The sequence below is a fragment of the Advenella alkanexedens genome (genome assembly GCF_019132845.1).
GTDB lineage: Bacteria > Pseudomonadota > Gammaproteobacteria > Burkholderiales > Burkholderiaceae_B > Advenella > Advenella alkanexedens.
The window spans coordinates 115,344-173,014 of sequence record NZ_JAHSPR010000002.1; the positions used below are offsets into that span (position 1 = coordinate 115,344).

The window sequence follows — 57,671 nt, forward strand, 5'->3', positions numbered from 1 at the left end:
GGTGGCCATTGCCAGTACCCGGGACGGTGAAGAAGAGGGTTTTCTCAAGGTCATCAAGGCATTGGTTAAAAATCAAGAGCAACAGTCCCGGCAGGAAGCAGCGTCATCCTTGCCCCTGTTCATGATTATTCCCCGTCATCCACAACGGTTCCGGGAAGTGGAAACACTGATTCAGCAAAGTGGCCTTACGTACCGTTGCCGCTCGCAAAACCCCATCAATGATGATCTGAAAACCATCGATATTCTCTTGTGTGACAGTGTTGGGGACATGTTCTTTTATTACGCCATGTCCGATCTGGCGATTGTGGCAGGCAGTTTTGGCGAGTATGGTGGTCAGAACCATATTGAGCCCTGTGCCGTGGGAGTACCGGTCATTGTTGGCCCGCATACGGAAAATTTCCAGCAATCGGTGGAAGACGCCTTGTCGGAAGGGGCTGCCCGGCGTACCCAGAACGAAGAAGGGGCCATTAAACTGGCTCTTAAAATCCTGGGTAATGAAGAACAGCGGCTTGGCATGAGCAAAGCGGCCAAGCAGTGGTTATCATTGCATGAGGGGGCCACCGATCGTATCATGAGTGCCCTGAAACCTTATCTTCGTTAGTGTATTACCAGAGTTATCCATAATGACCCTATTGCCCAGTGCAGGCATGCTGCAGAAAACCCTGTTTTCCGCCTTGCCTGACTTTTCTTCTATTGCCTGGGTTGAACAAATTGATTCAACCAACACTTTTCTGATGCAGGAAGCGCGCAACCTGCAGAGCCAGTGGGGGCGCCCGGCCCTGATTGGAGCCCATCACCAGCAAAAAGGTAAGGGACGTAGCGGGCGCAAATGGGTGGATAATGCGGGCGCCACCCTGATGTTTTCCTGTGCGTATGATGTTTTCCTGCCGCCGGCGCAACTGCCCATGCTGGCACCGGTAGCCGGTATTGTGGCCTGTGAACAGTTGCGCAAGATGGTGGGCTCTGCCGCACAGGACCGTTTAAGCATGAAGTGGCCCAACGATATCCAGTTTGATGAGGGCAAACTCTCGGGTCTGCTGGTTGAATCGGTCAAGCCGGGAAATGGCCGGGTGAATGACCGTCATCATGTGGTGGTGGTGGGTATGGGAATGAACCTTTCCCAGGCTGAAGCGCTTAGCCAGGACCTGGGTCGCAAAGTGGCCGACTGGACTTCGGTTTTGATGAGCCTGAACCGGCAGGATGAACAGGCTGAGCACATTGCCCTGCTGGTTGCCCGTATTGCCCGTGCCTGGTCCGAGGCTTTTTCCCTTTACGAACAGGAAGGTTTCGCGCCGTTCCGGCAACGCCATGAAAGCCTGGATGCCCTTAAAACATGTGAGGTTAATGTGCTGTCTGGTGATAAAATTGTACTCACAGGCACTGCCAGGGGTTTAAATGACCAGGCATGCCTGGTGGTTGAAAACGGGCAGGGCCTGCATCTTGTCACCAACGGTGATATCAGCATTCGTGCCCGTACCCATACCTAGGAGCGCGCCATGCTCATGCTACTGATCGACTCGGGCAATACCCGGGTAAAAGTCACTTACCTTATCAACCAATTCCGGCAAACCGAAGACCTTCTGGTGCTGGAGCACGACCATATAGACAAACTGCACGACTGGTGCAATACCTTGCCCGAAGTTCCTGTAAGGGCCATTGGCGTTAACGTGGCCGGTGAAGTCATTGCACACAAAATCCAGCAGGCCCTGCCTGCTTCCTGTCCGCTTCAATGGCTGGCCGCGCAGGCGCAAACCCTGCACCTGAAAAACAGTTACCAACATCCCGAACAGCTGGGCGCCGACCGCTGGATGGGGCTCTTGGGGCTTTCCGAACATCGGCAACATCCCGAATTGCCTGCCATGCTGGTGAGCTTTGGTACGGCCACCACCGTTGACAGCATTGATGCCGACAACCTCTTCATGGGGGGGCTGATCTTTCCTGGTGTTATGCTCATGCGTGCCAGTTTGCATAAAGGGACCGCCAATCTGCCTGCCATCGACCTGCGTAAAAGTGAGGTACCCCCGGCTTTTCCGCATAATACCGAACAGGCGATCTTAAGTGGCATTATTGCCGCCCAGGCTGGAGCCATTGTGCGGCAATGGAAAGCCGTACTGGATAAAACCGCTCAGCCTCCCACCATTTTCGTGACCGGTGGTGCCCGGCATGGGGTATTGCCAGAGCTGCACCGTTTGCTTAACGACATCGCGCAGGTAAAGGGATTTGATACAATCACTTTGCAGGAAATTGAATCTCCCGTGCTGGATGGCTTGCGTATCTATGCACGGGCCGAATGGAATCATTAATTATGCGAACCTTGTTTTTTGTTATTTGGCTGGCCAATGGCCTGGTGTATGCACACGGGCAGGGCTGGGTGGGTAAACCGCCCAGTGAAATAAATCCGGGCGGGGCCGTCAAGCCACCCGTGGAATTCAAGTCGCATGCACTTAAAACAGGGCCTTTGGGCCAGTAATAGCAATGGCAATCAAAACAGAAAAAATCATCTTGAACGGGATGGCCGGCAATATGGATTGCGCCATCGACTGGCCCGATACCCCCATCAGGGGCTGGGCCCTGGTGTTGCATCCGCATCCGCTGCATGAAGGTACGCGGGATAATAAAATTGTCACGACGGTGGCCCGGACATGTGCCCAGAACGGTCTGGTTGCCGTGCGTCCCAACTTCAGGGGCGTGGGTCTGTCTGAAGGTGAGTTCGATAAGGCTCATGGTGAAACCCGTGACATGCAAATGCTCATTGAACAAATTGAACGGCTTTATCCCGAAGTGGGCCATAAAAAATGGGTGCTGGCCGGTTTTTCATTTGGTACGGCGGTGGCAGCCCAGCTGTATGCCGAACAAAAAGAGGCTCAGCATCAATTGCCCGATGCCATGATGCTGCTGGGGCCAGCCGTATGGCGGTTTCAATATCGTGATATTGAACTACCTGCCGATTTGCTGGTCGTACATGGTGAAAAAGATGAGGTTGTGCCTTTGCAGGAAGTTTTCGACTGGATCAGGCCTTATCAGATCCCGGTAACGGTGATTCCCGAGGCGACCCATTTTTTTCATGGGTTCCTGATTCAATTGAAAAGATTGATACAAATTAAGCTGGACCAAATCCTGAAATAAGCCAGTGCTGGCGTGGGTTTACCGGCAACAGGGCTTATAATAAACCGCAATGGCATGGTTTTTCATGCCATTGCCTTATCTTACAACTCTAACCGGATACTGTTTTTTTTATGTCTTCCCGTCGTTTATTACTTGGTCTGATCGTTGTGGCACTCGCTGGAGGTGCCTATTATTTTTATGATAAAAATAAAACACCTGCCCAGGCAGAAACCACGGTAAACGGTTCAGTTGTTACCTCGGTACTTAATAATCCCGCACCTGCTGCTACCCAGGCCCCTGAAGCCCGCTCAAGCATTACTGTTACCAACGCCCAAACGCCGGTTGTCAGTGACTTTGCCAGTGTTGCTCCACCTAACCCGCCTATTAAGGCCTGGATGGTTTTTGATGTAAACAGCAACCAGATTATTGGTAATGTCGAACCCGACCTGCGAATTGCACCGGCCTCACTGACCAAACTCATGACGGCCAGCCTGGTGTTTTCCGCCTTGGACGACAAACGCATCAGCCTTGACCAAATGGTGACCGTTTCTGAAAAGGCCTGGAAAACCGGTGGTTCGCGCATGTTTATTGAGGTGAATAAACAGGTATCGGTGGGTGATTTGCTGCAAGGCATGATTGTGCAGTCTGGCAATGATGCCACCATTCAGCTGGCCGAAGTGGTGGCTGGCAGCGAAAGTGTTTTTGTGGGGCAAATGAACCAGGAAGCCAAAGCCTTTGGCATGAACAACACCAGTTTTGGTGATCCTACCGGCCTGCCTTCGCCAGACACCTACACCACCGTGCGTGATCTGTCGGTGCTGGCTCAACATATTATTAAAGATCACCCCAGCTATTATCATTATTTCAGTCAACCTGAATTTACCTTCAATAAAATCAGGCAACCTAACCGTAATGGTTTGCTGTATCGCAATATCGGGGTGGATGGTCTGAAAACCGGTCACACCGATGACGCGGGTTACTGCCTGATTTCCACGGCTCTGCGCGATGGTCGCCGTATTATCACGATTGTAGTGGGGGCTGATTCGGTGCGTGCCCGCGAACAGATCAGTCAAACCCTGCTTGACTGGGGGTTCCAGAACTTCAGCGACAAAACCGTTGCCGAAGCCGGCAAACCTCTGGTGCAGCCACGGGTCTGGGAAGGTGAAACCAAGCAGGTTAACCTGGGTTCGCTGAATCCGGTTATCGTTACGGTACCCCGTGGCCAGGAAAATGCCGTCCAGGTCGTTACCCAATACAACGGCAAACTGGTGGCTCCGCTGGCCAAAGGTCAAACCGTGGGTACGGTACAGTTTGTGCTCGATGGCAAAATCCTTAAACAGGAACCCCTGGTGGTTACCGAAGCGGTTGCCCAAGCCGGTTTCGTGGGTCGCATGTGGGACAAGCTGCTGGGCATGTTCTAGGATTGCTGGTATGCATTCCCACGCAGGAGCGTGGGAACCAGTGCGATGCGGGGGACGGGTCTGCATTCCCACGCAGGAGCGTGGGAACGAGACGGATAATTCCCCGCCTGCGGAGGGGTGGCGCATAGCGCCGGGGTGGTTCTGTCCGGTTCCCAAGCTCCCGCGTTGGAACGGGCACGATACTTTTGGTTCCCATGCTCCTGCGTGGGAACGAGAGTTTTCAACACAATTTTTATTTTCAGGCCGCCTTGAAAAACTTCAGTCCGGCCTTATTTACTCGGCATAGAGGTTTACGGTGATACAAGGCATTAGCAGTGACAGCCTGGTTTATCTGAATGGCGAATACCTGCCACTCAGCCAGGCAAAAATTTCGGTTCTGGACAGGGGTTTTATTTTTGGTGATGGCATTTATGAAGTGGTACCGGCCTACAACCGCAAACCATTCCGCCTGAACGAACACGTGGCCCGTCTGGAGCGCAGTCTTAAGGCCATCAAGCTGGAAACCGGCAAAACCACCCAAGACTGGATTCAGCTCATGACCGACATGGTTAACAAAGCCGAAACTGATAATACCTTTGTGTACCTGCAAGTCACCCGTGGCGTGGCCAAGCGCGATCATGCTTACCCAAACCCGCCGGTAGCACCCACCATTTTCTTGATGAGTTCTCCGTTTGTGCGGCCTTCCGAAGAGTTGCGCACCAAGGGTTTCAGGGTGGTAAGCATGCCCGACGAACGCTGGTATCACTGCGACATTAAAAGTGTTTCCCTGCTGGGCAACATTCTGGCCAAAGAATATGCCCATGCCAAAGGCGTAGACGACGTCATCCAGTTTCGTGACGGCTTCATGACCGAGGCCTCTTCGGCCAACATCTGGGTGGTTAAAGACGGTACGCTGCTGGCGCCGCTTAAGAACAACCTGATTCTGGAAGGCATTCGCTACGGCCTAATGGAAAAACTGGCGGCCCAATGTGGCATCCCGTTTGTGGCACAAAACATTAGCGAAGAACAGGTCGCCCAGGCCGACGAATTGCTGTTTACCTCGGCCACCAAAGAAGTGCTGCCGATTCTTGAATACAATGGCCAGCCGGTGGGCCAGGGTGTTGCCGGCCCCATCTACCAAAAACTGCGTGCCGCTTACGATTTGGAAATTGAACAATTATGATGAAAGAAATTCCCCCCGAAGAATCCTTAATTGAATACCCCTGTGATTTTCCGATTAAGGTTATGGGCGTTAACCACCCCGAGCTGGCCCAAATGCTGGTTGAACTGGTATTGCAGCACGACCCCGGCTTTGATGCCGCTACCGTGGAAATGCGTGCCAGCAAAGGCGGCAACTACATAGGCTTAACCTTTACCGTGCGTGCCATTTCCCGCGAACAGCTGGACAACATCTATCGTTCCCTGCATGGTCACGAGCTGGTGAAGGTTGTGCTGTAAGCTTATGGCGCAGCTGAAACGGCTTGAAGGCCTGGCCGACTACGAAAGTACCTGGCAGGCCATGAAAACCTTCACGGAAAACCGCCAGCCAGACACGGAAAACCAGATCTGGCAGGTGGAGCACCCGCCAGTGTACACCCTTGGGCAGGCCGGCAAACCGGAACACGTCCTTAACCCGGGCAAGATACCGGTTGTGCGATGCAACCGGGGCGGCCAGGTGACCTACCATGGCCCCGGGCAGGTGGTGATTTACCCCTTAATCAACCTGCATCGCGCCAACATGTTCGTTAAAGAATACGTTACCGCGCTGGAAGACGCCATTATTCATACCCTGAATGACTATGGCATTACCCAGGCCTGCCGCAAAGACGGTGCACCCGGGGTGTATGTACCCATGGAAAACGGTGAATTGGCCAAAATTGCCGCCCTGGGTGTGAAAGTCAGCCGTGGCTGCACCTACCATGGCCTGGCCATTAATGTTGACATGGATTTAAGCCCGTTTGACGGCATCAACCCTTGCGGTTACGCCGAATTAAAAACCATTGATATGAAAACCGTTGGCGCGAAAGCCAGCTGGCAGGAAGTGGCAGACAAGGTAAGCGGGTATCTGATGGAAGTGTTTGCGTAAGTAAGTTTAGCGATGCATTCCCACGCGGAGCATGGGAACGAGGATGGTGTGTTTCTGGTTCCCATGCTCCTGCGTGGGATCCGATACGATGCGTGGGGCTGGTTTGCATGCCCACGCAGAGCGTGGAAATGAGAGCTGATCGAGTATCGTGAACGTCTACATAATCAAATTTGAGCAAAAATCCTGTTTTGTAATTGATTTTATGTATGTATAATTGAAAAAATGCATTTTCAAAACAATATAATCGGTTTTGTGCATGCCCGCATTCCCACGCAGGAGCGTGGGAACGAGCAGTCGGTTACCCGCATTCCCCACGGGAGCATGGGAACGAGCAGTCGGTTACCCGCATTCCCTACGGGAGCATGGGAACGAGCAACGAGCGATAGGAAACCTGGTTCCCATGCTCCTGCGTGGGAACCGCTACGATGCGTGGGGATGCATATTCTTTGTGCGCACAACCGCTGAACCCAACAGGAGTTATTAATGAATACGCTTCCCGCTGACCCCATTGGCGCGGCATGGTTGGCCAAAACGTATCAAATCACTCCGGTAGGGAGTTTGCCAGTACAAAGCCAGATCGGTGGCCGACGGGTTACGCAAATTATAGATGGTGACCGGCTGGAAACCTATCCGGAAACCATGCGGCCTACTTCAGAGCCTGCAGCCCATTTGCAATTTCATTTGCGTCACGAAATTCCTCATCTGGAATTTTTATCCCGTTTGTTTGCCAAAACTGGGGGTGATTTTATCCAGACCTGGGTTAATGCCGAACCCACAGGACAATATGCGCGCCGGGCGGCTTTTTTATATGAATGGATCAGCAATGCTACGTTACAGCTACCAGAACGCTTGGGTGGCAACTATGTTGATGCCATCGACAGCAGTAAACTGGTGGCCTCTTCAAAAGACCAAGTCATAAAATCATCGCGTTGGCGTGTTAATGATAACTTGCCGGGAACGCGCTACTTCTGTCCGATGATTGTCAAAACCGATGCTGTCATGCTGGCCATGAAGCTGGATGTGCCGCATTTATTCCAGAACCTGGCTGCTGAATTTGGTGAAGACCTGTTAAGACGTGCCGCCATCTGGATGACATTGCGGGAAAGCAAAGCCAGTTTTGCCATAGAAAGGGAGGCGGACCGCACCAATCGCATTGAACGGTTTGCCGATGTCATGGCGCGCTGGACCGGGCAGGGTGATTTACCTTTAAGCAACGAGGCACTTGCACAATTACAGGGTGAAATCCTGGGCGATCGCACCACGGTTACGCATTTTGGTGTGCGTCAGTCTCCGGTATTTGTGGGGGAAACTTTCCAGTACCAGGATGTGGTTCACTATGTGGCACCACCAGCGGCAGAGGTGCCGCCCATGCTGGAAGGCCTGCACGTTTTTCTGGAGCGTACCCAAGGGCAGTCACCGGTCATGCGTTGTGCGGTAACGGCTTTTGGCTTTGTGTATATCCACCCATTGGCGGATGGCAATGGCCGCATACACCGCTTTCTGGTTAATGACCTGCTGCGTCGTGACGGGGCTGTGCCAGACCCTGTTATTTTGCCTGTGTCAGCGGTTATTACAGACGATGCCGCAGAACGTCGGGCTTATGACATGATACTGGATGAGGTTTCCAAACCCTTGATGCGAACGCTAAGTGATGATGTTTCGTTTAGCGTTACCGATATCACTTACCCGGATGGCGTAACATCCAATTTTGAATTCAGCGGTGTCGAAAAAGCCCGTCATGTATGGCGTTACCTTGACCTTGGGCCGCATGTGATGTATTTGTCCAATATTATCAGGCGGACGTTAACTGAACAGATGCGTGAGCAATCCCGTTATTTACGCAATCATGCACGGGCACGCCAGGCACTTAAAGAAATAATTGAAATGCCCGACCAGCAGGCCGACCGCGTGCTGCGTTCCATTGAGCAAAACCAGGGTGCATTAAGCAACGTATTGGCCAAACAGATGCCAATATTGCAGGCACCGGGTATATGGGACGAGATTGTTGAAGCGGTAGCACGAGCTTTTCAAGAGGATTTGCTGGTTGACCAGCACGTCGTTAATAGGTATCACCCATCGCGGCCGGCTGGTGGAGAGTAAACTTTTCCTGGACCTTCAGCGTTAATAGGCATTGGTTCCCACGCAGGAGCATGGGAACCAGGAAACGTAATTAGCGGTGCGTTCCCACGCGGGAGCATGGGAACCAGGAAGGTCATTCCTCGTTCCTCGTTCCCATGCTCCCGCGTGGGAATGCATACATTCTACAAAAACATACTACAATTGCATACAAATTTAATTGCAATCCCAAACAGGACCCACCTCACCCCATGAAGACAAAATATCAAACCCATTTAGACAGTACGGTTGTACTGACAAGCGCATTGATGTTTTTGTTTGTGGTCAGTCACCAGGGCTTGCCCAGTGGGGTGTTTTATCTGCTGTGCATGTTATCTTTGGTGGTATGGGGTGCCAACCGTAAAAACAGTCAAAACGATTCCACGGTTTATTCAAACCAATACAAAATCCTGTTTATCCTGTGTTCGGTCAATCTGCTGGCTGTGCTGGTATCCAAAATAGCACATCATCATCTTTCCGGTTCTGAAATAGAAAAAGCCGCGCGGTTTTCTGTAGGGCTGCCCTTGTTGATGCTGGGCATGAAATACATTCCGGTAGAAAAATTGAAGCATTGCCTGTGGGGTGTTTATGCTGCGGTACTGTATGCGTTTGCTTATGTTGTTTATCTGGCTTGGCCAGATTTTGTCAGGCCAGATACGTCTGATGTTTATAATGCAGTGGGCTATGGTGTAATTACCCTGTTGTTAAGCAGTATTACCTTATACTCTATTGGGGTGCCATTAACCAGTAAACCCCGTTTGGAAAAAAACGCCAAAATCCTCATAGGCCTGCTTGGCATGGCTGGCTTCATGGTAACGCAAACCCGAACCGGCTTGCTGGTTTTGCCAGTGTATTTGTTGTTGGGCATTTTGTTAGCCTGGAAAGATAAATCCCGGGTGAAAATCGTGATTGGCTATCTGGTTAGTATTACCATTATCTTTGCCTTATTGTTTACCATTCCAATGGTACAAAATCGGGTGGAAGAAGCTAAAAATGAATTTTTGCAATGTATTCATGTTAATCCTATTGCCGACGAGTCTATCTGTATTCGTTTGCAATTGTGGAACACAGCCATTGATATATGGCAGCGCAACCCCTTAATCGGAACGGGTAGCAATGCGCAATTCAGTAAAGAATTGCAAAACCATAGTGTTCCAAAAGGCATGGCTTCGCAAACCACTGCCAATGATTTTGGAGAGCCGCATAATGATTATTTGCAGGCCTTAAGCAGTTTTGGCCCATTGGGCGTATTAGGTCTGTTGTTTTTATATTTTGCCCCTGCATGGATATTTGTAAGGCGCCTGCTTCAATCCAATCAAGTGCTTATTCGCAGCTTTGCCGCCATGGGGGCCGCCGTTTGCCTGGGCTTTGCGATGTACAGCATGACCGAGCTCATGTTCCGCGGTATGCGCACGCTTTCTTTCTATACCTTCATGGTGGCGGTATTCTTGCTGCTTTCTGCCGCCCGGAAAGACAGTCAAGTGTCCGGCAAACAGGCTTAAAGCTGACAAGTTAAACGCGTAAGGACTCAAGGGTTTTCAAGTATTGCGGATTGAATAACGTTAAAATGAACAATTCTGCCCGGTAAAACCGGGCATGCGCCAGATAAACTGCAAGGTAAGACATATCATGAGTACCGATTCAGCCGTAACACCCGCTTCAAAAAACGCCAATTACGACGCCACCAAAAAACAAAAATCATTTGAAAAAACGTCGCGTATTCCTATCAAGATCATTCCTGCCGAGCGTTTGAAAAAACCCGACTGGATTCGTGTAAAGGCCGCCGCACCCAACTCGCAATTTAACGACATCAAGCGTATTCTGCGCGAAAACGATATGTTTACCGTGTGTGAAGAAGCTTCCTGCCCGAACATAGGTGAATGCTTTGGCAAGGGCACGGCCACCTTCATGATTATGGGTGATAAATGTACCCGCCGCTGCCCCTTTTGTGATGTGGGTCATGGCCGCCCAGATCCGCTGGATGTTAACGAACCGGCCAACCTGGCCAAATCCATTGCGCAAATGCGCCTGAAATACGTGGTGATTACATCGGTCGACCGTGATGACCTGCTGGACGGTGGCGCTGGCCATTTTGTTGAATGCATTAACGAAGTGCGCGAACGTTCGCCCCTAACCACCATTGAAGTCCTGGTACCCGATTTTCGTGGTCGGCTGGAAAAAGCTTTGGACATTTTTGCCCAAGGCGTACCTGATGTCATGAACCACAACCTGGAAACCGTACCCCGTTTATACAAGCAGTCTCGCCCGGGGGCCGATTACATGCATTCGTTAAAACTGCTGAAAGACTTCAAGGCCCGCCACCCGGATGTACCCACCAAATCAGGCTTAATGGTTGGCCTGGGTGAAACCGATGAGGAAATTCTACAGGTTATGCGTGACATGCGTGAGCATGATATTGAAATGCTGACTATTGGCCAGTACTTGCAGCCTTCCGAGCATCACTTGCCTGTGACGCGTTATGTGCACCCCGACACCTTTAAAATGTTTGAGGAAGAGGCGTATAAAATGGGCTTTACCCATGCTGCAGTGGGCGCGATGGTAAGGTCTTCTTACCATGCGGATCAGCAGGCGCATGCGGCTGGGGTGTAAACAGTTTTGGTGATTTAAAAATATAAAATGCTCTGCTAAAAAGCAGGGCATTTTTGTTAAAACACGTTTTCCAATTAATAGGTCTGTTTGAAAAGGATCAGTATTAGTGTAAAGTCAGTTATATATATTTACGCTAATTGACATTATTGAAAGTCAATCTGATTTATTGTTATCAATTTAGTATATATTTGCGCATTTATTAAATACGGTTTGAATGTATGGGAAATATGTTGGGAATATATAAAAACTAGGTAATTGGAATGAGTCGGTTACATTATGGTAAAGTTTGATGTTTCGGTCTCTTGAAAATATGGAAATAGTGTAATGAGCTCTAAATTAATACCGACAGTCTTATGTGGTGGTGCTGGTTCACGACTTTGGCCTGTTTCCCGAGAAGGGCATCCCAAGCCCTTTATTCGTTTGGCCGATAATCAAAGTTTGCTGCAAAAATCTTTTCTTCGAGGATTTTCAATAAACGGTGTCAACGATATTCTTACCGTAACCAATCGGGAACTGTTTTTTCAGACCGAAGATGAATTGGCAGAGTTGAAGCTCAAGAATATTCGCAGTAACTATATCCTTGAGCCATTTGGTCGTAATACTGCCGCAGCCATTGTAAGTGCTGCCATGTACGTGAAACAGGAATTTGGGGATGAGGCTATTTTGCTGGTTTTGGCTGCCGATCATCTTATTTCAGATCAAGATGCGTTTCGGGCTGCCGTAGACAAAGCGGTCAAACTGGCCGAAAGTGGTCGTTTGGTGACTTTTGGAATTAAGCCAACTCATCCTGAAACCGGGTACGGTTATATAGAGGCGAACGGCTCTGATGTTGTCCGATTCGTTGAGAAGCCAGAGGCGCAAGTGGCTCAGGAATACATGGACTCCGGCCGTTTTTATTGGAATTCCGGTATGTTCTGTTTCCGTGTGGATGCCATTTTGCGAGAACTTGAAACTCATTGTCCGGATGTTGTGTCGTCAGTCCAGGTTTGTTTGGGGGCTTCCAAGGAGCTTTCAGGAGAAAAGCAAAAACAGCTTAGCCTTGATGCGGATACATTCCGTCTTGTACCGGATATTTCCATTGACTATGCAGTGATGGAAAAATCAAATGTAGTATCTGTAGTGCCTTGTGATATTGGCTGGAGCGATATTGGTTCCTGGGCGGCCTTAAGTGCGGTGGGTGAGTCCGATGAAAATGGTAATCGGGTTGAAGCTGAAGCTTTGCTGGAAAATGTAAAAAACTGCTATATCAAAAGTGAAGAACGTTTTGTGGGTGCCATTGGACTGGAAAACCTGGTTATTGTGGATACACCTGATGCGCTGCTGGTCGCCAATAAGCAGTACAGCCAGGATGTGAAGAAAATATATACGACATTAAAAAAGAATGATAATGAGCTTTATAAATGGCATCGTACCGTTTACCGTCCATGGGGCAGCTATACTGTTCTGGAAAACAGTGACCGTTTCAAAATCAAGCGTCTGGAAGTTAAACCGGGTGGCCGCCTGAGTTTGCAAATGCACCATCATCGTAGTGAACACTGGATTGTGGTGAGCGGAATGGCAAAGGTCGTCAATGGTGAGCAAGAGCTGCTGGTGAATACCAATGAATCTACGTACATTCCTGCCGGGCACAGGCATCGTCTGGAAAACCCTGGTGTGATAAACCTGGTTTTAATTGAAGTTCAAAGCGGAGAATATCTCGGAGAAGATGACATTGTTCGCTTTCAGGATGTATATGGTCGTGTTGAACAATGATATTTTTACAATCACCTGTTAGTTGTAAAATCAAATTTATAAGGGATATTTAATAAAATGAAAAAGGCTATTATTACGGGTGTTACAGGTCAGGATGGCGCTTATTTGAGTCAAATTCTGCTTGAAAAAGGTTATACCGTATATGGTACTTATCGTCGAACCAGTTCTGTTAATTTCTGGCGTATAGAAGAGCTGGGTATCCAGAATCATCCAAATTTTCATTTGGTGGAATACGACCTGACAGATTTGGGTGCCAGTATTTCTCTGGTTCAGAAATATCAGCCAGACGAAATCTATAATCTTGCCGCACAAAGCTTTGTAGGTGTCAGTTTTGATCAACCCACAACGACAGCTCAAATCTCAGGATTGGGGGCCTTGAATCTTCTTGAGGCCATTCGTCTGATCAATACTAAAATCCGCTATTACCAGGCAAGTACGTCTGAGATGTTTGGTAAAGTACAGACCATTCCCCAGAATGAAAATACCCCGTTCTATCCGCGCAGTCCTTATGGCGTCTCCAAGCTGTTTGCGCATTGGATGACAGTTAACTATCGTGAAAGTTACGATATTTTTGGCAGTAGCGGCATTCTTTTCAATCATGAAAGTCCCTTGCGTGGGCGTGAATTCGTGACCCGGAAAATTACCGACAGCGTTGCTAAAATCAAGCTGGGCAAGCTGGATATCCTGGAATTGGGTAATCTGGATGCCAAGCGTGACTGGGGGTATGCCAAGGAATATGTTGAGGGCATGTGGCGTATTTTGCAGGCCGATCAACCAGATACATTTGTGTTGGCGACTAACCGAACCGAAACCGTTCGTGACTTTGTTCGTCTGGCGTTTAAGGCCGTTGATATCGACCTGGAGTTTTCAGGAAAAGATGAAAACGAAACTGCCGTTAATGTTGCTGATGGCAAAGTAGTGATGAAAGTAAATCCGCGATTCTATCGTCCGGCAGAGGTGGATCTGTTAATTGGTGATCCTTCCAAAGCCAAGGCTATATTGGGTTGGGAGCCAAAAACTTCACTTGAATCATTGTGTGAAATGATGGTCAAAGAGGATCTGCGCCGTAACCAGCAGGGTTTTTCATTCTGATCATGCCATGAAATCATATCAGCCGACTAAGGTTTTAGTAACAGGTGCTTCAGGGTTTACCGGGCAATATGTGGTTCGTGAGCTGAAATCCGCGGGATATCAGGTCATCGAGTTGGGCTCTAAAACCGTTTCCCGAGAGAATTATTATCAGGTTGATTTGCTTGATTATGAACAGTTAAGCAAAATAATTACAGATATTAAACCCGATTACGTCATACACCTGGCTGCTATTGCCTTTGTTGGGCATGGTGATGTCAGGGCTTTTTATGATGTCAATTTGGTAGGCACCCGGTATTTGCTTCAGGCACTTAGTGCTCCAGGGCAAAACGTAAAGTCCGTGTTACTGGCCAGTAGCGCCAATGTTTATGGTAATTCGTCCGCAGGTAGTTTGTCTGAACAGGCCCCTCCTGACCCGGTTAATGATTATGCAGTGAGCAAGCTGGCCATGGAGTTCATGGCCAGAACTTACCGCAAAAAGTTGCCAATTATCATCACTCGCCCATTTAACTATACGGGAATAGGGCAGGAGCCATACTTTGTCATTCCCAAAATTGTTTCGCATTTTCGTGAACGCAAAGCTGAACTTGAGTTGGGCAATACAGAGGTCTGGCGTGATTTTGGCGATGTGCGGGCGGTGGCAAAGGCGTACAGGCAATTGCTTGAAGTACCGGCCGCTATTGGTAAAACAATAAACGTCAGTACAGGGAAAGCCACTTCGCTGGGCGATATCATCCGTATTTGTGAGGCTATTACAGGTCACACTTTGACAGTCAAAGTTAACCCTGCTTTTATACGGGAAAATGAAGTTAAAACATTAACTGGAAACGCCCAGTTGTTGCACTCTTTGATTCCAGATTGGCAACCCACAGACATCAAGCACACCCTGGCCTGGATGCTGGCGGGTGATGCGGCATCATCACAAGAATAGTGAGCCTGTATTGAAAGTTCTTCATGTTTTTAAAACATACTATCCTGATACATATGGTGGCATTGAGGAAGTGATTTACCAACTGGCTACACATAGTGCACAGTATGGTATACAGGCCGAAGTATTTACGGTAAGTAAAAATGTATCGGTACCGGCTGATGATATGTATGACGGTCATCGCGTGCATCGGGTCAAGCAGGATTTTGAGTTTGCATCAACCACATTCTCTCTGTCCGCCTTTAGGCAATTCCGTAAAGTCGCCAGGGATTTTGACGTTATTCATTACCATTTCCCCTGGCCTGTCATGGACTTACTGCATTTTTCCGGGGGGCATGGAAAACCGTCTGTTGTGACCTATCATTCCGACATTATTAAACAGAAATTTCTGTTGCAACTTTATAAACCCGTTCAGCAGCGGTTTTTGAAAAGTGTGCAGGCCATTGTCGCGACCTCTCCCAATTATGCGAAAAGCAGTGCAGTGTTAAGGGAGTTTCCCAATAAGTTATCCACTATCCCTATAGGTATTGCACCTGTAGCACTTACTGATGAAATTTGGGAAAGAATAAGGCACTGGGAAAAAGTGCTTGCGGGACCATTTTTTCTGTTTATCGGTGCCTTGCGTTATTACAAGGGGCTGGATACCTTGGTAGAAGCGGCTGCCAAAGTTTCTTACCCAATAGTTATCGCTGGAGCCGGTTCAGAAGAGGTTCGCTTGAAAGAGGCTGTACAAAAGAAAGGGCTGTCAAATGTAATGTTTGTTGGACCGGTTTCTGAAAATGACAAATATGCCTTGTTATACTTGAGTTACTGTTTTGTTTTCCCATCTTTTACCCGTACCGAAGCCTACGGTATTGTATTGGTTGAGGCCTCTATGTATGGCAAGCCCATGATTACCTGTGAAATTGGTACGGGTACTACATATATCAATCAGGATAAAGAAACTGGCATAGTTGTACCGCCACAAGACCCTGATGCATTTGCAAGTGCCATGGAACAGTTGTGGAATGCACCAGAGTTGGCAAGGCAATATGGGCATCATGCGCAACAGCGTTATGAGCGCTATTATACGGCAGAGCGCATGATGCAACGTTATGCTGAACTATATAAAAATGTCTTGATGCAGGGTTTGCCGCGTTCTGAGATTCAAAATAGAGAATAACCTAAGGAATTAATTGTGGTCTTTACACAAATGATACACGCCGTATGGAACTACAGGGGTTTCATCAAGGGGAGCGTGAAACGGGAATTCCAGTCCAAATACAGGAATTCACTTTTAGGTGCGGCATGGATGGTATTGAATCCGCTGGCAATGATTATTGTCTATACCGTCATCTTTTCCCAGATTATGCGTGCCCGCTTGCCCGGCGTGGATTTTCCTTATGCATACAGTATTTATTTATGTGCAGGTGTCCTAACCTGGGGACTATTTTCTGAAATAGTCAGCCGTTCACAAAATGTATTTTTGGATAATGCGGGTTTATTGAAAAAGTTGAGTTTTCCGAGGTTATGCCTGCCGGTTATTGTGATTGTGAACGCTGTGCTTAACTTCACTATCGTGTTCACCCTTTTTACGGCTTTTCTTCTGATTACAGGACAATTTCCGGGAATTTATTTTTTGGGTGTATTTCCTGTTTTGATGCTGCTGGTGCTATTTGCCATTGGCTTGGGTATGACGGTTGGTGTCTTGAATGTTTTCTTTCGTGATGTGGGTCAGTTCTTTGGAATTGTTTTGCAGTTCTGGTTTTGGCTTACACCTATTGTGTATGTCGCCAATATCTTGCCACAGTGGGCGCAGAATTATTTGCAACTCAACCCGATGACGCCAATTGTGCAAGCTTTTCAAACAATCCTGGTTCATGCTCAATGGCCTGACTGGGGTTCGTTGTGGTTAGTGGGAGTTGAGGCGTTGATTTTGTGTTTTATGGGATTGAACTTATTCCGTAAACACGCCGGTGACATGGTGGACGAACTGTAATGGGAACAATCACAGTAAATAATCTTGGCAAGGCTTATAAACAATATAAAACGCGCTGGTCCAGATTGGCAGAATGGGTGCTGCCGGGAAAACGTAAATATCATGACCTGAAATGGGTGCTGCGAGACATTAGTTTTAATGTTGGGGCGGGTGAAGCGGTTGGGATAATCGGTATTAACGGTGCAGGTAAAAGTACATTGCTAAAGATGATTACCGGCACCACTCAACCTACTACGGGCAGTATTAATATTGCCGGGCGTGTGGCAGCTTTGCTGGAACTTGGCATTGGGTTTCATCCAGATTTTACCGGACGGCAAAATGTATATATGGCCGGGCAATTAATCGGGTATTCCGTAGAGGAAATTTCCAGTTTGATGCCGGCCATAGAGGCTTTTGCCGAGATTGGTGATTATATTGACATGCCGGTTCGGGTTTACAGCAGTGGCATGCAAATGCGTCTGGCATTCAGTGTTGCTACCGCGAAGCGACCTGATATCTTGATTATTGATGAGGCCTTGTCGGTGGGGGATGCCTACTTTCAGCACAAGAGTTTTGATCGGATTCGTGAATTTAATGGGCAGGGCACAACCTTGCTGATTGTCAGTCATGATAAAGCGGCCATTCAGAGTATTTGTGATAAAGCGATACTCTTAAACGCGGGACGAATGGCAATGGAAGGGAAGCCAGAGGCAGTGATGGATTATTACAATGCATTGCTTGCCGATAAAGAAGGTACTAAAGTTGAGCAAAAAATCCAGAAAAATGGAAAAATTCAGACCGTCTCAGGTACCGGGGAGGTTACCGTTACGGAAGTTCTGTTGCTAAACGAGGCGGGACAGGCTGTTGAAGCGATTGAAGTAGGCCAGAATGTTGTTTTGCAAGTGACGACGACCGTTCATAAGCCGGTTTCCAGGTTGGTGTTGGGTTATGGTATTAAAGATCGGCTGGGCCAGGTAATGTATGGAACAAACACGCATCATACCCAACAAATTCTGGAAAATCTTGAAGCGGATAAACAGTGTGTTTTTAATATCAAATTCCCGGCGAATCTGGGACCAGGTACTTATTCTGTTCAGATTGCCTTGACAGGTGGGGTGACTCATCTTGAGCTGAACTATGAGTGGCGTGATTTGGCACTGATATTTGATGTGGTAAATACGTCCCGAATACTTTTTGCAGGTTCTTCATGGATAGAGCCTAAAATTGAGGTGGTGATGTAATGGGAATCTTGTCTTACGCACAGAATTTTGAAGATGTCATGCTTTGGCGGGCATTGCGTCATATTGAAAACGGGTTTTACATTGATATTGGCGCCAATGACCCTGTTGTTGATTCTGTCAGTCTTGCTTTTTATGAGCATGGCTGGAGAGGGGTTCATGTTGAACCAACGCCGCAATATGCCGATAAATTACGCTCTTCAAGGCCTGATGAGCATGTAGAACAAGTTGCTATCGGCATGCAGTCCGAATCGATCATATTTTATGAAATTGAAGGTACGGGTTTATCAACGGTAAAACGTGAGGTTGCCGAGCAACATAGAAAAGATGGCTTTTCTGTTACAGAGACGAGGGTAGAAGTCATACCTTTAAGTGCGCTTCTTGAGCAGTATGATGAGCATGAAATTCATTGGCTTAAGATTGATGTCGAAGGACTGGAAAAGGAAGTCCTTGAAAGCTGGGCAGATGCACCGGCACGTCCATGGATTTTAGTCATTGAAAGTACAAGACCTTCTTCAGCAGAGGTTAATTTCCAGGACTGGGAGGACATAGTACTGAAGAAAGGCTATATATTTGCGTATTTTGATGGACTGAATCGTTTTTATGTGCATGAGAAGCATAAGGACTTGTTTGCGTATTTTGAAACACCTCCTAATGTCTTTGACCAAGCTATTTTGAGTGGGACAGCTTCCAATTTTTTATGTGAAAATGTGTTGGGAATGCGCAAGCAGATTGAATCGAGGGCCATTAAGGCAGAAGCAGCGGTCATTAAGGCAGAAGCAAGGGCCATTAAGGCAGAAGCAGCTGTCATTAAGGCAGAGGCAACGATCAAAGAATTGGAAAACAGGATGGTGGAGAAAGAGGCTTATACCCAGACTTTACTTGGGAGCACTTCCTGGAAAATAACAGCACCATTACGTTATACGGGTGAGCAGATAAAACGCTTTAAATCAAAAAGTATCCGGAACAGGATCAAGATTTTTGTGGGCAAAACGGCGCATTATATTCTCAGGCGACCCCGGCTCAAACGAATGGCACTTTACATCCTGAATCGTTTTCCGGGACTCAAGGCTCGAATATCCCGTTTAACGGCAGGCACCACCGGTATGATGCTTGTTCCGGCTCAATATGTACCCACAAAATTAATACAACTTACACCACGGGCACGTCATATTTATCGTGACCTTAAAATTGCCATGGAACAGAATAATAAGGGGAACGATTAATGCGCATTGTGATAGATATGCAAGGTGCTCAATCCACGGGATCGCGTCATCGTGGAATCGGGCGTTACACAATGGCATTGGTGCAAGAGATTGTACGTAATCGGGGGGATCACGAAGTTATTCTTGCCGTAAATGGCTATTTCTCTGATTCCATAGAGCCAATACGCACTGCTTTTGATAAGCTGTTGCCACTGGAAAATATTCAGGTCTGGAATACCGTCACGCCTACAGCCAAGGCTGAAACGGATAATGACTGGCGCCGACACGCCGGTGAACTTCTTCGGGAAGCTTTCCTGGCTGGTTTGAAGCCTGATGTGGTGCTGGTGTCCAGCCTGTTTGAAGGGCTGACGGATAATGCTGTAACCAGCATCGCTCAATTCACACGTGATTTTCCGACGGCTGTGATTTTGTATGACCTGATTCCGCTCATCCATCATGAAATCTATCTTGAGAATCCTGTCGTAAAAGCCTATTATTCTGAAAAAATTGAATTTTTGCGTCAGGCTGACCTCTGGTTGGCCATTTCAGAATCCTCACGGCAAGAGGGTATTTCCCATTTGGGCTTGTCACGGGATTGGTCTGTCAATATTTCAACAGATGCTGATGGACATTTCCGTAAAGTGCCTGTTTCTGCCGAAGCGGAAAGTGAATTGCGGAAAAAATATGGCTTGTATCATCCTTTTGTGATGTACACCGGGGGTATTGATCATCGCAAGAATATTGAAGGTTTAATTCGTTCTTATGCCAAACTACCCAAAAAATTGCGCTCATCGCAACAATTGGCCATTGTCTGCAGCATTCAGGCTGAAAACAGACGCAATCTTGAAGCCTTGGCCCGAAAATGCGGTCTTGAAGAAGATGAGCTGATTCTTACCGGGTTTGTCACCGAAGAAGACCTCGTCAGGCTTTATAACCTTTGTCATCTTTTTGTCTTTCCTTCATGGCATGAGGGATTCGGCTTGCCGGCTTTGGAAGCCATGCGTTGTGGTGCACCGGTTATTGGGGCCAATACGTCCAGCTTGCCAGAGGTCATTGGCTTGCCAGAAGCTTTATTTGATCCCCATTCAGATGATGATTTTGCCCGATTGATGGAGCGGGCCCTGAATGATGAGGATTTTCGCGCCCGACTTGTGAAGCATGGCAAGCATCAGGCAATGAAATTTTCATGGGCAGAGAGTGCTCGCCGTGCAATTGAGCAGATGGAGCGTCTTGTTGCCCATCAGAAAAGCCAGTCAACGAATAGCGTTCCAGACCGCCGCCTTAAACTGGCTTACATTTCACCTTTGCCCCCCGAGCGATCAGGTATTGCCGATTACAGTGCTGAACTGTTGCCAGAATTGGCCAGGCACTATGATATTGAGGTTGTGGTTGTGCAGGATAATGTTACGGATGAATGGATCAATGCCAATTGTCCAATACGTACGGTTCAATACTTTACAGACAACGCCAGCAGTTATGATCGGGTGTTGTATCAGTTTGGCAATTCGGCTTTTCATCAGCATATGTTTGAATTGCTCGGTACTCACCCGGGGGTTGTCGTTCTTCATGATTTTTATTTGTCGGGCATATCCCATTACATGGAAGCGCATGCCATTGAACCCGCTTTCTGGACAAAAGAGTTATACCATGCGCATGGTTATGCCGCATTTCATGACAGATATCATAGCAAGGATGAAGTGGATGTTATCTGGAAGTATCCGTGCAGCCTGAGTGTGGTGCAGAACAGTTTGGGTGTGATTGCCCATTCCCAGAACTCGTTGCGTTTGGCCAAGCGGTGGTATGGTGATAACGGTGATAACTGGGCAGTGATTCCTCATATGCGTGATCCTCATGTCAATAAAGACAGGGCATTGGCTCGTCAGGCATTGGGTTTGGGAGTGGATGACTTCGTTGTGTGTTCATTTGGTATGCTTGGCCCCACAAAATTAAATCACCGCCTGTTGGAAGCATGGCTGAATTCACGGTTGGGTGCAGACAAAAATTGTCATCTTGTCTTTGTCGGTGAGAATCATCCTGGCACTTATGGGGTAGAGTTGCTTGAGACCATTCGGAACCATCGTGCTGAAAAAAACATTCGTATCACGGGATGGGCAGATCTGGATCTTTTCCGAAATTATCTTGCTGCCGCTGATATGGGTGTTCAATTACGCACTTTGTCACGAGGGGAAACCTCAGGGACGGTTCTTGACTGTATGTGCCACAGTCTGGCAACGATCGTCAATGCCAATGGCAGTATGGCGGATTTGAACGAGCAGGCTGTCTGGATGTTGTCAGACGAATTTTCCGATGAACAGCTTATCACCGCATTGGAAACACTTTGGCAAGATGGCGATAAGCGGCAGTCCCTGGGGAAACGGGCAAGGGAAGTCATCCTTGAGGATCATGACCCCCGATATTGCGCGGGACAATACCAGGATGCCATTGAAAACTTTTATAAGTCGGCACAAAATGGCTTGCCAGGTCTCTTGCCTGCTATTGCAAAAAAATCAGCAACCGCTCAACCAGATACGGAATTAATCGCTCTTTCAAGCCATCTTGCGGATTGTTTTCCTTTACGGCCCCAAAAAAAGCAATTGTTGCTTGATGTGAGTGGACTGATTGGGAATCGTAAAAACACAGCGATACGAAATACGCTCAGGGAGTGGCTGATAAATCCTCCTGGTAACTACCGTATCGAGCCCGTTTATGCCTCAGGTGAAAATGAGTATCGGTATGCACGACATTTTTCGGCGGGCCTGATGGGTTGTCCCGAGCATTGTTTGCAGGACGAACCTATTGAGTTTGCCGTGGGTGATATATTTTTTGTTTTGGACGTACCACAATCTGTACAGACAATGCACAGTGACTTCTATCAGACACTGCGTGTGCGGGGAGTGATGATTCAATGTCTGGTTGATGATGCCAGTGGTATTCAACGGCTTCAGAATTTGGGGGGGGATGCCACTTTGTTCCTTGAAGAAATTCTTGGTGGTCGCGTTTTCTGACGGTTAAGCATGAAAGTTATACTTAATGTCGAGCCTATACGTTTTCCATTAACCGGGATTGGTCGTTACACTTATGAGCTGGCTAAAGCGTTGCGCACATCCTCCTGTATTGATGAGCTGAAATTGTTTTCAGCAACTCGTTTTTTGCAGGAACTGCCGCAATCTGATTTGAAAGATAATCCTGTGCATGGACTTAAACGGGTGGTTCAAAAGAGCTATCTGGCCATGGAGGCGTATCGTTTATTGATGCCGTGGCTTCGTTCCAAAGCCTTGCGTAAGCATGGCGATTATATTTATCACAGCCCCAATTTCTTTCTGCCTGTGTTTCCCGGCAGGAAAGTGGCCACTTTTCATGACCTTTCACCGTTTACCTGGTCTGAGTGTCACGATCCGGTAAAAGTGCGTTACTTGCAGAAAGAACTTCGTACAACACTTCACAGAGCTGATCGCTTAATCACTGATTCAGAGTTTACGCGCTGTGAGTTGGCGGAGTTTTCAGGTCTGGCAATGGATAAGATACATGCGGTTCCATTGGCCAGTGCACCCGAGTTTCAGCCTTATCCTGAGGTTGATCTGCAACCTTTGTTAAAGCGCTATCAGCTTGAGTACCAGGGATATAGTCTTTTTGTAGGAACGATAGAACCACGTAAAAATATCGTGACATTATTGGATGCCTATGCGCGTTTGCCTGTCAGCGTTAGGCGCCAATGGCCTTTGATTCTCACAGGCTATAAAGGATGGCAAAGTGAGGCCATTCATGCACGGATTAAAGACGCTGAAAGACAAGGGTGGGCCCGATATTTGGGCTTTTTGCCAGCAGAAGATTTACCGGGTTTATATGCGGGGGCAAGGTTATTTGCTTTTCCTTCCCTATATGAAGGGTTTGGATTGCCTGTGCTGGAAGCAATGAGTTCAGGTGTGCCTGTTGTCTGTTCTGACAGTTCCTCTTTGCCAGAGGTGGTGGGTTCTGCCGCGTTAATGTGTGCACCCATGGATGTTGAAACGTTAGCCATGAATCTTCTCAAGGGATTGGAAGATAATATTTGGAGAACGCAGGCTGTGACACAAGGATTACAGCGATCAGCCGGCTTTTCATGGGAGCGGTGTGCGCAGGAAACCATTGCGGTTTATCAGAAGTTATAAATACTTGATAAACTTTCGTTTTTTGTAACCGTCTGGTTGATGCGCTTATTTTGAGGAAGGGTTGTGATTAAGAATAAGAAAATATTGAATCATTTGGCACTTGGCGTGGCAGCAGCATTTCTTGCGATCAATATCGGTTTGCTTGTCTGGTATCTGTTTATTGAATATCAACCTGAGTTTCACTCTGATAGTGCGGTTAAGGTTTTACTTGCCAGAGAGATTTTTGATACCAAAGATTATTTTCCAAATGATTGGAATTATATAAATAATGATCTTTTTGTTTTTTTTGGACATACATTCATTATTCCGCTGCTCGGGTTCATGCCGGCCGGTTTTACCGTCCATGCTATTTCCGGTTTGATTTTTTCCGTACTGCTATTAAGTGCTATCTGGTTTATTTCAGGTATAACAAATTTAAGTCTTGCACGCCGTATTTTTATTGTGGCGGTTGCTGCAGCGGGTGTCTCCAGTTTTATGGCAGAAAATCTATATGGGCAGGTCAGTTATGGCTTTGATGTGACGGTTTGTTGCTATCTGATTGTGTTTGCATGGAAATTTTTTAAATCCAATGGAAAATTTGCGGTTGTATGGGGAGCGGTTTTCTTTCTTCTTGTGACGCTGGTGTATTGGGAAAATCCACAGAGAGCCACAATAAGTTACGGACTTCCTTTTTTAGCGGCAGTCTGTTGGTTGCTTTGGATGGGGAATGCTGTTGGTCGCCATAAGCTTTGGCAGGCGCTTGCCATATTCTTTATGGGTATTGGCATTGGTGCTTCGTTGCATTTCTATACTTTATCAGGCGTCATAAACATACTGACAGTGGGAAATGCGCTTTGGCTTCCCTATAAGCTGATGCTGAAAAATCTCAGCCTGGTGCCTCTGGGTGTTTTATCTATTTTTGGTGGTTTTCCAACGCCAGGCAAACCTATGGTTAGTTCCACAGGCGTTTATGAAGCCTTACGGTTAGCGGTTGCCGTTATTACCACTTTATTGGTTCCATGGGCAGTTTATAAGGCTTTTCGTTATGCTGACGACGGCATGAAATTCTTTGGCGGTTTTGCTGTCATGGCGTTTGCCGGGGTTTTCTTTATATATATTACGACGACCCTTGCAGATATGAGTGACCCGGTTCAGAGTGCAAGGTATCTGGTGCCCTCCCTGTTTTTGGGCTTTATAACGTTATTAATGAGTCCTATAGACCGGGTCAGATCTCCACTTCCGGCAATCGGCATGACCTTTATGATTGTTTTCTATCTTGTGAATGGTTATTTGGTTTATCACTCGTCGCCGAAGGAGCGGGCAGAGATGGCATGGGGGCAGCCAGGCCAATACCATATGCAGCTACAAGACCTTGTGGATTTTCTTGTTGCCAATAAGCTTGAGTATGGTTATGCCACATACTGGAATGCAGGTGTTGTGAGCGTTTTGAGTGATGAGAAATCATTGGTACGCCAGATATCCATAAAAAACGGGATTCCTGTTCCCGTGCGGCATTTGTCTTCTAACCGGTGGTACCGGCCCTCAGCGTGGCACGGAGAAACTTTCTTATTGCTGACCAATGAAGAGGCGAAGCATATTAAATGGGATGCCCTTGAGGCATATAATGTGGAACCCATCCGACATTATGCAATCAAGGATTTCGAAATTTATGTTTTCAAGGATAATCTGGCCAATCATTTGCCAGGTTGGGATACTCGTTTTGAGACACCCTTTAAATTCGTGATGAACGAGCATGCTTCAAAACAGATCGGGCATTTTGACAAGGAGGAACGTGTTCTCGTTGCCGAGCAGGGAGAGTCAGGTGCTTTGCATTATGGACCTTATATTAAGGTTGATCCAGGGCATTACAAGGTGAGTTTTGATATTTTGGCTGCCCATAATCCGGCCGGGGCTGTCAGGCTTGATGTGGTTGGCAACGAAGGTAAGATGTATGCCGAGACAATGCTGACAGCGAGTGAGCATCCTCAGCCCCTTTATTTCACACTTGATAAGGCACAGATAATGGAGTTCCGGGTATGGGCATCAGGTAATGAGCGTCTTGTGTTAAAAGGAATAACCATAGAACGCCTGCCATCGGCCAATGCCCAATAAAAACTTGCCGGCTTAACGTGTTTCCACCGCGTTATGTTCGGCTTGCTATGACAGTTCCCACAACAATTAGCACCATTCCTATGGTTTTGTTCATGGTTATCGGTTCATGTAGTAACCATGCACTGAGCAGTAAAACGATGACGAAATTCAGGCTCATGAAGGGATAGGCATAACTGAGTTCAAATTTCGTCATTGCCGCCATCCATGCCAGAGAAGCCAGGAACGCGGCAAAAAAGCCGGAAAAGATAGCCGGGTCAAATACGGCCATGATGAGAAACTTGAGTTTCGCAGCAGATGCGACAGGCATCTCACCCAGTTGTACCATTCGCCATTTAAGGATTAGCTGCCCATAGACGGTGAAGGCGATGGTCGCAAAAATGTAGAGGTGGTCAGTGAAACGAAATGGCATATGGTTGATCCTTTGGATTTTGTTAAGCTTGTGGGGGAGGAAGTTCAATAAATGGTGAATTGGTTTGCCGGGTTAAAATGGCCGATGGTTTGAAAAGAGATTTTTCGCCCCAGGAGGGACGCTCTATCAATCATGTTAAGGATATTGTTGATGAGGGTTTCTTGTGAGTACGATACAAGTGGATGGCCCGGAGTGTTGCGTGATACCAGTTCATCAGGATGCAAAATAAGCACCATATAAGGTGCTGTTGCAATGAGTTCATTGAATCCCTGAGACCAGATATCAGTACCATAACAGGGGTTCAGGTAACGCAATAAGGCTACTGAATCGTAAGGAGCCAAAATGGGGGCGACTGACAGTGGCACTTCCAGTATGTCCATTGCGGGGTGCCCGGCAAGACGGTAGTCATCATGACAAGGATGGTAGGCAAATTGTGGCGTTTTTTGCCAATCCATGCACCAGCCAGCATCATGTTTCACCCGGCCAGGCAGGGCAGAGCTATCAAAGCGAATGCCCAGCTGATTGAGCACTTGCATGCTGGTATTATCATGGTAGCAATCCCCCATGCGGACACTGTTCAGAGTTGGCACAATGCTTCTAACAGCCTGGCAAGTGTTGAGCAGGTCTTCATACATGATCCCATTGGCCTGACCGGAAGGTAATTGTGGCATCCAGCCCAATTCATGCCCATCATCATGGATCAGTTTGCCCATGTTATCCAGGAAACGATTGATAATAGCGAGGCGATCACCGAACTGATGATGAATAAATCGATCAGCCCTGACAAACCAGGTGACTGGCAAAGCACGTTGTATCTGTTGTTCAAGGAAGGGAATGGTTTTGAACAGGGATTCAAGACCCTGGAAGGTGACTTCCCATGAAGGGGCTGCAGCATGACCATGACCCATTACCGCATCAGTGGGACCAACATCAATAGTTAAGTAAACAGGCAGATCTTCAGGGGAAGAGTTGAGCCGGGTGGATATGCTCACGTTTTTCTTACCAAAATGGTGAAATCATAAAGTCCATAATCATGCAGTAATGCAACATTTCTGGCGTATTTGCGCTTGCAGATATCGAAGTAGAGGCAGGGATCCGCATAGTATAAATCATTCTTCAGTTTGTCTGGATCCGAGTAGGAAGTTAGCATATTGAATGCGAATCCATGACGACTGTATTGATCCAGGACATCAAGTGTATCAAGGATATATGCATGCCACTCGGTTGGTTCGAAGTCAAACCGCATGCCGAAAATTCCGCTGGCGACCGAGTAATCGGCAATTTCAATATCCGATAAATGGTGGAATTCAACCCGGTCATCGGCTGCGCTCATTTGTGCTCGGGCAGATGTGACCAACGCATTGTCTGAAATATCATAGCCACGATATTTAACAATATTGTTGTTGTCGGATAACATGTGCCACAGGAAGCCATAACCACAGCCTACATCGTTGATCGTAATGCCTGTATCGGGCGCAGACGGTAAAATACGAAGCAGTTGTTCATAGCGGATAGATTGTGATTCTTCACCGTTCCAGCCAACACCCTGCGGGGAGATGGCGTGACGTTCAAGCTGGTCATTATTGAAGGTTTGGGCACGTTGAATAACAGACCGGTTCTGTTTCAGGTACTCGTTAATCATAGTTCTTCCCTTGGTTGCTCAAGTGCTTACCTGGATATATTTCTTTGACGATCATGAGTGGGCGTTGTTTGGTTTCCGAGAAAACCTTGGCCAGGTAGATTCCGATTATTCCTATGAAAGAAATAATCAAGCCGCCAATCAGCCAGATAGACACCATGACCGAAGTCCAGCCTTCAAGTGATGAATTAAAGAAAATACGGTTAAGGATAAGGTAAAACGCGAAGGCACTGGAAACCATGGCCATGATGGCGCCAAAATAAAAAATGCCAAGCAATGGGCGATTGCTATAGGAAGTAATGGAGTCTATTAGCAGGGCGATTTTTTTACTTAGCGTGTATGTGGTCGGACTGTTGTCGTGCTTGGTGACGGGAAAGGCTTGCTGCTTGAAGCCCGTCAATACCCAAAGCGCAGCAATGTCTATTTCACGCTCCTTAAATTGAAGCAGTGCATCGACATATTTACGTGTCATCAGACGTGCGGTAACCAGGTCAAAAGGCATTGGCAGACCCGTGAGAAGTCGGGTGGCTTGGTAATAAAGTCGCCCGCTTATTTTGGACATTAGATTGCCTCGACGTGAGGCTTGTACACCGTAAATGACATCACAGTTATCTTCGAACAGTTTTGGCCAGAACTGTAGGATCCATTCCGGTTCTTCTTCGAGATCGGAGTCGATCAGGAAAATGTAATTGCCTGTTGCGTGACGTAATCCCGCCATCATTGCCTGGTGATGGCCGAAGTTTCTCGACAAGTCGACGAGAATAACATTTCCGAATCTGTCACAGCATTCCCTGGCGATTTCTGCAGAACGGTCCGGGGAACCATCATTGACCAGAATGATTTCAAAGGATTTGCCCAAGAGGCTCATGGCTGCATTCACACGCTCACAAAATTCAACTACGTAGTCCTGTGATTTATACATGGTTGCAACAATGGATATTTCAGGTACTGTCATATCAGTGGATATCCTCATCATTAACCAAGACCTGGATAAGCTGATCCATGTCTTGCATCATTGAGATCATTTGATCCTGGCTGTCGAATGTCAGAATCAGACAGCCGAGCATGTCACTGCCCTGTGAAAACCTTTGTACCTTTTCACCGGGTTTGACAAACATTTGTTCATTGACGATATGTGGCTGGATTTTTGGATCGTATTCAACACGTTCAAATATGCCTGGTTTTTTACTATGGACAGAATAGGTTGCGCTATAACGAAGCCATTGCCTTTCAAGTTGTACATCGTTACCCAGAGCAGACTCGACGGTTGCTGCGATCATATCGACCCCGTAAGCATTGGCAATGGCTTCCGGCATCCGGTTGCCACCGTTACGGGGACCGATTTCAATAACAAATACTTCACCATTGGGCAGGTAAAACAAATCGAAATTAAATGGCCCCTGGCGCATGCCTAATGTACTGAAAATGTCCTGGAGGACGCCAACCGCTTTTTGCTCCTGTGCTTCACTTGCTGAACTGGGGAAGGTTTCACCAACGGGGGGTGATATACCAGGTGTAAAGTGTTCATCGGCAAATGCATGAAAGATAATTTTTCCATTATGCAAAAAACCTTCACCACAGATTTGATAGCCTATATAGGGAATCATCTCTTCAATAATGATGTCGCCACTTCTTGAGTTTTCAGCGGCAAGTGCCAGGGCATTTTGCAATTGTTCCTTTTCATGGACACGGTTAATACCCCTGCTACCACTGGCATCAACCGGCTTGATAATAAGGGGAAGATCCAGTTCTTCAAGAATCTTTGCAGGTAAGTCGGCTTCATTTTTCAAGCGCTCCTGATTTAAAATCAAGAACTTGGGAGTGAAGTGCTTTTTCTCTTTCTGAAATTGGCGGAATTTGCCTTTATCGGTCAAGGTGATGACGGCATTGTATGGGTTGCCATTCAGGCCCAGACGTTCGCTGACCCAGGCCGCGGTGGGAGCACCTACATCGGTACCATAGGCAATAACGGCATCAACTTCCTGCTCTTCGGCCTTATCGCAAATGTCTTGCAAAGCAGTTGTACTTATATCGTAAGAACAATCTGCCAGTTTGTGGCCTGGATTGTGAGGTCGATTATCACATGTAATGATTTTAAACCCGGCTTGTCGTGCGTATTTGATCGGTGCCAGTTGTTGGGAGCTGGCACCAAGAAATAATATGGTTTTCGGTGATGAGTCGGATTTGTGTGTCTCGCTTGATACAGATACCACTGGGTCAGCCGTGCTTTTTGACCTGTGCCTCTCCATGAAATGCTCCCCTCTAAAGTTGCATGGGTATTTGATATTGAATTATGTTGTTTTTTTCTAGTAACTTTTTTTACTTATTGTAGCGTATTTTGGCGTGTGTCTTTGCGTTAGGCTTCTCTGGGCAATACCGAGCTTGGGGGATCCGGGCATTTTGAGGTTCATGACGATAATATCAACTTACTGCATCACATAAAACTTCAACAATCTTGTCTTGCTGCATGGTAGAAAGACCTACCCAAAGCGGTAATCGAATCAATTGTTCGGATTGACGAACAGTTACCTCGAGATCGCCATGTGTCTTACAGTACTTTAGGCCAGCGGGTGATGAGTGCAAGGGGATGTAGTGGAATACAGACAAAATTCCCTGTTGCTTTAATTTGGCTAAAACTTTCTGCCTGTCAATATCCGGTGCGATGAGCACGTAGTACATATGTGCGTTGTGCTGACAGGACTCAGGCACGACTGGACGACGTAGCACCCCTTTGGCCTCAAGCGTTTCAAGTTGACCGTGATAATGCTGCCAGCTTGCCAGCCGTTGGGTTGTGATACGTTCGGCTTCTTCAAACTGGGCCCATAGGAAAGCGGCGATCAACTCTCCTGGTAAAAATGAAGAACCTATATCTTGCCAGGTATATTTATCGATTTCTCCACGAAAGAAACGGCTGCGGTCCGTCCCTTTCTCACGGATGATTTCTGCACGCAGCTTCAAGTCAGGATCATTGACCAATAATGCACCGCCCTCTCCGGAAATGACATTTTTTGTCTCATGAAAGCTGTATGTCCCCAGATCACCAATACTGCCTAGCGCCCGTCCTTTGTAGTACGACATTAAGCCTTGGGCAGCATCTTCAACTACCCGAAGGTGGTGGCGTTTGGCAACTTCCATAATGGTGTCCATTTCGCAGGAAACACCGGCATAATGTACTGCGACGATGGCTCGTGTACGCGGGGTGATCGCTGCCTCAATGAGGGTTTCATCAATGTTCAAGGTGTCGTTTCGAATATCAACGAAGACAGGAACACCACCGCGAAGCACGAAAGCATTGGCTGTTGACACAAAAGTATATGAAGGCATGATGATTTCATCACCAGGTTTAATATCCAGCAATAGCGCGGACATTTCTAAAGCAGCGGTGCAGGAGTGTGTGAGCAATGCCTTGGCTGTGCCGCTTTTTTGCTCTAACCAGGCGTGACAACGTTTTGTGAAGGGGCCATCACCGGCAAGGCTGCCATTAAGGTGTGCCTCTGCGATGTAATGAAGTTCTTTACCCGTCATATGGGGCCAATTGAACGGAACTTTCTGATTCATCATTCTTCCTTTTGTGATCTGCGTTAATTATTGCTCATGACATTGCACTGAGCCGGCTTTACCCTTATTGAGACTTTTGGGTATTACAACGGCGCCAACTAAGATGAATGTGGCCATATTGCTGGCTGACAAGCTCTTCCAAATCCCCATCAAAATGTTCTTTGCAGTAAATGGCGAGCAGATCAAACAGGGGTTTGTCAGCAATAATAGGAACACCCTCTTTGGAAATCAGTCGCGCAATCATGCCTGTACCGTTTTTTTCTTCAAGAAATGCCCGTGAAAATGGCGCAAGAGTATCTGTTCCCAGACTGTAATGCTGGTATTTCATGGCAGACTCTGATTGTTTTAGAACCGGATAAACATTTTCATAAGGAAATGCTAGCCCCCATGTTATAACGGTATGATCCGGGAAACCAGATAGATTCTCGCGGATTGATTCTGAGTACAGTTGTGCAGCCTTGGAATCAGAGAAAACTTGTATGGTGTTGAAGATTGCTGCTACTACGATCACTACTTGTGCAAAGTACCAAGATAATCGCTTGTTTATGTGGTTGGTATTGTGCTCAAGGAAGGGGGCAATTAACATTAAAGCCAACACAGGAATATAAACTCGCAGAATACCGGGTCGACCAAGCATGCCTAATGCAAATAGGGCCATAAGACAAAGTACCCAAGTTATGAATAGCTTTCGACTTGGTAATATGAAAAACAATAATATGGCTGTCAAAACGCCAGGTAGCAAAACAGGGTGCGCAAGCGCCTGAATACCTTCCCAACCATTGTTGAGTGAGTTGGGTTGGGCTGCGAGAGGACCCAGTTCGGCTAGCATTGCATTTAATGCGGTCGGATTTGCAATAGTCGGATCAGCAAAGAACCATGCTTGAATTAAAGAAATATCGTTCGTACTGTAACTATGTCGTGACAGAATTTCCGGATGCTGATTGAGTTGAACGGCCGCGCCAAAATCCGTAAACGGTACACGGGCAGGGTCTAATGCGTTGAATGCCTGCCATTCACTGCCTTGGTATGCTTGATAGTCTATAAAGGTGGCAATGCTGATGGCCAGTAAAAGACCGATTGCAGCAGCTTGTGCTGTCCTGTCTTTAAGTAATTTTGACCAGGGCAGGAATGGTAATGCAATGAGTATGATCAGTAAGAACTCATGATTACGCACAAGGTAACTGCAGAATGCAAGAACACAGCCCGCTGACAAGGCATATTTGTTTTCCTGTTGTTCATAAAGAGACCAACATGCAATTGCTGCTACAGCAAGCAGGCCGGCATTAATGGTAAATTGAGGGAAAAGGACAGGGCGTACAAGTAAAAATAATATTACGAATAGAGATACCAGCCAGCCAATTCCAAATTGGCGTAATACGAATAATATGGCCGTTCCTATTCCGACCAGCGTACCGAGGGTGATGATGGAATACCCTAATATCCCATTTATTTGAGGGATGGCACGAACAAGATAGCCCCAGACAACATTGGAAAAAACCAAAGTTGGTGAACTTACTGCGGCAAACCCATAGCCGTGAGCCACCATTGACATGCCGATATCATCGTTTGTATTCCAATATGGCTCAAAGAAAAAACAAAGAATAGATACAAATATTAAGGAAATTAAAAAAGCCCATAAAATCCGCGAGCTTTTTTGAGACAGGGAAAATCTACTTGCATTGACCACGAGAAGACGACCATTCCTTTTAAAAAATTAGTGAAATAAAAGATTTCTTTGTCAGGTTGAGCATAGCAATTACATGAAACAGTATGGCGGTCATCAGTTTGCAACTGAAGAGACCAAAACGTTTTTTGGGTTTGTGTTTTTTTATTCAGAATAATTCAACACCCATCTTACTTGCATTTGGTATAAGATACAAGAAGACACATGTTGAAATTTTTTTTAAATGATTATCATTAAAACTGATTTGAATTTTATAAAAAAGCAAAGTTGCTGATTCAGGGATAGCATCGCATCTTGATCCAAATCACTGTTCTGTAAGTTATGAGTATTATGATAAATCGAAAAATCTTAGTTACTGGTGGTGCCGGATTCATTGGGTCGGCGGTTGTACGGCATATTATCAATAACACAAACGACACCGTCATTAATATTGATAAACTGACTTATGCTGGTAATTTGGATTCGGTTGCTGCGGTACAAAACAATCCGCGCTACCATTTTGAGCAGGTTGATATTTGTGATGCCGAAAAGATTAATGCCATTTTTAAACAATATCAGCCAACGCATATTATGCATTTGGCCGCTGAAAGTCATGTTGACCGTTCAATTGACGGACCGGGTGTTTTCATCCAGACTAATATAGTGGGCACTTATACATTACTTGAGGCAACACGCTCATACCTGTCCAGTGTGACGGATGAAGTCAAGAGTAACTTCCGCTTTCATCATATTTCTACCGATGAGGTGTATGGCGACTTGCATGGTACGACAGACCTTTTTGTCGAAGATACACCCTATTCACCCAGTAGCCCTTATTCCGCCTCCAAGGCATCCAGTGATCATCTGGTAAGGGCGTGGGGGCGGACTTTTGGTTTACCTGTTTTAATTACCAATTGCTCAAATAATTATGGTCCCTATCATTTTCCTGAAAAACTGATTCCCCTGATTATTCTAAATGCCCTGAGTGGCAAGTCATTGCCCGTTTACGGAAAAGGTGAGCAAATACGGGATTGGTTATATGTTGAGGATCATGCAGAGGCGCTTTATTCCGTCATGACCCAGGCGCAGACTGGTAAAACTTACAATATTGGCGGTCATAACGAAAGAAAAAACATTGAGGTCGTGAAAGCGGTTTGTTCCTTACTGGAACAGTTGAGGCCAGTAGTCAATAATCCGCATACGCAACATATCGCTGCCTACACGGATTTAATTACTTATGTGCAGGACCGCCCCGGTCACGATGCACGTTATGCCATCGACGCAAGTAAAATTCAACGGGAATTGGGTTGGCAACCCAAAGAGACGTTTGAAACCGGTTTACGGAAAACGGTTCAATGGTATCTGGATAATGAGGACTGGTGGCAACGCGTCAAAGCGGGAACCTATCAGCAACAACGTTTAGGCTTGGGAAAATAATATGACAAAAGGAATTGTTTTAGCGGGTGGTTCAGGAACAAGGCTATATCCTATAACGAAAGGTGTATCAAAGCAGTTGTTACCTGTTTATGATAAGCCTATGGTGTATTACCCTTTGTCAGTGCTCATGCTGGCTGGTATCAGAGACATTTTAATTATAAGTACGCCCGAGGATATGCATGGGTATAAGCGTTTGTTGGGTGACGGATCCGATTATGGGATTAATCTCAGTTATGCCATTCAACCCAGTCCCGATGGTTTGGCGCAGGCATTTATTATTGGTGAAGAATTTATCGGGAACGAGAGTGTCTGTCTGGTACTGGGGGACAATATTTTCTTTGGTGAGGGTTTTGGTAATAAGCTGGAGCAAGCCGTAGGGCGTAAAGAAGGTGCTACGGTATTTGGCTATCATGTTCAGGATCCGGAACGCTTTGGAGTGGTTGAATTTGATGAGAACTTTAAAGCCATCTCTATCGAAGAAAAACCGCTTCAACCCAAATCGAATTGGGCAGTGACGGGTTTGTACTTTTATGATAATCAGGTTGTTGACATCGCAAAAAATGTAAAGCCTTCTGCTCGTGGTGAGTTGGAAATTACTACCATTAATCAAATGTATCTGGAGCAGGGCACGTTAAACGTTGAATTGCTGGGGCGCGGTTTTGCATGGCTTGATACAGGAACGCATGGCAGTCTGATGGAGGCAGGACATTTTGTACAAACCATCGAGAACCGACAGGGTTTAAAAATAGCCTGTCTGGAAGAAATCGGTTACCGGAATGGATGGCTGTCCAGGGAAGAGTTAATGGAGAAAATCAAACCGTTGGCAAAAACAGGTTATGGGCAATATTTATTGAGTTTGCTGAATCAAGCTTAGTTATCTGGCACCAAACCCAGTCAGCATAGTCTTTATAGTTAATAACGTAATGTAAAAATCCAGTGAGATTGAACAATGTTTAATATAAAAGAAATCATGTTCAATCTTGATCTGGGCCTCTTCAGTATCTGAGGTATATCCATATCGTACCTGTGCCCAGCCAGTAATGCCGGGTTTTACAACATGACGGTAACTGTAAAAGGGTATTTTTTTGTCATATTCTTCTACAAAACTGGGTTGTTCAGGTCGGGGGCCAATCAGACTCATCTCGCCTTTCAGAATATTCAAAAACTGTGGCAGTTCATCGATGCGCAATTTTCTTATGATTTTGCCAACTCTGGTCGTTCTGGGATCATCCTCCTCGGCAAACACTTCGGTGGATTCTGTCTGAGTATCATGGCGCATGCTTCTGATTTTATACATCCGGAATGGCTTGTTGCCTCTACCAACCCGGTTTTGACAGAAAATGGCAGGTCCGGGAGACTCCAGTTTTACCAGCAAGGCAGTAATCAGGACCAGTGGCAGGGTGAGGGGAAGTGTCAGGAGTACGACAACCCAGTCAAAACTAGTCTTAATAAACTCAAAAAAAGGGGAAGGCAGCAATGAGCCAATGTTGTTTTCAGTCATATGCCTGATTCTGACTCGTCCTGTCAGGGACTCAAAAACCTGCTCTGAGTTAAGGACTGGAATACGGTTAAGGGCGCATTTTGTCAGAAAACGTTCCCATTCTGGTGTAATACTTTTAAAATCCGCAACCACGGCATCATAGCGGACATTATTCAGGTTGGGTGTTTCCAGTACTCGAATGTCATGACCTTTTTTACTTAATGAGATCAATTCCTGCGTTTTGGCCTGATTGGCGACAGCCAATTTGGGCTTACGCATTCTAAAGGTCAGTATGTATTCAATGTGCAACCAGAATAGGGTGGCTAAACCACTGGTTACCAAAATGAGTCGTGAAATGGGAAACTGAAACAGGAAAGTTGTTAGAATGCAAAATCCGTAAACAGTAATGATTTGTGGAGCCAGCAGGACTGCCGATCTTCCGCCCGGATAAGAGTTGGTCAGGTAGTTGCACCAGATGTGTGTGAGTATGAAGGCAATTGAACTAATGATTAAGGCATTGAACTGACCTTGATCAATATGGTAGTAAGTCTTGAAACCGTAATGAATATAAAAGGGTAATACTACGCACAATATAAAACCCAGCAGCATTGAGACAAAGCGGGAAAGCAGAATTTTTTCATACAGCTTATGAAAACGTGACTGGGATGTTAAGCGCATATTGTTAAGAGTTTACCGAAATTTTTGATTTTTAGTGCACTGTAGAAGATTACAATGGCAGGCATATAAACTTTCAATTATTGAAATAATATGATTTATGCTAATTATAAAAACACTAGTAATATACCCGTAAATAACACTTGAAGAGATGATAATCTTGAACAAGCATAATAATTGGTAATTGTTTTGTGTGATTCTGGGCAAATTTAAAGTTTACTATGACAATTTTCGTAACCGAGGCTACCGGGTTTATTGGCAATAACTTAATCCAGGATGGGTTTGGTCAATCAGGCGAGTCTGTCGTGAATATAGATCAGCTCATTTGTGTCTGCATCAGCCAAGAGCGGTCATTAATTGCATCTGCTTAAAAATAATTGAACCATGAAAATTACTAAAACCCGCCTTCCCGATGTCTTGCTTGTTGAACCCGATGTCTTTGCCGATGAGCGCGGGTTTTTTATGGAAAGCTTTAATGCCGGGAAGTTTGAACAGGTTGTGGGACGGCGGGTAAATTTTGTACAGGACAACCATTCCCGTTCCCAGGCCAATGTGTTGCGGGGGTTGCATTACCAAATTCAACAGCCGCAGGCCAAGCTGGTAAGAGTTGTTGTAGGCAGGATTTTCGATGTGGTGGTGGACCTGCGTCGCTCATCGCCCACGTTTGGGCAGTGGGTGGCTGAAGAGTTAAGCGCTGACAATAAACGTCAGGTTTGGATACCTGAAGGCTTCGCACATGGGTTTCTGGTGCAGTCCGAGGTGGCCGAGGTGGAGTATAAAACCAGTGATTACTATGCGCCTGAACATGAGCGTTGCATAGCCTGGGATGATCCGGAGATTGATATACGCTGGCCATTGACAGCGGCTCCTGTTTTATCTGCCAAAGACCGGTCAGGAAGTAGCTTGCGTAATAGTGAGTTGTTTGATTAACCGGCGCTTGATTGATCTTTGGTTTTCCTTAGCCGGACTCAGGGTTGTTTTTCTTTCTTCACCCGTCGCTTATGCTCTTTTTGCGTCAGGCATTTCATTAAAAACGCGACCAGGCCAATATTGCCTGAAACCGTAACACGTGGCAGGCCAAACAAATCATCCTCTTTCAGTGCCAGTCCTTTTACCGTTAAAGTGGCATTGGTGTAGCCCGCCTGGCGGGTCATTTCCCTTATCGCCGCAGACTCATCTCCATACGGGTAGCAAAAGGCGGTAACCGGTACGCCAAATACGGCCTCCAGGCCGTGTTTGGAAGCTTCAATTTGCTGTCGAGCCTCATCTTCCGGCAGCTGGGTTAAATGAACATGATCTATGGTATGCGAGCCAATTTCCTGGCCGGCATTGGCCCAGTTCTGGATTTGCTGTTCGTTCATTAGTTCAGACCGGGGAATGCCTTTTTCAATATCCCAGTGGTTGTGCCCGCCCGGGTGTCCAGCCACAAAGTAGGTAGTGGCGGTAAAGCCCAGTGCCTGCAAAACGGGCAGGGCGTTGTCGTGCACGTTGGTGTAGCCGTCATCAAAGGTAATGCCAAACACTTTGCCGCTTTTTTTGCCTTCCAGGTAGGGCAGCAGGTCTTGCATGCTTAGGCCACGGTAACCCAGCCGTTTAAGCCATTGCATTTGTTGCGCAAATTTTTTGGCTGGCACGCACAGGCCACGGTAAGGCGTGCCCTTGGGGGGCATGTCGGTAATTTGGTGGTACATCAGAATAGGTATCATGGCGCTAAGGTCAGGCCCAAAGCCTGCCGGTAAGTGTTCAGGGTTTTGTGGGCAAAGGTGTCCAGGTTAAAGTGCTGTTCGGCCGTTTGGCGGCTGGCCATCGAAACTTCATGAAGCAGCGCTGGGTTATCCAGAATTTCCTGTAGCAGTGTTTGCAAGGCCTGCGGGTCTTTGGTCGGTACAATCCAGCCGTCTTTGCCATGCTGTATGTTTTCGGGCAGGCCACCGGCGTTGCTGGCAATGGTGGGCAGGCCCAGGGCCATGCTTTCACGGCAGGCAAAAGACAGCGCTTCTTTGTGTGACAGTACAAAGCCCAGGTCACAGGCCGCCAGAATATCCCGCACATCGTCAACCAGGCCCGGGAAAACCAGTTGCTGTTCCATACCCAGGGCTTTGACCCGGTTCATTTTTTCTTCGTTGGGCGGGTCACCGGCCATGATAATGCGGCAGCGGTTTTTAAGGTGTTCGGGCAGTTGCGATACGGCCTGCACCATTTCCAGCCAGCCTTTTTCATAATCGGTGCCACCGGTGCTGCCCAGTAATATTAGCCCGGTATTTGCGGCTTCGTTACCCAGCAAGGCCTGGCGGCATTGTTGTTTATGCCGGGCACTGGCGGGTGCAAAATACCAGGTGTCTATGCCATGGTGAATCATGTCCAGCGGGATGGCCGCATAGGGCGAGTTTTTGAACATGTCCGCCACAAAGCGGCTCACTGCAATGATGCGGTCGGTAGCCAGTTTGGCCCTTAGTGTGTGCCCAAAACTGCCCACGGGGTGGTCATTGTGTTTGGTAAAGATGATTTTAGGGCGGTGCCGCAGCCCCAGGCAGGCCAGCATGACATGGCGGTGGTCGGCCGAGGCATTCACATGAATAATGTCAAAGTGTTCCTGTTGGATCAGCTTTCTGAGTTGCTTTATTTCGGGCAGGAGCTTGCCAATGCGAGAGTTGAAGCTCTGGTCGATGACCCGTACATTGGGAACTGCCTGGGCAAAGCGGTACAGGCGGCTGGTGCCGGGGGTGGCCACGAAGCATTCATGTTCAGGCGCCAGCTGGCCCAGTAGGTTGAGAATATACGTGGCATGCCCGCCGCCATTGCGTTTGTGGAAATTGGTAAACAGGATTTTCATTGTTTTAACTTTTGATCACGATTTGTTCCCACGCGCCGCGTGGGAACGCGTATGCATACGCAGGCGTTTCCACAAAGAAGGAAAATTCCCCTCTGCGCAGGGGGGGGCGCATAGCACCGGGGTGGTTACTCACCATCAAACGTACTGTCATCGCTGTCAACAACGATTTCAGACACCAGCACCCGGTCAATACGGTGCTTGTCCATGTCCACGACTTCAAATTTGTAGTTTTCCCATTCCACGCTTTCGGTTTCAGTGGGAATGTGCCCCAATTGGTGCATGATGAAGCCGGCGATGGTGTGGTAGTCCTCGTCTTCCTCTTCGGGAAATCTGACTGAGGAAGAAAAAATTTCACGGAAGCGGTCCAGTGAAACACCGCCATCCAACAGCCATGAGCCATCCTTGCGTTGAACGGCATCGGAAACATGATTTTCATTGATAGGAATCGCGTGGCCAACCAGTACTTTCAGGATGTCGCGCAGGGTCACCACGCCTTCGACCTCGCCATATTCATTAATCACCACGGCAATTTCAGAGCGGTTTTTTTGCAGGGCCTCCAGCAAGTCCATGGCGCTAATGGTTTCGGGTACATACAGGGCCGTTTTGGTAATGGCCTGGATGTTGATTTGTTGCTGCTTGATTTGTTGTTCGAACAGACTGCCGGCATCTACAATGCCAATAATATTGTCCAGCCCACCCTGACAGACGGGAAAGCGGGAGTAGGGACTGTTGGCAATGCGTAGCAGGGTTTCTTCCAGCGGCGCATTCAGGTCTATGTAGTGAATGTCCGAGCGTGGTGTCATGATGGTGTTAATGTGTTTGTCGTCCAGTTGCAGGGCGCGTGCCACAATGTCGTGTTCGGTTTTTTCAAACAGGCCGGCGGTGGCGCCTTCCTTTAACATGCCGCTAATGTCTTCTTCGGTTAATGAGCTGTTTTTGCTTTGGTCCAGCCGCAAAATTTTCATGAGAAAATCGGTGGAAAACGACAAAACGGCAACAAAGGGTGACACGATACGTGACAGCCAGGTCATGGGCACCGAGATAAACATGGCCACCGCTTCAGGGTATTGCATGGCAATACGCTTGGGCACCAGTTCGCCCAGAATCAAGGAGGCATAGGTAATGCCAATCACCACAGTTGCCAGTGAGAGCTCATAGGCATAGCTGCTAATGGGTTGAATATTCAGGAAAAAAGGAGTAAGTCTGGATACGATTGAGGCCTCACCGAAGGCACCGTTAAAAATCCCGATAAGGGTGATACCAATTTGCACGGTAGAAAGAAAACGGCTTGGGCTGTCTGACAGCTTCAGGGCGGCCGCGGCGCTTTTGCTGCCGTTATCGGCTTTGTTTTGCAGGCGAATGCGTTTGGATGAAACAATGGCGATTTCCGACATTGCGAAAAGACCATTGACTAGAATGAGTCCTAAAATGATAAGGATATCCATGACTTGTGGGCGGCGTGCCGCTTTAAACTCCTGTAATTTAAAAAATTATTTTACAGGTTTCGGGTAAATTTCGGGGGCTGAAGAAGTTTTCTGATATTTAATTGTCTTTGTTTGAGGCAGGATAAATTGTTCTAACCAAATTTTGCCCTTTGTAATATGGGTTAAGATATCTTTCTTTACTGTTGCTGTTTTTTGGGTGTTGGGCACTATGTCTTTGCTTGTTCCGGTTCATGAGGCTCCCCGTGCCGGCTACCAGCCCGAGGTGGACGGGTTGCGCGCTGTTGCCGTGATGGCGGTTTTGTTTTTCCATGCCGGGTTTACTGTCTTTGGAGGCGGTTTTACAGGCGTTGATGTTTTTTTTGTGATTTCAGGGTATTTAATTACCCGCATCCTCATCGATAATTGCCAGGCTGGTTCCTTCAGCTTTGCCCGGTTTATGGCACGGCGAATTGCGCGTTTGTATCCGGCCCTTTTATTGACCCTGGTATTGTGCCTGGCTCTGGGCTTTCTTGTTTTTTCTCCGGGTGATTATATTGCATTGGCAGAGTCAACCATTTATGCCTTTTTTTCTATTTCCAATATCAAGTTTTGGCTGGGTGCGGGGTATTTTGATACGTCTTCAGAAACCAACCCCTTGCTGCACACCTGGTCATTGGGGGTAGAGCAGCAGTTTTACCTGGTTTGGCCGTTTATTGTTTATGGTACTTGCCGGCTGAATGCCCGCTGGTTACCCTGGGTGCTGGCATTAACCGGACTGCTTTCCCTGCTGGCTTCACAGTGGTATACGCAGGTGGATCCTTCCGCCAATTATTTTCTGACACCCTTCAGGGTGTTTGAGTTTGCCATTGGCGGTTTGCTGGTGTTTGCGGTACGCCGTTTTGTGTTGGCCAATATCTGGCAGGAATTGATCATGCTGGCGGGTCTTGCGCTGCTGGCATGGGGGGTGTTCGTGTTTGATAAAACCACTGCTTTTCCGGGGTTTAACGGTCTGGTGCCCGCCTTGGGGGCGGCTTTGTGTATTTTTGCCAGTGGTGCCCGTTATACCGGCTGGCTGCTCAGAAACCGTTGGGTGGTATTTATCGGGCTGATTTCCTATTCGGTGTATTTAATTCACTGGCCGCTGATTGTTTTTTATAAGTATTATATTTATCGTCCCTTGATGCCCGTAGAACAATGGGCTCTGGTGATCGTGCCGCTGTTTTTGGGTTATGCCATGTATGTACTGGTTGAAAACCGTTTCCGACGCATGAATTTGTCCAGCTGGTATTTCAAGGAAATATTGCAGCGGGCAGGGGTTGTGGCGGTGGTATTGCTGCCGGCATTTTTTATTCTGACGCAAAATGGCATGCCTTTCAGGATGAATACGCAGTTTTCCCAGCATACTTTTGATTCCCCGCGTTTTCACGAAGAGCAGTATGGGGGTGCCGGATACGGGATGGGCAGTCAAACGCTTGGCGATCCCCGGGCCCTGTTTCATGAGGCGGTTTTTCTGGGGGACAGTTATGCACGGCAGTTTGCCTATGGGCTAGACCAGGTGTTGGCCGGGCAGGGCGTAAAAATAGACACTTCCTTTGAAGATGGCTGTTTTTTTGGTCCGGGTTACACCCGCATTCTGGACGGTATTGCCCGCCAGGATTGCCAGGACAGGCTTGATTATGCCTTGCACACCGCTTTCACGAACCGGATTCCCCTGATCTATGCAATTAGCTTCCGTAATTACCAAAATACCTTGGGTACCACCGATGGTGAGCGGGTTCGCCTGACGGATGATGCGTACTTACGCTTTTTGCAAGCCAATTTTGATGCCATCCATGAGCGTATTGGCCTGGATAACAAGTTGATTATTATCGGTACCCCGCCCGGGGCGGGTTCGCAGGCGGGCTTGTCTTCCTGTGTGGACAGGCCGGCCTATTTACCACTGACTTGTGCCAGATATCTGACATTGCCCCGCGAAAAAGGCAATGCCTGGCACATTAACCAAATGCTGGCTGAATACGCCCGCTCTCGTTTTAATGTGATTTTTATTGATCCTTATGACATTTTGTGTGGTGAACAGCTGTGCCAAACCATGCAGGCGGGACGCTTCCTGTATTCGGACGGTACACACCTGTCACGCGATGGCTCTTTGCTGGTTAGCCAGGAGATGGTGACAGCCTTGCTGCGTGAATGGGGCTTTGCCCCAGACACGGAATAAAGTGTTTCGTTCAGGTTTTTGCAGGCACTTTTCTAATAAGGCCTTCTTGCGCACAAGAGGCAACCAGATGGCCATGGCGATCAAAGATATTGGCCCGGCAAAAGCCCCTGGCATTACTGGCACTGGGTGATTCCAAGGCATACAGTAACCAGTCATTCATGTTTATCGGCCGGTGAAACCACATGGCATGGTCGATACTGGCCATTTGCAAGGAGGGGTTGAGGAAGGATTGCCCGTGTGGTAACAAAGCCGTATCCAGCAAGTGCAAGTCAGAGGTGTAGGCCAGCATGGATTTATGCAGCAGCGGGTCTTCGGGCAGCGAGCCATTGACCTTGAACCAGACGTGAGAATAGGGGAGATGCGCGCCTGGATTCAAAAGGTTGATGGGGTTAACCGGACGAATGTCCAGAGGGGGGGCTTGCATGGCGCGCTCTGCCATTGTGGGTGGTAATTCGTTGGCAATGGCCCGGAATAGCTCCACTTCGCTTTGCAGGCTGGTGGGCGATGGTACGGTTGGCATGGTGGCCTGGTGTTCAAACCCCGGTTCAGCGGCCTGAAAGCTGGCTGACATGAAGAAAATGGGTCGTTCACGCTGGATCGCCACTACCCGGCGCGCCGAGAAACTGCCCCCATCGCGGATGCGTTCCACTTCATAGCGAATAGGCTCATTGGTATCACCGGGCAGCAGGAAATATGCATGCATGGAGTGTGCTTCCCGCTTAGGGTTGGCGATAGTTCGGGAAGCGGCCATGAGTGATTGCCCCAGGACCTGGCCGCCAAATACGCGTCCTGAGCCAAAAAGGTCAACACTTTGACCAAGAAAGGTGTCTTTATCCAGTGAAGTCAGTTTGAGTTGTTCTGTCAGGGATGTAAGTGCTTGATTCATTGCCGAGTTTAATGAAATGGGAAATGCAGGAAGTGTAGCAGGTAATGGGGAGAATGTTGATGGGTGTGTCTGCCGGGTCGGCAGCCGTTAAGGTATTGCCGCTGTAAAATGAAAATAAAAGGGGTTTTGTAACTTTTAATGTAAGTTTTGGTAAATTGTAGTAAAATTGCTGCAAATTAATAAGTCAATAAATCAAGTGAAGTTTGCGCATTGTAAGTATGGTCTGTTTGCCCCTTGCTGCTATGGGGCAAATTTTTGTGTTCTCTGCTTAATTACTAATAGGCATCGTTATTTGTAACATGATCATGTATAAAGGGTTTATGCACTAATGCGTTGGTCGCTGTTGTCTGTGCTGGGTGTGCTGTCATTGGCAGGCCATGCCTGGGCAGATCATATTCATCCCGGTAAGGTTCAGTTTCCGCAGGTGTCAGTGGTGGCGGGTACCCAACTTTCCCAAAACCTTCACGATTTTGCTACGGTTTTTTCCCGTTTTGTACATGAAAAAACGGGTAGTAATGTGCAAATCATGCAAATGGCCGGGGAAAGCGGCATGATTGGTGCCGATTATGTCTCCCAGTCCGCGGATGACGGCAGTGTTTTTTTGTTTTCAACACACTCAACCCAAAGTGTTAACAGTATGTTGCAAAAAACAGTTTCCTATTCTCCTGAACAGGATCTGGTCAATGTTGGCATGATCGGTACATTTGGGGCTGCGCTGGTGGTGCCGGTCGACAGTCCATTCCGTACGTTTTCACAATTGCTGGATGCCATTCGTTTGAATCCGCCTGATTACCGTATTGGTTATTACAACAGTACCTCGCAGGTGGCGGCCGGTTTGTTCAATTATTATGCAGATGTGAATATAACCGTGATGCCTTATAAAAACCGGAGCCTGCTTTTGCATGAACTGGCGATTAATGGCATACAGTTTGCCTTCCTGGATGGTGCCTTTGTGCACGATTTGCTTAAAGAAAAAAAGATCCGTGTGTTGGCCATAACCGGAGATATCCCGGGTATTGATATGAATGAGGTTGATTTAACCGCAAAACTGCATCCGGACTTTGTCCTGGAGGGTTGGCTTGGTATGGCGGCCCCCAGAAATGTGCCTGGTGATGTGGTTTCCCGGATGCGTTCCGTGCTGCGCGGTGCCCTGGCCGATGCCCGTGTCAAGCAGGCCATGCAAAAAACAGGGCTGAAGCCTGTTGATAATGTTTGTCTGAATATAGAAAAATTCATCCAGCACGATACCGAGCGCTGGCGCAAACGTATTATGCTGGCTAAAATTACGCCCCGTTAGGTTGTGTGGCTGGCACGGCATATCAAATTTTTAAAACCGGCCGGCTTAGTTGTTTGCCCTGATCTCAGCGTGACGTTTTTCCATTTCCTGGCGCAGCTCGCGGCGTTGCTGCGCGGCAATGAAACGATGTTTTTCTTCTTCCGTTGAAGGAACAAGCTGGGGGACGGCGGTGGGTTTGCCATTGTCGTCAACCGCAATCATGGTGAAATAGCAGCTGTTGGTGTGGCGCACGAATTGCTCACGAATATTTTCCGTGACTACTTTTATGCCAATTTCCATGGAGGTCTTGCCGGTGTAGTTAACCGATGCGTAGAAATTAACCAGCTCACCCACATGAATGGGTTGACGGAACACGACCTGGTCCACCGACAGGGTAACGACATAAGAGCCGGCATATCGGCTGGCACAGGCAAAGGCCACTTGGTCAAGATATTTCAAAATGGTGCCGCCATGTACATTGCCGGCAAAATTGGCCATGTCGGGGGTCATCAGAATAGTCATGGAAAGTTGGTGTGGCTTGTTGTGGCTCATGTCGATATTGCAGAGGTGGTTTATTTGAAAATTGAATTATACTGAAATTATGGCAGGTGACCGGTGCTGGGGTAAAATTGACCCTGGTTTTTTTTCTACAGGAGCAGGGGTAATGCTGGCACAACGTTACAAAGAAGTTAAAGACAGGGTGGAGCAGGCCTGTATAAGGGCCGGTCGTGAGCCTGACAGTGTACGGATCTTGCCGGTCAGTAAAACCTTTGGCCCCGATGTATTGCAGGAAGCCATTGATGCCGGCCTGCGCCGTTTCGGTGAAAATAAAGTGCAGGAAATGAAGCAAAAGGCCGAAGTGTTTTCGGAGTATCCCATTGACTGGGTCATTATTGGTTATTTGCAAACCAACAAGGCCAAAGAGGTTGCCCGTTATGCGGCTGAAGTCCAGTCAATGGACCGTTTGGACCTGGCATTGGCCCTGGACAGGCGTCTGCAGCTTGAAAACCGCACGTTGGATGTGCTGGTTCAGGTGAAAACCAGCCCCGAGCAAACCAAGACAGGGATGCCTGCCGAAGCGGTTCCGGCCTTTTTGCAGGAATTGAAAGCCATATCAACCCTTCGTCCCATGGGATTGATGACGGTTGCGGAAAACAGCGACTCAGAGGCAGCGGTGCGTGCGTGTTTTTCTGCCTTGCGTCATCTAAGGCGGCAATGTCAGGATCTGACCGGTTTGGCGCTACCCACGCTTTCCATGGGCATGAGCGGAGATTTTGAATGGGCCATCCAGGAGGGCTCAACCGAGGTACGGATAGGCTCGGCCATTTTTGGTCACCGCAATTACGCTTAAGCCTGCTTAGCTGCCGTAGTTTTGCAGGCCTTCCAGGTCTTGTACACAGATGGCCCCGTATTCCACGCTTAACAGGCCGTCTGCTTCCAGTTTCTTAAGGGCCTGGTTGGCCCGCTGGCGCGAAACCCGGGCCAGGTAGCCCAATTCTTCCTGGGTAATTTCCATGCGGTTGCTAATGCCCGGATACAGGCGTGAATTGCATAGTTCGGCCAGACAGCGGGCAATCCGGGCATCGGCATTAAGCAGACGGTCGTGCTCGGCTTTGCCCACAAAGTGTCCCACCCGTTCGTTCAGCAGGTGCAGCAGGTAGCGGTTGAACGGGATGCTGTTGTCAAGCAGCCATTCAAATGTATGCACGGGCATTTTGGCAATGGTGGAATTGCGCAGTGCAATAATGTCATATTTGCGTGGTTCCTTTTTCAGCAGGCTGCCTTCACCCACCCAGCCCCCGGAAGGAATGCCAATGAGCGCCGCCACCTTGCCTTCGGCATTGCCCACCGAAATGCGGATCAATCCTTCAATAACGCCAATCCAGTGATCGGAAGACTCGCCCTTGCGCACAATCATGGCACCAGACGGATAGTGGTGGACTTTGATGTCCTGTTTGACCCGTTCTTGATGTTCGGGAGTAAGAAGGAGGAACCAGCTGGAGAAATGTGGAGCAAATTCAGTCATAAGGACTTACCCTAGAAGCGGTTGGAATGTCACCATAACGACAGTTAGATTACATTCAACAGGCTAACTTTGCAATACATTACAAAGAATAATTAAATAAGATTGATGTGTCCGGTTCTGTTATTTCCAATTTAAAGTTTTGTGGGCAATTCAACCAACCGGAAGCAATCATGCTAGAGACACAATATAAAAGGAGGCAACATGGCGTACGCTATGTCTGGTACAGGTTCGGAAACGGGCCTGGACACATTTCCTGCCTTGCTGTTGCATCACGCGAACGTTCGCGCTGATAAACCGGCATTGCGTGAAAAGGATTTGGGAATTTGGCAAACCTTAAGCTGGGCCCAGGTGGCCCGAGAGGTTCGGCAAACAGCCTGCGGCCTGGCCGCATTGGGTGTCAGGAAAAATGATCATGTAGCGGTGGTGGGTGAGAACCGTCCCCGCCTGTATATGGCCATGATGGCAGCCCAGTCGCTGGGGGCCATCCCGGTACCTATGTATCAGGATGCGGTGGCACAGGAAATGGTTTATGTGCTGCAAGATGCCGGAGTGCGGGTGGTGGTGGTTGAAAACCAGGAGCAGGTGGATAAAATGATCGAGATCCACGAACAGGTGCCTGATCTGGCCCATGTGGTCTACGATGATCCGCGCGGCCTGCGTCATTACACTGATGAATTGCTGCTGTCCTGGGAAAGCCTGCAGGAAAAGGGGCAAGAGTATGAGAGCGCCAACCCCGATTTTTATCTGGAAACCGTAAACAGTCTGTCGGCGGATGATACGGCGGCCATGTTTTATACCTCGGGTACCACCGGTAAACCCAAAGGAGTGGTGCTGACCCATCATGCCCTGATCGACCGGGCCCGTGTTATCCAGAGGCTTGAAAACCTGACCGACAAGGAAGAGGTGCTGGCTTATTTGCCACCGGCCTGGATTGGCCAGAACATGTTTTCCTATACCCAGTTGCTGGTGACCGGTTTTACCGTGAATCACCCTGAGTCACCCGCTACCGTGTCTATCGATATGCACGATATCGGCCCCACCTATTATTTTTCTCCACCACGGGTTCTGGAGGATTTGCTGACCCAGGTCATGATCCGGATGGAAGACGCTGGCCGCCTGAAAAAAACCATGTTCAAGTCATGTATGGCGCTGGCAAAGCGGGTGGGTACGCGTATCCTTGATAAAGAGTCGGTAGGTTTATGGGACCGTTTCAAATATATGCTGGGTGATGTGCTGGTGTATGGGCCGTTGCGTAATGCCTTGGGCATGAGCCGGGTGCGGGTGGCTTATACGGCCGGTGAGGCGATTGGTCCCGACCTGTTTTCTTTTTACCGATCTATCGGTATCAATTTAAAGCAATTGTACGGATCTACCGAAACCTCGGTGTTTGTGTGCGTGCAAAGTGATGGCAACGTGCGGGCCGATACCGTGGGGCCGCCCGTTGAAGGGGTGGAACTGCGGATTGCAGACAATGGCGAGGTGCAAATCAAAAGCCCGGGCCTGTTCAAGGAATATTATAAAAACCCCGAGTCCACCAAAGAGTCTTTTACCGAAGATGGCTGGTATCACACGGGTGATGCCGGGGTGATTGATGCCAATGGGCAGCTCAAGATTATTGACCGTGCCAAGGATGTGGGCAAGTTAAGCGATGGCCGCATGTTTGCACCCAAATATGTCGAAAACAAGCTGAAGTTTTTCCCGTACATCAAGGAAGTGGTGGCGTTTGGCGCCAATATGGATTTTGTGTGCGCCTTTGTGAATATAGACCTTGAAGCGGTGGCCAACTGGGCCGAACGTCGTGGCCTGGCCTATGCCGGTTATACCGACCTGGCTTCCAAATCCGAGGTTTATGACCTGATTGCCGATTGTATCAATCAGGTCAATATGGATGTGGCCAGTGATGAAATGCTGGCTGGCCTGCAAATTCACCGCTTCCTTATTTTACATAAAGAACTGGACCCGGATGATGGTGAGCTGACACGTACCCGCAAGGTGCGACGGGCATTTATTGCCGAAAAATACAAGGTTCTTATCGATGCCCTGTTTGAAGGCCGGCAACACCAGTTTATCGAGACCGAAGTCAAGTTTGAGGACGGGCGTACTGGCAAGATTTCTGCCGATCTGAAGATTGCCGAAGGCAAAGTGGTTGATGTCAAGATGAAGAAGGTTGCCTGAGAATGATGAACGAAAGAGAAAAGCAGATTGGTGATGTGATCCTGGATATGCAGGGTATTTCCCTGTCCTTTGGGGGTGTCAAGGCACTTACCAATATTTCATTTAATGTTAAAGAGCATGAGATCCGTGCCATTATCGGCCCTAACGGTGCCGGTAAAAGTTCAATGTTAAACGTGATTAACGGGGTGTATGTGCCACAGGAAGGTGGCATCCAGTTCAGGGGGAATCATTTCAACCGGATGACACCGCGCCGGGCTGCCGAAATGGGTATTGCACGCACTTTCCAGAACCTGGCTTTGTTCAAGGGGATGAGCGTGCTGGACAACATTATGACAGGCCGTAACCTGCGCATGAAAAGCGGCATCCTGTCACAGGCATTCCGGATTTTTGGTGCCGAAAAGGAAGAAATCAGGCATCGCGAGTTTGTGGAAAACATTATTGATTTCCTGGAGATTCAGGCTTATCGCAAAACCCCGGTCGGGCGTTTGCCTTATGGCCTGCAAAAAAGGGTCGACCTGGGACGGGCGCTGGCCATGGAGCCCCGCCTGCTGTTGCTTGATGAGCCCATGGCCGGCATGAATATTGAAGAAAAACAGGATATGAGCCGTTTCATTCTGGATGTGAACGATGAATACGGGACCACGATTGTGTTGATTGAGCACGATATGGGGGTTGTGATGGATATCTCGGATCGTGTCGTGGTACTGGATTACGGCAAGAAAATCGGCGATGGCACACCGGCCGAGGTTCGTTCAAATGAAGAAGTGATTCGTGCCTATCTGGGCGTAGAGCATTGAGGGCATTATGGGATATTTCTTGGAAACTTTGTTTGGTGGCCTGATGAGCGGCATGCTGTATGCCTTGGTCGGGCTGGGTTTTGTGCTGATTTTCAAGGCATCAGGGGTGTTTAACTTTGCCCAGGGAGCCATGGTACTGGTGGCGGCCTTGTCAATGGCACGGTTCTCAACCTGGCTGCCCCAGTGGCTGGGTTTTGAAAGCATGTGGCTGGCCAATATTCTGGCCTTCATCGTCAGTGCGGTGTTAATGGTGATTATTGCCTGGCTGGTAGAACGGCTGGTTTTGCGTCATCTGGTCAATCAAGAGGCCACCACCTTGTTAATGGCCACTTTGGGCATCAGTTATTTTCTGGACGGATTCGGTCAAACCCTGTTTGGCAGTTCGGTTTACACGATTGATGTCGGCATGCCCAAAGATCCGGCTTTTATCCTGGACAGTCTGTTCGAAGGCGGCATTTTAATCAATCTTGAAGACCTGACGGCGGCGGCGATTGCAGCAGCCCTGGTGGCAGCCCTGGCCTTTTTCTTTCAGTACACCTCTACCGGGCGTGCCTTGCGGGCGGTGGCTGATGACCATCAGGCGGCGCAATCCATTGGTATCCCCCTTAACCGGATCTGGGTCATTGTATGGGTGGTGGCAGGTATTGTGGCGCTGGTGGCGGGCATTATCTGGGGCTCCAAGTTTGGTGTGCAGTTTACGCTTTCCACTGCTGCGCTGCGGGCTTTGCCGGTGGTTATCCTGGGTGGGTTGACTTCGGTTCCCGGGGCCATTATCGGCGGGCTCATTATCGGAGTGGGCGAAAAATTATCGGAAGCCTACCTGGGTCCTTATCTGGGGGGGGGCATTGAAATCTGGTTTGCCTATGTATTGGCCCTGACATTCCTGCTGTTCCGTCCGCAAGGTTTGTTTGGTGAAAAGATTATCGACCGCGTATAGCGGGCAAGCGTAAAGGAAGTACATCATGTTATATCGTGAAAATGGACAGTTCAAGACCAGTTACCGGGCCGATCAGCAGATCTTTCCCATCCGCCAGGATCGTGTCCTGATGGTGATTTTGCTGGCTGTTGCCTTTCTGATGGTGCCGGCCCTGGCCAGTGATTATTTGTTAAGTGGCGTTGTTATTCCTTTTCTGATCCTGTCCCTGGCAGCGATTGGCCTGAATATCCTGGTGGGCTATTGTGGGCAGATTTCACTGGGTAGTGGTGCCTTCATGGCCGTGGGTGCTTATGCAGCCTGGAATTTCGGGGTGCGTTTCCCCGAGATGCCCCTGCTGCTGCAGATTCTGCTGGGGGGCTTGTGTTCAACCCTGGTGGGTATCCTGTTTGGCATTCCCAGCCTGCGGATCCGGGGCCTGTATCTGGCGGTCGCCACGCTGGCCGCCCAGTTCTTTGTCGACTGGACATTCCTGCGGATTCCGTTCTTTACGAACTACTCTTCCTCAGGCAGTGTGTCGGTACCACCACTGACATTCTTTGGTCTGGATGTGCAAACACCGGTACAAAAATACCTGTTCATTCTTTTGCTGGTGGTCATTATTGCCCTGTTGGCCAAAAACCTGGTGCGCAGTGCGATTGGCCGTGAATGGATGGCGATCCGTGATATGGACGTGGCGGCTTCGGTCATTGGCATTCGCCCCATGTATGCCAAGCTCAGCGCCTTTGCGGTCAGTTCGTTCATTATCGGGGTATCCGGCGTGCTATGGGGTTATTTGCACCTGGGCTCATGGGAGCCCCTGGCCTTTGACCTGAATCGCTCTTTCCAGCTGTTGTTCATGGTTATTATTGGTGGTTTGGGCTCTATTGTAGGCAGCTTCTATGGGGCCGCCTTTATTGTACTGGTGCCGATTTTGCTTAACCGGATTCCGGCCATGATGGGTATCCCGATTGGCGTGGATACCGCAGCGCACATCGAGCATATGGTATTTGGTGCCCTGATTGTCTTTTTCCTGATTGCGGAACCGCATGGCCTGGCAAGATTGTGGAGTATTGCCAAAGAGAAGTTGCGGATATGGCCTTTCCCACATTAAAAGCTTACGTTTAACTGACGTTGTCATTTATAAAAAACAGCATGTATCAATTTCTTCGGAGGAGACCGATATGAAATTAAGCTTCAAATCCATTACGGCAGCCCTGGCAGTTAGTGGCGTTTTGGCGACTGTTCCCTTGCAGGTTCAGGCGGCAGAAGAACAGTTTGTGCCCCTGTTTACTTATCGTACAGGCTCATTTGCCCCATTGGGTATTCCATGGGCCGATGGCAAGATTGACTATTTGAAACTGATTAATGAGCGCGATGGCGGTGTAAATGGTGTCAAGCTGGCTTTTGAGGAGTGTGAAACCGCTTACGCGACCGACCGTGGCGTTGAGTGTTATGAACGTCTGAAAAATGCCAAGGGTGGCGCGTCCGGTTTTGACCCGCAATCTACCGGTATTACTTTTGCCGTGTCTGACAAGGCACCGGTCGACAAAGTGGCGATTGAAACCGTCGGGTATGGTCTGTCTCAATCGGCCAATGGCTCCGTGTTCAAGTGGAATTTCCCGCTCTTGGGTACTTACTGGACTGCGGCCGATGTGATGATTCAGGATATTGCCAAGAAGCTGGGTGGGGAAGACAAGCTCAAGGGCAAGAAAATTGCCCTGGTTTATCATGACTCTCCGTATGGCAAGGAGCCCATCCCTCTTTTAAAGGCCCGTGCCGAGGCTAATGGTTTTGAGTTGCAACTGTATCCGGTCACGGCACCGGGCGTGGAACAAAAATCAACCTGGCTGCAAATTCGTCAGAAACGTCCTGATTACGTCCTTTTGTGGAGTGCCGGTATCATGACGCCGACGGCTATTCGTGAGGCACAGTCTACGGGCTATGGTCGTGACAAGATTTATGGCATTTGGTGGGCCGGTTCCGAAGGCGATGTGAAAGATCTGGGTCAGGTTGCCAAAGGTTATAACGCCATCACCATTCATAATACGGGTGAAAGCAAAGGCAAGATCTACGATGATCTGAAAGCCCATTTGTACGATAAGGGCCTGGAGTCTGGTAAAGATACCAAAGGTTCACTGGCCTATAACCGTGGCATGGTCATTTCCATGTTGCAGGTGGAAGCCATTCGCGCAGCCCAGGAAAAATTCGGCAAAGGCCAGCACATGACGCCTGAACAGGTTCGTTGGGGCTTTGAGAACCTGAACCTGACCGAAGACAGGCTCAGGGAACTGGGCTTTGATGAAATGTTGCGTCCGGTAAAAACCTCTTGCGAGAACCATATGGGAGATGACTGGGCCCGCATCATACAGTGGGATGGCAACAAGTTCAACGTGGTGTCCGACTGGTATCAGTCTGATAAGCAATATGTGGATCCGCTGGTCAAATCCGAAGCCGGGAAATATGCCAGTGAGAAAAAAATCACTCCGCGTGATTGCGCTGCCGAGTCGTAAGTAAATTGTTGTGCTTCGGGAGGCTGCATGCCCGGTTGCCGTATTGTGCATATGGGGTAACCGGCGTGTGTGAGTGCAGCTTCCCACCTGAATTCAGGAAATCTGTATGGAAACGAAACAAGAGGCACCAAAGGCCTTATTAGATGTGAATGGTATCGAGGTTATTTATAACCACGTTATTCTGGTGTTGCGTGGGGTATCGCTGGTGGTTCCCGAGGGCAAGATTGTGGCCTTGCTGGGTGCCAACGGTGCCGGTAAGACCACTACGTTGCGTGCCATTTCCAACTTGCTCAAAAGCGAGCGTGGTGATGTGACCAAGGGAAATATCCATTACAAAGGAGAGCGGATTGACAGCCTGACGCCTGCCGATCTGGTCAGGCGTGGCGTGATCCAGGTCATGGAAGGGCGGCATTGTTTCGGGCACCTGAGCATCGAGGAAAACCTGTTGACCGGTGCCTATACCCGAACCGATAGCAAGGGGGAAATTGCCGCTTCGCTGGATATGGTGTATCAGTATTTTCCCCGCCTGAAGCAACGTCGTGCCAGCCAGGCCGGTTATACCTCGGGGGGTGAACAGCAAATGGCGGCCATTGGCCGTGCCCTGATGGCCGATCCCAAAATGATTCTGCTTGATGAACCCTCCATGGGGCTGGCACCACAAATTGTGGAAGAGATTTTTGAGATCGTCCGTGACCTGAATACCCGTGAAGGCGTCAGCTTCCTGCTGGCCGAGCAAAATACCAATATTGCCCTTCGTTATGCCGACTATGGCTATATCCTGGAAAGCGGCCGGGTCATGATGGATGGTCGGGCCGATGAGCTGGCCAACAATGAAGATGTCAAAGAGTTTTATTTGGGCATTGAAAGTGGTGATCGCAAAAGTTTCAGGGATACCAAGTTTTATCGTCGCCGCAAACGTTGGTTGGCCTAGGAGCAATCATGAGTGAGTTTTTTGATGTATTGGAGCATCGCGATGCCGATGTACGTGAACAGGCTTTGTTTACCGCTTTGCCTCAGGCTCTGAAAACAGCGGTGGAACGGGCGCCAGCCATTGCCGATCAGTTGCGGGGCATTGAGGTGGAGGGGGTGCATAACCGTATGGCCCTGGCCGGTTTGCCGGTGATTCGCAAATCCGAGTTGCTCGAGCGGCAACTGGATGCGCGCGCTGCTATGCTGGGTCTGGCCAGGCAGCCGGGCGATGAAATAAACCGTGTTTTTGGTGGTTTTTCCACCATTGGCTGGGGGCAGGCGTTGCGGGTGTTTGCCTCGCCCGGGCCGATTTTTGAGCCGGAAAGCGCGCGCAGTGATTACTGGCGTTTTGGACGTGCCCTGTTTGCGGCCGGTTTTCGTCAAGGCATGCTGGTTTACAACTGTTTTTCTTATCACTTTACGCCAGCTGGCTCCATGTTTGAAACCGGTGCTCATGCGCTGGGATGTACGGTTTTCCCCGGCGGTATCGGGCAAACTGAGATGCAAGTGCAAAATATTCGCGATCTGGCACCTGATGGCTACACGGGAACGCCCAGTTTCCTGCGCCTGATTCTGGAAAAAGCCGATGCCATGGGGGTAGCCTTGCCTTCCCTGAAGCGGGCCCTTTTTTCCGGAGAGGCGTTTCCACCGTCTTTGCAGAAATGGTTTGCCGACCGGGGCATAGAAGGTTATCAGGCTTATGGGACTGCCGATCTGGGGTTGATTGCCTACGAAACCCCTGCGCGTGACGGTTTGGTCGTGGCTGAAGATATCATTCTGGAAATCGTGCGTCCAGGCACCAATGAGCCGGTTCCAGACGGTGAGGTGGGTGAAGTGGTGGTGACTACGCTTAATCCCGATTATCCGTTGGTGCGTTTTGGTACCGGTGACCTGTCGGCTATTATTGCCGGCCCGTCTGCCTGTGGTCGAACCAATAAGCGTATCAAGGGATGGATGGGCAGGGCAGACCAGACCACCAAGGTGCGGGGTATGTTTGTGCATCCGAAACAGGTGGCGATGGTGGCCCGGCGGTTTGCCCAGGTCCAGCGGGCGCGGCTGGTCGTTAGTGGCGCAGTGGGACATGACCAGATGAGCCTTTGGGTTGAAGTGGCGCCCGATGCCGTGTCTGATGACTTGAGGCAGTCTTTGGTGGATGCCGTGCGCGATATCACCAAGCTGCGGGCGGAAATCGTGTTTGAAAAGCCCGGATTGCTACCCAATGACGGCAAGGTCATTGATGATGTAAGGTCATATGAGTAATCGCTAATATGGCCGGGAGCCGGCATTGCAGGTGCGATGCCGGTTTTGTCACCCCGGCATCAGGCGACTGTCAATTAACGATAAGCAGATTGACAGTTGGATAGGGTTGTGGGACTATATCGTGATCAAATGTTACATTGACGATTAGTGCGCCTGATGTCTTTTACAAATCTGTATTTTTCCCATTTGCCGTCATAGGGTCTGTAAGCATGCCTCATATTATGACTTGGCTGCTTGCAGCGATGCTCTCGGGTTGCTCAAATGCACCGTCTGTTTATGCTTTCGGCTCGTATTTTCCTTCCTGGCTGCTTTGCGCTTTTATTGGCATCATCGGAGCAGTGCTGGTCCGGGTGGTTTTTGTTTACCTGCAGCTCGACGATGTTTTGCCACTTCGCCTTTTGGTCTACCTGTGTGTAGCACTCATTATTGCCATTGTCACCTCGCTGTCATTCTTTTCTACCTGATTCATGAGTCATCCCATTTCCTCCAACAAGCATAAAATTGTGGCACGATTGGTAGCAGCCATCATTATCGTGGCTGCCGTTGCGCTGGTCCTGTATTATTACTGGCAGAACAGCCCCTTGTCGGAAGATGCCATGTTGCAGGCCGATGTCGTGAATATTAGTACGCCGGTACCGGGCCGGGTCGAGAAGTTTTATGTGGTTGAAAACGGCAGGGTAAAGCGTGGCGATCTTCTGTATACCCTGGATCCAACGGTTTACCGTTTGCGCGTGGAGCAGGCTGAAGCCGAACTCAAGTCAGCCATGGCAGCCCGGGATGCGAAACGGCGGCAGATTGAAGCCGAGCGTGCCAACCTGACCGTTGCCAATGAACAGGTAGAGCGTGCGCTTTCAAACCTGAACCTGACCGAAAAAACACTGGAAAGACTGATTCCCCTGAACAAGAAGGGTTTTGTGACCACCCAGCAGGTGGATGACGCCAGAACGCTGCACCGCGATGCCCAAGTCAGTCTCAGGCAGGCCCAGGCCCAGGCGCGGGCGGCAGAAAGCCTGGTTGGGAACCTGGAAGCGGCCGATGCCCTGGTCCAGGTCAGCCAAAGCGCGTTGGCTATTGCCCAGCGTGCGCTGGCCGATACGCAGGTTCGTGCTCCCCATGACGGACTGGTGGTGGGCTTGTCGGTATCATCCGGTGAGTATGTCGCGCCCGACCAATCCTTGTTCACCCTGATTAATACCGAACAATGGTATGCCACCGCTTTTTTCCGTGAAACCGAGCTGATGGAACTCAAGCCCAATGCCTGTGCGCTGGTTTATGCGCTTGCCGATCCTTCCGTGATCATCAAGGGAAAGGTTGACAGCATCGGCTGGGGCGTGAATTCCACCGATATGATTGAGTTGCCTCGTATTTTGCCTGTTGTGCAAAAATCCCTGAACTGGGTACGGGTGGCTCAACGCTTCCCGGTTCGGGTGCGTCTGGGGGACGCACCTGAAAACCTGTTGCGTGTTGGCGCATCGGCGGTCGTGGTGGTAAAAAAACATGACGACGACTGCTAATCGCTTCTGGCCGGTCGTCCTGAATACCGCAAAACATGATTTGCGACCCTTTGACGGGCGCCTGGCGATGGCCTGGCGGGTTGCCGCCCAATGTGCGCTGGCAGCCTTTGTGTTCATGACTTACGGTATTCCGTTGGCGGCCATCGGATGCTACCTGATCCTGTTCCTGATGAAACCCGATAGTGCCGAAAATAGCTTAATGGCGATTGGTTTGACGATTTTGGTGGCACTGGTGGTGGTCATGCTGCTTTATCTGGTTCGCTGGACGATCGATTACCCCATGTG

The 57,671-nt window shown here is 48.4% G+C and carries 52 protein-coding genes (2 of these 52 cut by a window edge); 38 read left to right on the forward strand and 14 right to left on the reverse strand.

From position 1 onward, the window contains the following. From KU392_RS03010 to KU392_RS03115, 22 genes are all read left to right on the forward strand, one after another. On the forward strand, nt 1-601 hold the 3' end of the coding sequence (locus KU392_RS03010) for a 3-deoxy-D-manno-octulosonic acid transferase (RefSeq protein WP_169293424.1). The gene continues 761 nt to the left of window position 1, outside the view; 601 of the gene's 1,362 nt are visible here — the last part of the coding sequence; its start codon lies beyond the left edge, outside the window; it ends in the stop codon at nt 599-601. 22 nt (nt 602-623) lie between these two features. Continuing rightward, on the forward strand, nt 624-1,487 hold the full coding sequence (locus KU392_RS03015; RefSeq protein WP_169293425.1) for a biotin--[acetyl-CoA-carboxylase] ligase: 864 nt from the start codon (nt 624-626) through the stop codon (nt 1,485-1,487). 9 nt (nt 1,488-1,496) lie between these two features. Further along, nucleotides 1,497-2,303, forward strand: coding sequence for a type III pantothenate kinase (locus KU392_RS03020; protein WP_169293426.1), 807 nt, complete (start codon nt 1,497-1,499; stop codon nt 2,301-2,303). A gap of 2 nt (nt 2,304-2,305) precedes the next feature. Continuing rightward, nucleotides 2,306-2,470, forward strand: a complete 165-nt coding sequence (locus KU392_RS03025) for a hypothetical protein (protein WP_169293427.1) — start codon at nt 2,306-2,308, stop codon at nt 2,468-2,470. A gap of 5 nt (nt 2,471-2,475) precedes the next feature. Then, entirely contained in the window at nt 2,476-3,126 is a 651-nt protein-coding gene (locus KU392_RS03030; RefSeq protein ID WP_169293428.1) for an alpha/beta hydrolase, read from the forward strand. A gap of 110 nt (nt 3,127-3,236) precedes the next feature. Beyond that, nucleotides 3,237-4,526, forward strand: a complete 1,290-nt coding sequence (locus tag KU392_RS03035) for a D-alanyl-D-alanine carboxypeptidase family protein (protein ID WP_169293429.1) — start codon at nt 3,237-3,239, stop codon at nt 4,524-4,526. Between the two features lie 295 nt (nt 4,527-4,821). Continuing rightward, nucleotides 4,822-5,688, forward strand: a complete 867-nt coding sequence (locus KU392_RS03040) for a D-amino acid aminotransferase (protein ID WP_217734524.1) — start codon at nt 4,822-4,824, stop codon at nt 5,686-5,688. Continuing rightward, on the forward strand, nt 5,688-5,963 hold the full coding sequence (locus KU392_RS03045) for a DUF493 family protein (RefSeq protein WP_169293647.1): 276 nt from the start codon (nt 5,688-5,690) through the stop codon (nt 5,961-5,963). Before KU392_RS03040 ends, KU392_RS03045 begins: the two co-directional genes overlap by 1 nt. 4 nt (nt 5,964-5,967) lie before the next feature. After that, nucleotides 5,968-6,591, forward strand: a complete 624-nt coding sequence (lipB, locus tag KU392_RS03050) for a lipoyl(octanoyl) transferase LipB (protein ID WP_169293431.1) — start codon at nt 5,968-5,970, stop codon at nt 6,589-6,591. Nucleotides 6,592-7,074: 483 nt separating this feature from the next. Continuing rightward, nucleotides 7,075-8,691, forward strand: coding sequence for a Fic family protein (locus tag KU392_RS03055; protein ID WP_217734525.1), 1,617 nt, complete (start codon nt 7,075-7,077; stop codon nt 8,689-8,691). A gap of 227 nt (nt 8,692-8,918) precedes the next feature. Continuing rightward, nucleotides 8,919-10,208, forward strand: coding sequence for an O-antigen ligase family protein (locus KU392_RS03060; protein WP_217734526.1), 1,290 nt, complete (start codon nt 8,919-8,921; stop codon nt 10,206-10,208). A gap of 127 nt (nt 10,209-10,335) precedes the next feature. After that, complete coding sequence (gene lipA, locus KU392_RS03065; protein ID WP_217734527.1) at nt 10,336-11,316, forward strand: lipoyl synthase; 981 nt, start codon at nt 10,336-10,338, stop codon at nt 11,314-11,316. A 324-nt stretch (nt 11,317-11,640) separates the two neighbouring features. Continuing rightward, nucleotides 11,641-13,068, forward strand: a complete 1,428-nt coding sequence (locus KU392_RS03070; RefSeq protein WP_217734528.1) for a mannose-1-phosphate guanylyltransferase/mannose-6-phosphate isomerase — start codon at nt 11,641-11,643, stop codon at nt 13,066-13,068. A gap of 57 nt (nt 13,069-13,125) precedes the next feature. Further along, on the forward strand, nt 13,126-14,160 hold the full coding sequence (gene gmd, locus KU392_RS03075) for a GDP-mannose 4,6-dehydratase (RefSeq protein WP_217734529.1): 1,035 nt from the start codon (nt 13,126-13,128) through the stop codon (nt 14,158-14,160). Nucleotides 14,161-14,167: 7 nt separating this feature from the next. Continuing rightward, the gene (locus tag KU392_RS03080; RefSeq protein WP_217734530.1) at nt 14,168-15,088 is read left to right on the forward strand and encodes an NAD-dependent epimerase/dehydratase family protein; all 921 of its coding nucleotides are present in this window, start codon (nt 14,168-14,170) and stop codon (nt 15,086-15,088) included. Nucleotides 15,089-15,098: 10 nt separating this feature from the next. Then, nucleotides 15,099-16,247, forward strand: a complete 1,149-nt coding sequence (locus tag KU392_RS03085) for a glycosyltransferase family 4 protein (RefSeq protein WP_217734531.1) — start codon at nt 15,099-15,101, stop codon at nt 16,245-16,247. 30 nt (nt 16,248-16,277) lie between these two features. Further along, a complete protein-coding gene (locus tag KU392_RS03090) occupies nt 16,278-17,063 on the forward strand; it encodes an ABC transporter permease (RefSeq protein ID WP_200236067.1) in 786 nt (261 codons plus the stop codon). Next, nucleotides 17,063-18,283, forward strand: coding sequence for an ABC transporter ATP-binding protein (locus tag KU392_RS03095; protein WP_217734532.1), 1,221 nt, complete (start codon nt 17,063-17,065; stop codon nt 18,281-18,283). Before KU392_RS03090 ends, KU392_RS03095 begins: the two co-directional genes overlap by 1 nt. Beyond that, nucleotides 18,283-19,506, forward strand: coding sequence for an FkbM family methyltransferase (locus KU392_RS03100; RefSeq protein WP_217734533.1), 1,224 nt, complete (start codon nt 18,283-18,285; stop codon nt 19,504-19,506). Before KU392_RS03095 ends, KU392_RS03100 begins: the two co-directional genes overlap by 1 nt. Continuing rightward, on the forward strand, nt 19,506-22,490 hold the full coding sequence (locus KU392_RS03105) for a glycosyltransferase (RefSeq protein ID WP_217734534.1): 2,985 nt from the start codon (nt 19,506-19,508) through the stop codon (nt 22,488-22,490). Before KU392_RS03100 ends, KU392_RS03105 begins: the two co-directional genes overlap by 1 nt. A gap of 9 nt (nt 22,491-22,499) precedes the next feature. After that, nucleotides 22,500-23,633: a glycosyltransferase family 4 protein gene (locus KU392_RS03110; RefSeq protein ID WP_217734535.1), complete on the forward strand. Its 1,134-nt coding sequence runs from the start codon at nt 22,500-22,502 to the stop codon at nt 23,631-23,633. Nucleotides 23,634-23,696: 63 nt separating this feature from the next. Beyond that, the gene (locus tag KU392_RS03115) at nt 23,697-25,724 is read left to right on the forward strand and encodes a hypothetical protein (RefSeq protein WP_217734536.1); all 2,028 of its coding nucleotides are present in this window, start codon (nt 23,697-23,699) and stop codon (nt 25,722-25,724) included. A 31-nt stretch (nt 25,725-25,755) separates the two neighbouring features. On the opposite strand, the gene KU392_RS03120 is transcribed toward KU392_RS03115, so the two are convergent. From KU392_RS03120 to KU392_RS03150, 7 genes are all read right to left on the reverse strand, one after another. Next, entirely contained in the window at nt 25,756-26,133 is a 378-nt protein-coding gene (locus KU392_RS03120; protein WP_217734537.1) for an EamA family transporter, read from the reverse strand. Between the two features lie 44 nt (nt 26,134-26,177). Continuing rightward, nucleotides 26,178-27,125 carry a polysaccharide deacetylase family protein gene (locus KU392_RS03125; RefSeq protein WP_200236053.1) on the reverse strand — a complete coding sequence of 316 codons (948 nt, stop codon included), beginning with the start codon at nt 27,123-27,125 and terminating at the stop codon, nt 26,178-26,180. After that, nucleotides 27,122-27,775 carry a class I SAM-dependent methyltransferase gene (locus KU392_RS03130; protein WP_200236051.1) on the reverse strand — a complete coding sequence of 218 codons (654 nt, stop codon included), beginning with the start codon at nt 27,773-27,775 and terminating at the stop codon, nt 27,122-27,124. The genes KU392_RS03125 and KU392_RS03130 overlap by 4 nt, the downstream gene beginning before the upstream one ends. After that, nucleotides 27,768-28,727 carry a glycosyltransferase family 2 protein gene (locus KU392_RS03135; RefSeq protein WP_217734538.1) on the reverse strand — a complete coding sequence of 320 codons (960 nt, stop codon included), beginning with the start codon at nt 28,725-28,727 and terminating at the stop codon, nt 27,768-27,770. The genes KU392_RS03130 and KU392_RS03135 overlap by 8 nt, the downstream gene beginning before the upstream one ends. Nucleotide 28,728: 1 nt before the next feature. Continuing rightward, nucleotides 28,729-29,787, reverse strand: a complete 1,059-nt coding sequence (locus KU392_RS03140) for an ATP-grasp domain-containing protein (RefSeq protein WP_217734539.1) — start codon at nt 29,785-29,787, stop codon at nt 28,729-28,731. A 406-nt stretch (nt 29,788-30,193) separates the two neighbouring features. Next, on the reverse strand, nt 30,194-31,333 hold the full coding sequence (rffA, locus tag KU392_RS03145) for a dTDP-4-amino-4,6-dideoxygalactose transaminase (RefSeq protein WP_217734540.1): 1,140 nt from the start codon (nt 31,331-31,333) through the stop codon (nt 30,194-30,196). Between the two features lie 61 nt (nt 31,334-31,394). Beyond that, the gene (locus KU392_RS03150; protein WP_217734541.1) at nt 31,395-33,017 is read right to left on the reverse strand and encodes a hypothetical protein; all 1,623 of its coding nucleotides are present in this window, start codon (nt 33,015-33,017) and stop codon (nt 31,395-31,397) included. 327 nt (nt 33,018-33,344) lie between these two features. Here KU392_RS03150 and rfbB point away from each other — a divergent pair, with 327 nt between their 5' ends. Together rfbB and rfbA are read left to right on the forward strand one after the other, a co-directional pair. Next, on the forward strand, nt 33,345-34,430 hold the full coding sequence (gene rfbB, locus KU392_RS03155) for a dTDP-glucose 4,6-dehydratase (RefSeq protein ID WP_217734542.1): 1,086 nt from the start codon (nt 33,345-33,347) through the stop codon (nt 34,428-34,430). Nucleotide 34,431: 1 nt separating this feature from the next. Continuing rightward, entirely contained in the window at nt 34,432-35,304 is an 873-nt protein-coding gene (rfbA, locus tag KU392_RS03160; protein WP_217734543.1) for a glucose-1-phosphate thymidylyltransferase RfbA, read from the forward strand. Here rfbA and KU392_RS03165 read toward each other — a convergent pair whose 3' ends face one another. Further along, complete coding sequence (locus KU392_RS03165; protein ID WP_217734544.1) at nt 35,305-36,588, reverse strand: exopolysaccharide biosynthesis polyprenyl glycosylphosphotransferase; 1,284 nt, start codon at nt 36,586-36,588, stop codon at nt 35,305-35,307. A 381-nt stretch (nt 36,589-36,969) separates the two neighbouring features. Here KU392_RS03165 and rfbC point away from each other — a divergent pair, with 381 nt between their 5' ends. Continuing rightward, nucleotides 36,970-37,515, forward strand: coding sequence for a dTDP-4-dehydrorhamnose 3,5-epimerase (gene rfbC / locus KU392_RS03170; protein ID WP_217734545.1), 546 nt, complete (start codon nt 36,970-36,972; stop codon nt 37,513-37,515). 38 nt (nt 37,516-37,553) lie between these two features. On the opposite strand, the gene KU392_RS03175 is transcribed toward rfbC, so the two are convergent. The 3 genes from KU392_RS03175 to KU392_RS03185 form a co-directional block, all read right to left on the reverse strand. Next, nucleotides 37,554-38,276, reverse strand: a complete 723-nt coding sequence (locus tag KU392_RS03175) for a polysaccharide deacetylase family protein (protein ID WP_217734546.1) — start codon at nt 38,274-38,276, stop codon at nt 37,554-37,556. 11 nt (nt 38,277-38,287) lie between these two features. Continuing rightward, on the reverse strand, nt 38,288-39,418 hold the full coding sequence (locus tag KU392_RS03180) for a glycosyltransferase (protein ID WP_217734547.1): 1,131 nt from the start codon (nt 39,416-39,418) through the stop codon (nt 38,288-38,290). 125 nt (nt 39,419-39,543) lie between these two features. Further along, nucleotides 39,544-40,863, reverse strand: a complete 1,320-nt coding sequence (locus tag KU392_RS03185; protein WP_217734548.1) for a hemolysin family protein — start codon at nt 40,861-40,863, stop codon at nt 39,544-39,546. A gap of 208 nt (nt 40,864-41,071) precedes the next feature. Here KU392_RS03185 and KU392_RS03190 point away from each other — a divergent pair, with 208 nt between their 5' ends. Continuing rightward, complete coding sequence (locus tag KU392_RS03190) at nt 41,072-43,057, forward strand: acyltransferase family protein (RefSeq protein WP_217734549.1); 1,986 nt, start codon at nt 41,072-41,074, stop codon at nt 43,055-43,057. A 10-nt stretch (nt 43,058-43,067) separates the two neighbouring features. Here the strand turns inward: KU392_RS03190 and KU392_RS03195 are convergent, their stop codons facing one another. Continuing rightward, a complete protein-coding gene (locus KU392_RS03195; RefSeq protein ID WP_217734550.1) occupies nt 43,068-43,943 on the reverse strand; it encodes an acyl-CoA thioesterase in 876 nt (291 codons plus the stop codon). A 328-nt stretch (nt 43,944-44,271) separates the two neighbouring features. Here KU392_RS03195 and KU392_RS03200 point away from each other — a divergent pair, with 328 nt between their 5' ends. Beyond that, complete coding sequence (locus KU392_RS03200; RefSeq protein ID WP_169293452.1) at nt 44,272-45,240, forward strand: Bug family tripartite tricarboxylate transporter substrate binding protein; 969 nt, start codon at nt 44,272-44,274, stop codon at nt 45,238-45,240. 45 nt (nt 45,241-45,285) lie between these two features. Here KU392_RS03200 and KU392_RS03205 read toward each other — a convergent pair whose 3' ends face one another. Beyond that, nucleotides 45,286-45,771: an acyl-CoA thioesterase gene (locus tag KU392_RS03205; RefSeq protein WP_169293453.1), complete on the reverse strand. Its 486-nt coding sequence runs from the start codon at nt 45,769-45,771 to the stop codon at nt 45,286-45,288. Nucleotides 45,772-45,883: 112 nt separating this feature from the next. Between KU392_RS03205 and KU392_RS03210 the strand changes: the two genes are divergently transcribed. After that, complete coding sequence (locus tag KU392_RS03210; protein WP_169293454.1) at nt 45,884-46,570, forward strand: YggS family pyridoxal phosphate-dependent enzyme; 687 nt, start codon at nt 45,884-45,886, stop codon at nt 46,568-46,570. 6 nt (nt 46,571-46,576) lie between these two features. On the opposite strand, the gene KU392_RS03215 is transcribed toward KU392_RS03210, so the two are convergent. Next, nucleotides 46,577-47,245: a Crp/Fnr family transcriptional regulator gene (locus tag KU392_RS03215; RefSeq protein ID WP_169293455.1), complete on the reverse strand. Its 669-nt coding sequence runs from the start codon at nt 47,243-47,245 to the stop codon at nt 46,577-46,579. Nucleotides 47,246-47,446: 201 nt separating this feature from the next. Between KU392_RS03215 and KU392_RS03220 the strand changes: the two genes are divergently transcribed. From KU392_RS03220 to KU392_RS03265, 10 genes are all read left to right on the forward strand, one after another. Beyond that, complete coding sequence (locus KU392_RS03220; protein ID WP_217734551.1) at nt 47,447-49,420, forward strand: AMP-dependent synthetase/ligase; 1,974 nt, start codon at nt 47,447-47,449, stop codon at nt 49,418-49,420. A 2-nt stretch (nt 49,421-49,422) separates the two neighbouring features. Further along, complete coding sequence (locus KU392_RS03225; protein WP_169293456.1) at nt 49,423-50,217, forward strand: ABC transporter ATP-binding protein; 795 nt, start codon at nt 49,423-49,425, stop codon at nt 50,215-50,217. 7 nt (nt 50,218-50,224) lie between these two features. Further along, a complete protein-coding gene (locus KU392_RS03230; protein ID WP_169293457.1) occupies nt 50,225-51,154 on the forward strand; it encodes a branched-chain amino acid ABC transporter permease in 930 nt (309 codons plus the stop codon). A 25-nt stretch (nt 51,155-51,179) separates the two neighbouring features. Further along, the gene (locus tag KU392_RS03235) at nt 51,180-52,244 is read left to right on the forward strand and encodes a branched-chain amino acid ABC transporter permease (RefSeq protein WP_169293458.1); all 1,065 of its coding nucleotides are present in this window, start codon (nt 51,180-51,182) and stop codon (nt 52,242-52,244) included. Between the two features lie 70 nt (nt 52,245-52,314). Then, nucleotides 52,315-53,643, forward strand: a complete 1,329-nt coding sequence (locus KU392_RS03240; protein WP_169293459.1) for an ABC transporter substrate-binding protein — start codon at nt 52,315-52,317, stop codon at nt 53,641-53,643. Between the two features lie 106 nt (nt 53,644-53,749). Next, complete coding sequence (locus tag KU392_RS03245; protein WP_169293460.1) at nt 53,750-54,574, forward strand: ABC transporter ATP-binding protein; 825 nt, start codon at nt 53,750-53,752, stop codon at nt 54,572-54,574. 8 nt (nt 54,575-54,582) lie between these two features. Further along, on the forward strand, nt 54,583-55,872 hold the full coding sequence (locus KU392_RS03250) for a phenylacetate--CoA ligase family protein (RefSeq protein WP_169293461.1): 1,290 nt from the start codon (nt 54,583-54,585) through the stop codon (nt 55,870-55,872). A 221-nt stretch (nt 55,873-56,093) separates the two neighbouring features. Next, on the forward strand, nt 56,094-56,336 hold the full coding sequence (locus KU392_RS03255; RefSeq protein ID WP_246587266.1) for a YtcA family lipoprotein: 243 nt from the start codon (nt 56,094-56,096) through the stop codon (nt 56,334-56,336). Nucleotides 56,337-56,375: 39 nt separating this feature from the next. After that, on the forward strand, nt 56,376-57,386 hold the full coding sequence (mdtN, locus tag KU392_RS03260; protein ID WP_287811266.1) for a multidrug transporter subunit MdtN: 1,011 nt from the start codon (nt 56,376-56,378) through the stop codon (nt 57,384-57,386). Further along, nucleotides 57,370-57,671, forward strand: the beginning of a protein-coding gene (locus KU392_RS03265; protein WP_217734553.1) for an FUSC family protein. It continues 1,495 nt past the right edge of the window; the window shows 302 of its 1,797 coding nt (coding positions 1-302); it begins with the start codon at nt 57,370-57,372; its stop codon lies beyond the right edge, outside the window. Before mdtN ends, KU392_RS03265 begins: the two co-directional genes overlap by 17 nt.

Coding starts and splice junctions, on each gene's coding strand:
- KU392_RS03095 (WP_217734532.1), top strand. CDS start 17,063: ATGGGAACAATCACAGTAAATAATCTTGGCAAGGCTTATAAACAATAT.
- KU392_RS03165 (WP_217734544.1), bottom strand. CDS start 36,588: ATGCGCTTAACATCCCAGTCACGTTTTCATAAGCTGTATGAAAAAATT.
- rfbA (WP_217734543.1), top strand. CDS start 34,432: ATGACAAAAGGAATTGTTTTAGCGGGTGGTTCAGGAACAAGGCTATAT.
- KU392_RS03185 (WP_217734548.1), bottom strand. CDS start 40,863: ATGGATATCCTTATCATTTTAGGACTCATTCTAGTCAATGGTCTTTTC.
- KU392_RS03240 (WP_169293459.1), top strand. CDS start 52,315: ATGAAATTAAGCTTCAAATCCATTACGGCAGCCCTGGCAGTTAGTGGC.
- KU392_RS03190 (WP_217734549.1), top strand. CDS start 41,072: ATGTCTTTGCTTGTTCCGGTTCATGAGGCTCCCCGTGCCGGCTACCAG.
- KU392_RS03225 (WP_169293456.1), top strand. CDS start 49,423: ATGATGAACGAAAGAGAAAAGCAGATTGGTGATGTGATCCTGGATATG.
- KU392_RS03130 (WP_200236051.1), bottom strand. CDS start 27,775: ATGATTAACGAGTACCTGAAACAGAACCGGTCTGTTATTCAACGTGCC.
- KU392_RS03200 (WP_169293452.1), top strand. CDS start 44,272: ATGCGTTGGTCGCTGTTGTCTGTGCTGGGTGTGCTGTCATTGGCAGGC.
- KU392_RS03230 (WP_169293457.1), top strand. CDS start 50,225: ATGGGATATTTCTTGGAAACTTTGTTTGGTGGCCTGATGAGCGGCATG.
- gmd (WP_217734529.1), top strand. CDS start 13,126: ATGAAAAAGGCTATTATTACGGGTGTTACAGGTCAGGATGGCGCTTAT.
- KU392_RS03110 (WP_217734535.1), top strand. CDS start 22,500: ATGAAAGTTATACTTAATGTCGAGCCTATACGTTTTCCATTAACCGGG.
- rfbC (WP_217734545.1), top strand. CDS start 36,970: ATGAAAATTACTAAAACCCGCCTTCCCGATGTCTTGCTTGTTGAACCC.
- KU392_RS03220 (WP_217734551.1), top strand. CDS start 47,447: ATGGCGTACGCTATGTCTGGTACAGGTTCGGAAACGGGCCTGGACACA.
- KU392_RS03120 (WP_217734537.1), bottom strand. CDS start 26,133: ATGCCATTTCGTTTCACTGACCACCTCTACATTTTTGCGACCATCGCC.
- KU392_RS03250 (WP_169293461.1), top strand. CDS start 54,583: ATGAGTGAGTTTTTTGATGTATTGGAGCATCGCGATGCCGATGTACGT.
- KU392_RS03015 (WP_169293425.1), top strand. CDS start 624: ATGACCCTATTGCCCAGTGCAGGCATGCTGCAGAAAACCCTGTTTTCC.
- KU392_RS03135 (WP_217734538.1), bottom strand. CDS start 28,727: ATGACAGTACCTGAAATATCCATTGTTGCAACCATGTATAAATCACAG.
- KU392_RS03205 (WP_169293453.1), bottom strand. CDS start 45,771: ATGAGCCACAACAAGCCACACCAACTTTCCATGACTATTCTGATGACC.
- KU392_RS03195 (WP_217734550.1), bottom strand. CDS start 43,943: ATGAATCAAGCACTTACATCCCTGACAGAACAACTCAAACTGACTTCA.
- KU392_RS03070 (WP_217734528.1), top strand. CDS start 11,641: ATGAGCTCTAAATTAATACCGACAGTCTTATGTGGTGGTGCTGGTTCA.
- KU392_RS03045 (WP_169293647.1), top strand. CDS start 5,688: ATGAAAGAAATTCCCCCCGAAGAATCCTTAATTGAATACCCCTGTGAT.
- lipA (WP_217734527.1), top strand. CDS start 10,336: ATGAGTACCGATTCAGCCGTAACACCCGCTTCAAAAAACGCCAATTAC.
- KU392_RS03210 (WP_169293454.1), top strand. CDS start 45,884: ATGCTGGCACAACGTTACAAAGAAGTTAAAGACAGGGTGGAGCAGGCC.
- KU392_RS03100 (WP_217734533.1), top strand. CDS start 18,283: ATGGGAATCTTGTCTTACGCACAGAATTTTGAAGATGTCATGCTTTGG.
- KU392_RS03055 (WP_217734525.1), top strand. CDS start 7,075: ATGAATACGCTTCCCGCTGACCCCATTGGCGCGGCATGGTTGGCCAAA.
- KU392_RS03090 (WP_200236067.1), top strand. CDS start 16,278: ATGATACACGCCGTATGGAACTACAGGGGTTTCATCAAGGGGAGCGTG.
- KU392_RS03245 (WP_169293460.1), top strand. CDS start 53,750: ATGGAAACGAAACAAGAGGCACCAAAGGCCTTATTAGATGTGAATGGT.
- KU392_RS03215 (WP_169293455.1), bottom strand. CDS start 47,245: ATGACTGAATTTGCTCCACATTTCTCCAGCTGGTTCCTCCTTCTTACT.
- KU392_RS03235 (WP_169293458.1), top strand. CDS start 51,180: ATGTTATATCGTGAAAATGGACAGTTCAAGACCAGTTACCGGGCCGAT.
- KU392_RS03020 (WP_169293426.1), top strand. CDS start 1,497: ATGCTCATGCTACTGATCGACTCGGGCAATACCCGGGTAAAAGTCACT.
- KU392_RS03105 (WP_217734534.1), top strand. CDS start 19,506: ATGCGCATTGTGATAGATATGCAAGGTGCTCAATCCACGGGATCGCGT.
- lipB (WP_169293431.1), top strand. CDS start 5,968: ATGGCGCAGCTGAAACGGCTTGAAGGCCTGGCCGACTACGAAAGTACC.
- KU392_RS03025 (WP_169293427.1), top strand. CDS start 2,306: ATGCGAACCTTGTTTTTTGTTATTTGGCTGGCCAATGGCCTGGTGTAT.
- rffA (WP_217734540.1), bottom strand. CDS start 31,333: ATGATGAATCAGAAAGTTCCGTTCAATTGGCCCCATATGACGGGTAAA.
- KU392_RS03080 (WP_217734530.1), top strand. CDS start 14,168: ATGAAATCATATCAGCCGACTAAGGTTTTAGTAACAGGTGCTTCAGGG.
- KU392_RS03255 (WP_246587266.1), top strand. CDS start 56,094: ATGACTTGGCTGCTTGCAGCGATGCTCTCGGGTTGCTCAAATGCACCG.
- KU392_RS03180 (WP_217734547.1), bottom strand. CDS start 39,418: ATGAAAATCCTGTTTACCAATTTCCACAAACGCAATGGCGGCGGGCAT.
- KU392_RS03035 (WP_169293429.1), top strand. CDS start 3,237: ATGTCTTCCCGTCGTTTATTACTTGGTCTGATCGTTGTGGCACTCGCT.
- KU392_RS03030 (WP_169293428.1), top strand. CDS start 2,476: ATGGCAATCAAAACAGAAAAAATCATCTTGAACGGGATGGCCGGCAAT.
- KU392_RS03060 (WP_217734526.1), top strand. CDS start 8,919: ATGAAGACAAAATATCAAACCCATTTAGACAGTACGGTTGTACTGACA.
- rfbB (WP_217734542.1), top strand. CDS start 33,345: ATGATAAATCGAAAAATCTTAGTTACTGGTGGTGCCGGATTCATTGGG.
- KU392_RS03175 (WP_217734546.1), bottom strand. CDS start 38,276: ATGTACCACCAAATTACCGACATGCCCCCCAAGGGCACGCCTTACCGT.